The sequence below is a fragment of the Psychrobacter aquimaris genome, from assembly GCF_016107525.1.
Lineage (GTDB): Bacteria > Pseudomonadota > Gammaproteobacteria > Pseudomonadales > Moraxellaceae > Psychrobacter > Psychrobacter aquimaris.
Genome location: NZ_JABASR010000009.1, coordinates 57,672 through 115,342 on the forward strand (window position 1 = coordinate 57,672; position 57,671 = coordinate 115,342).

Consider the following 57,671-nt stretch of genomic DNA (forward strand, 5'->3'; position numbering starts at 1 on the left):
CTCATATCGAACCTGCACGGCAAACAGCGATTGAATACGCAGTCAGTCAAGCGGCTGCCGATGATATCGTCGTTATCGCTGGCAAGGGTCATGAAACCTATCAAGAAATTAACCATGTCCGTTATGATTTTGACGACAGTGTTATTTTACAAAATGCTTTAAGGCAAGCAGGGCGCGTATAGCCTTTATAAATAATTGAGAGCGCTTACAGTTAGTTTTGCATACTGCTGAAGAAGTATTGGTCGTTAACTATAAAAAATAAATAAGTAGTCATCATATATAAGGTAATCATTATGACAGCCGACAACGATAACAGCATTCAGTCGCAAGGGCTGTATGTTTGGCAAGCAGACAATCTGCTCGCGGCAACCGCCGCACTCGATGGCCATTGGCAGTTCGATAAAGAACAAGCAGTACCAAGCAATGACGCAAGCAACTCAATTAGCAGCATCCGCGTTGCTACCGATACCCGTACGATAAAACCTGGTGATATCTTTTTAGCACTAAGCGGTGATAATTTTGATGGTCACGATTATATTGATACGGCTATTGAACAAGGTGCGGTTGCGGCTATTGTCTCTCGTACCGTTGCTACGGCTGATGCAAATAGCATTCCGCAGTTAGTGGTGAGCGACACCCGTTTAGCGCTAGGGCAATTGGCTGCGTATCGTCGTCAACAGCATCAAAACTTAACCGTCATTGCTATTACTGGCTCTAGCGGTAAGACCACCTGTAAAGAGATGCTCGGCAGTATTTTTGGCAGACTAGCACCGACATTGATTACCCGTGGCAATCTAAACAATGACTTGGGTGTGCCGATGATGTTGCTCGAATTATCCGATCATCATCGCTATGCCATCCTAGAGCTTGGCGCAAATCATATTGGCGAAATTGCTTATACCACAGAGATTGTCCAGCCAGATGTTGCGTGTATCTTAAATATTGGTACGGCGCATTTGGGTGAGTTTGGCAGCCGTGAAGGGATTTGCCAAACCAAGGCGGAGATTTACCATACTTTGAATGATAGCCAATTTGCGATCGTTCCTGATAAAGATGATTTTACCAATCAATTACGCCGTATCGCTGAAAAGCATACGTCACACGTGATTGGTTTTGGCAATACCGATGTCAGTGCCAGTCATTTAGATGTTGAGCCTGAGCGTAGTGAATTTAAGCTGCATATCGGCAATCAAGTTCATGATATTAACTTGCCACTAGCGGGCGAGCACAACGTCAATAATGCCTTAGCCGCTGCTGCTTGTGCTCATGCGTTAAATATTGATGTTAGTGATATCGTTGTCGGGCTTGAAAATGCCCGTCCTGCTAAAGGGCGCTTGAACAGTCAATTACTGGGTATGCATCGCTTGATTGATGATACGTATAATGCCAATCCGCATTCGGTGCGAGCGGCAGCTAAAGTATTGGCGGCGCAAACGGGCACGCAAGTGATGGTATTGGGTGATATTGCGGAGCTGGGAGAGGCGGCGGTCAGCGAGCATCAAAGCTTGGGTCGTACGATTGCGACCACCGGTATCAACGTGCTGCTGTGTGTCGGTGAATATGCGCCTTATACCGTGGCGGGTGCGCAAGAGATTTCTGATATCAGTGCTTATGCGTTTACGGATAAAGACAGCTTATTGGCATATTTACAGCCGTATTTGCAAGCGCAACAGGCGCAGCCTTGTACGGTACTGTTCAAAGGTTCTCGTTCCATGCAAATGGAAACCCTTATCAATGCGCTAGTCGAGGAGTAGGCGGTGTTAGTTTGGTTGTTTGGCTGGCTTGGTCAGTATTATACGCCGTTTTCTGCGGTTTCTTCGTTGACGCTACGAGCGTTACTTGCGGTCATTACCGCCCTCGCATTTAGCATGTTTTTTGGCGGGCGTGTGATTCGACGTCTGCGTGCGCTTAAGTATGGTCAGGCGATTCGCAATGATGGTCCGCAATCGCATTTGGCTAAAACTGGTACCCCGACCATGGGTGGGGTGCTGATTTTAAGTGCGATTGGCGTATCCACCTTACTGTGGGCGCGTTTGAGTAACCCGTACGTTTGGATTTTGCTCATCGTCATGATTATCTTTGGCGCGGTTGGCTGGGCAGATGATTGGCTAAAAATTAAGTATAAAGATCCCAAAGGTTTAATCGCCCGCAAGAAGTACTTTTGGCTCTCTATGGGTGCATTATTCGTCGGTGTGTCTTTGTATTATATCGCCACCTTGCAACCAGATATCGCGACCACGCGCGAGATGCAGGATTTGCTACTACCGATTTTTAAAGATTGGATGATTCCTTTCTCGGCAGTGCCGTTTGGTATTGGCTTTATTATCTTTACCTACTTTGTGATTAATGGTGCTTCTAACGCTGTCAACTTAACCGATGGCTTGGATGGCTTAGCCATTTTGCCTGTGGTTTTGGTAGCGGCAGGCTTGGGCGCGATGGCCTATGTTTCGGGTGATGTGCGCTTTGCTGATTACTTGCATGTGCCTTATATTGCCTATAACTCCGAGGTTCTCATTGTCTGTGGTTCGATGATTGGTGCGGGGCTTGGTTTCTTATGGTTCAACGCCCATCCAGCCCAAGTATTTATGGGTGATGTGGGGGCACTTGCTCTTGGGGCAATGCTCGGTACGATTGCCGTTATGACCCGTCAAGAGATTGCTTTTGCTATTATGGGTGGTCTATTTGTTGCCGAAGCGTTATCGGTCATGTTACAGGTTGGCTCGTATAAGCTGCGTAAAAAGCGCGTCTTTCGGATGGCACCATTGCATCATCATTTTGAAGAAATTGGCTGGAAAGAGACGCAAGTAGTGGCAAGGTTTTGGATTATTGCCATTATCCTTGTGATTCTTGGGCTAATGACCTTAAAGCTACGTTAACACAGCCATATCGCTTGAACATTAATATGAATATCATTTATGCAAAAGCCATCTCACTTTAGTTGAGGTGGCTTTTTTTTGGTTGCTGATAGCTTGTTTTCTGCATTGTTTATCGCGCCTTTTATCACGCAGTAAGCCTGAATTTTGTTAAAATGGCAGCCATATTGCTATGACGTTGAGATACTTGTGAGCTTATTTATTTGTCCCCTTTGCCAATCACCACTACAACCCGCCGCAGATACGTGGCGCTGCGATGGTAGCTTACACCCAAAACAAACCGCTCATCCATTTGATGTGGCACGTCAGGGTTATGTCAATCTATTACCCGTGCAACAAAAAAAATCCAAAGCACCAGGCGATAGCCAGCAATCAATCGAGGCGCGCAAACGGTTTTTAAATGCCGGACATTATCAGCCATTGCAAACGCTTATTTGCCAAAAAATGAGGGAATTGTTGTCAAAAAATGATTCAGTCACTGAGCCAATAATTAAAAAGGATAGCAAGGTGGTCAATTGGTTGGATATTGGCTGCGGCGAAGGTTATTACACGCAGGCAATGACACAGACGGGAATGGATACGCTCATCGCGGCAGATATCAGTAAACCTGCTGTGGTAGAGCTTGCAAAAGCCAGTAAGGCTTTAGGTCGTCTTTGGTATCAGCAAGCTAAAGACAGTGTTACTAATGAGACAGTTAAGTCAGCAGCCATCTATCCATTTGTTACCAGCGCTGCCCACTTGCCGTTACGCACCCATAGCATAAAGGGTATTAGCAGTATTTTTAGCCCTATCTTGCCAGAAGCGTTCAATGAGGTATTGACTGCAGACGGTTATTTAATCATCGCCAAGCCAGATGTCGGGCATCTAGCGACGATGCGAGAAGCATTATTTGATAGCGTCCGCGAGCATGATTCTGATAAATTTTTGCATGAATTAGCTCCATACTTTACGCTAATGGGTACGGAGCGTGTCAGTACCGAGATGACATTGTCAGCCACTGATCTGGCTGATTTGATGACCATGACGCCTTATGCTTATCGCGCGCTTAATGAAAAAAGACAGGCGCTACTAGACTCGGTCGAAACAGAGCCTTTTGCAACGCAAGCTAAGTTTGTCATTTATATTTTGCAGAAGACGGTAGCTGAATAGAATTGTTTCATGTAATTAGCATTCCTTTCATGGCATTTAGCTTACTTGCTAAGAGTTGGGTTATAAAATGGGTCCCATGGTAGCGATGATGTTATTCCAGATTTTATAGGACAACGGCCAGTTTTCAACTTGCTCACGAGTGACTTCTTCAGAATCAGCGATATACTGATATTGTCGCTCAACAATGTCTGCTGTCAGCGTTTTATCGCTAAACACAATGTTGTTTTCGTAGTTCAAATCAAAGCTACGCAAGTCTAGATTGGTGGAGCCAATCAGACTGATTTCGCCATCGACAGTCAAAGTTTTGGCGTGTAATAGGCCAGGCTTGTATTCATAAATGCTTACCCCAGCTTCAAGCAGTTGCCAGTAATAACTATGACTGGTAGCAGCCACGACTATTGAATCGTTGTTCTTTGGGAAAATCATGGTTACTTGCACACCGCGATAAGCGGTCGCACATAAAATGCTAACGAGCGAATAATCAGGCACAAAATATGGGGTTGAGATAATCAGGGTTCGCTTCGCCTGCCCAATTAAGGTGCCTAAAAATTGCGGCGTGGTGCCGCGTCGTTGGGTGGGACCATCAGAAAAAACTTGTGCAGCAAAGCCTTTTGGCGGCGGTTTTATTGGTAAGGTCTCATCAGCCTCTGCCTGAGATGATTTTTGTTGTTCTGGTTGAGGGTTGATAAAATAAGGAAAGCTATCGAGCGGCGTATGGGGATTTTCAGTCAGCCAATCACTGGCAAACAACATCTGATTTTGTGCCACAACCGGTCCTTCGACCCGCAGCATAATATCTACCCACGGCGCAAATTTTGGCTTTACACGAAACTCAGGATCGGCGCAGTTGCGACTGCCATTGTAGCTGATTTTGCCATCAATGACCGTAATCTTGCGGTGATTTCGCAAGTCGATGCGGCTAAACATGAGTACCTTTAAAATAGGACTAATTGGTAGGGCAACACTGACTTGTACGCCAGCTTCTTTCATTTCCTGCCATATCTTTGAGCCTACCATTTTCCGTGAGCCCAAACCGTCGACCATCGCTCGGCAGGTGACGCCGCGTCGTGCTGCACGCATGAGCGCTTGGGCAGTATCAAGTCCCATACCATCGATCAGCCAAATATAATACAGCACATGGATATGATCGGTCGCTGCATCAAAGTCGGCAATCATACGTTTGCGAGTCTCAGCCGCATCTGCCATCAGCTCTGCACGATTTCCCACCGTTGTATGATAGCCAGTCGCATTTGCAGCGTAGGCAAAGGCCGCTTGGTATTCCGGTTTGATATTCTCCAACAAAGCTGTCTCATGACCAAGCACATCAGGACGATGTGCAGCCAGCTTATTGATGATCTGCTTACGTTCGCGCTTAAAGTTGCCCTCCAGATGCACCTCACCAAACATCCAATAAATCACCACTCCCAAATAAGGTAAAATAAACAAGATGACGATCCAGGCTAGCCTAGCAGGGGAAGTCAGATCATGGCGAGCGAGCACTCGCAATGAGATCAGTATCAGCAGCATAAAATGAATGATTAAAAATATATTCAAAAGCATAGTGCCTCCCGTCCTTGTTGTTTTTATTTACAGTATTTATCAGTGGCTCTTATTGATTATAGCGCACTGTAAAACTCCCACTGTTTTGATTGGTAAAAGCAGCAATGAGGTAAGGTTAGCGGTTATGGTATTTAGGAGTAAGCTTGTTCAAGCTCATGAAGATATATGTTGCCATTAATATTCTCCTAACAGCCAACCACTGACAAAGGCAAAATATTCGCGAAACCAAGCGTTGTAACGAGTGGATAAAGGCGTGGGACTGGCGATGGTGAGCGGTTGTGTATAGCCCTGATGGCGTGCAATGCTGGCTGCGCGAATACTATGAAAATCACTGGTAACGATGGCGATAGGATCAGTGATAGAAAGCCCTTTTGCTTCCAAAAATGCTCGGCTGTTAGCGAGGTTTTCCTCTGTACTGGTACTTTTGCCTTCTTGTAAGATGCATCTGAATGCCACGCCATGTACCTCATGCAAATACGTGGCCATAATGTCGGCTTCGCTACGTGTACGCTGAAAACCAACGCCACCACTGGTTATTACCAAAGCATTTGGTTGCGTCTTGATAAGGGGCACGGCGGTGTCCAAGCGCTTGGCGAGAGTCGGTGTTGGCTTACCTGCAACCGTGCCTGAGCCTAATACAATGATAGCAGCGACTGCAGGTACGGATTTAGTGCTCTGTTTAATCTGCTGCTGTAAGACGTAAGTAAAGATGCCAAAGCTGACTAGCCAAATGAAAAATACCATCCATAGCCCAGACCAAAAGTAGAGTAACCAACGATATTGATGGATAAACGCTATTACTTTATGCCAAAAAATGCCATGGATGACAAACACTATCCCCAATAAAAACGGTACGACAGAACCAAAATTTACCTTACCAAATGCCATTAAAATGGCACAGTCGACGATAATAACGCTGCCAATAGTGATTAATAAAACTCGCCCTAATAGAATGAGTTCTTTGGGAACAGCTATACAATTATTTAAAGGCAATATATTCACTGAATCTTCTACGATGCTATTGTTTTAGACGATATATAGGTTATGACAAAAGACTGGTTCATGCCATGATAATGTACCCTGTTTTGAGATAACGTTTTATTGTGGTTACTCGCAGAGATAAGTCGATAGCAGGTCAATACGGAGCTTTGGAAGATAGGTTGAGATGATTAATAATTGCAGAGATGGTTTTATAGAGTGAATGTAAATTTAAGGAGATTTTTATGGCTGTCAAATAAAGAGCCAAAATTATCTTTATATTTCAATTATGTATGTTGATATCACCATTCATCGCTATAAAGACACCGCTCATCTGTTAGTTTCTGATTTGTCATATCTACCTTAAGTAAATATTTTTACTGTTATACACAATTGTTACGGTAGTATACAATTTTTATTATCATAAATAATTTTTATTGTGGTAGTATTTTTTTATTAGGTAATGAGAAGCTTGTCTTATGTGAATAGTATCAGCTTATACGCTACTAGATTCTTCTTGTTTTTTACTAAACTTCTAAAGAATTATTCTAGTTGATATCAAACATACATCAGTTTTAATTAAAGGGTTCAAATTATGAATATGTTCTCAAAAATTGCGTTAACTGGTCTGGCTTTGTCATTATCTTCATTTGCATCAGCAGCAGTTAGTGACAGTACTGACTTTCGAGTAATTCTACCTGAAGTTTTAGTGCTCTATCACTGGGATGATGTTGTATTGAATTTGACCGCTGACAGTATTGCTCAGAATGATAGTACTCTTACTCGAACAGGAACTACTGAACTAGGAACTACTACGGCTACAATTGATAGCCCTGCTATAGATACTAATGCTAATGCTGATATCCTTTCAACCTCAATAAAAGTCACCTTGAAAGATGCTTGGGCAGTACGTAATTTATCTAATACTAATGGTGTTCAGCTGCAATTAACCAATCCTAATCCTACGCTGATAAGTACTATTGACCAAACATCCTCTCTTACTACCAGTGGTGCTGTTTTAGAGTCTACCAGCGACAAGGTTACTGGTAGTAAAACGGCCGCGACTTTAAATATTCTTTCAGGTTGGGCTCCAGTAACAGGCGACATCGTTTTTGATTTAGATTTATCTAACGCTAATAGCTCTGGCGAATATAATACACGTGGCGCTAGCGGGACAACTGGTGCTGGTGCTGTCGGTTCTGAAGCTACTGATAGCTTCTTGTTAACCCTGACTAGTGCTGCAGCACCATAATTATATGAAGTAGAACTTAGTTAATATCGATTTTAGCTAAACGGTGATACGAACATACCAGCTAAAATTGCTGGTATTTTTGTATCATACTTTCAACCGTAAGCATCTTCAGTCACTTGCTGTCTTTATTAACATAGTGTCTAGCCAGCAATCTAATATAATAAGGTAAACATATGACATCCTCTCTCAATGGTAGCCAAAGATTAAGTAAGCTAGCCCCTGGTCTTTCAGTCGCTGCTTTAACAACTATAGTCATGTTCTCCTATCCTGCCCAAGCCGAACTGATCATAAATAACTCTATAGATGATGGAGGACAAGTTCAGATGGTGATTAGTGAGGCTAGCCAGGACGGGCTACCACCTGCACAATTAGGCATTCAACCATCTGTAGTGGATGAGATGGTATCTTTAACCCAACGCAAAAATCTAGCCAAGCTTAACCAATCTTTTACGTTATACAATTATGGTACTAAGCCTAAAGTCATTAAGTTAAGCTTGATAGATGTGGATGAAGCAGGGAAACCAATCGAGCCTAGTGAGAGTACGCTCAAACCATGGACATTGATTAACCCTACACAGTTTACTATTGCACCAGGCGGCTATCAGACGGTACGTATGTCCATACGCTTGCCAACGGGATTTGTTGAAGGTAAACGCCATTCTATATTGTCAATTGAGCAGCAAATTGATCATGCTGTTACTTACAATACGGATGGTAGAGGAGCCACCTTAGAGATAGGTTCTCGTTATGGTCTACCTATTACTATTGATGTTCAGTAAGCCTAAAGTATGTTTAGTAACTTTGGTGTCTTTACCTTGCGTCATTGCTTATTGTCCGTCAGCGTTTGCAGAAATGCAAAATATCGCTGCCAACTCGATAGCCCCTGTCTCATCTGTTACAGGGGCTATTAAAAGTAATAGAGTGTTAGAGCCTACTTTGGTAGGTGTCTTAGTTAACGGACAAGAGCAGGGCAGTATTGATGCTCTTCATGAGTCAGGATCTGACTTTGAGAGTGATACTCAAAATAGTCATTATCTTTTATCTATCGATGACTTAATTAAATTAACTAATGTCAGTTTCGTACCTATTGGTAGGCAAAATACTGATAGGCTTAATGGAGCTAATCCGACAGGTGGCTATGATGTCAGCACCCCGATTGGTGATGTCCAGCTTTCTGCTAATGAAGTCGTTTCTTACCAAGGGCAGAATTATATTGCCCTTGATGTATTAAAAAAACTGGGTATTACCGCAGAGTATAGCCAGCCAGATTTAGCTATCATTTTAAACATGGGCTGGCGTCCATCAAAAGACCCCCCTTCACTAAAAGATAATAACGTTAAAGAAGTTTTACCCATTGACTACTATCCTAGCCGAGCAGGTTTGCTTGGATTATCATTTGACACTAGATTCAGTGCTAGCGAAAGCAATAACAGTCAAAACAACGAGACGTCTACTAGCCATCAAATGTATGCTGATATTGGTGCTTATGGTTATGCGCTAGGTGGTGTATGGGGTGTCAATGCTAGAGGTTATGATAGTAATAATGAGTACAGAGGTAGTGGCGAAGACGAGTCAGGTAACAATGATAGCTTTCGTCGAACTGTTTTAGACGGCTTTACCTATTTGCCCTCAGAATGGGATGACTGGGAAATAGATAACTTGTATTGGGCAAAATCCGGAGAGCACTTAGCCACACGCCTTGGTATTAATCAACCCAACTCCCTAGGTCAGGGAGCACAGACATCAGGTTCTGAATTTACTGGCGCCATGTTTGCCTATAGTAATCGTAATATCGCACGGCATCTATCTTATTTTGATGAAGACAGTCGTAGCTTATTACAAAATACTAGCCAAGATTATCAAAATCTGACGGGTATTGGCGAGGCTGGTGGCGTAGCAGAACTGCGTATCAATGGTCGTCCTATTGCTCGAGTACAAATTGGATTGGATGGGCGTTACGAGTTTTTAAACCTCGATGTTAGCCAATTATCATTAACAGATACCTTGGTTGAAGTGGCAATTTATGCTTATCCATTATCCCGTCAACCACTTGAAATTCGTCCTATTTTACTTGGTAAACGTCGTACCAACGCGGCGACTAATGAACTGATAGTAGAAGCCGGTATAGGTCGCTCAGGTAATCTAATTGATAGCAATACTAGAAGACGTTCAAACAATAATGACAAGGGTGATACTGCCGCACATCTATATACCGAGTATGGTGTCAATAATCGCTTGGCAGTACGTGGCGGCGTCAACACTAACATACAAAATCTTCAAGAAGACAACGACTCACTCTCGTGGCACGCTGGGGCAAATTATAGCCTCTCGCCTTATAGTAATGCTGACATTAGCTACGCCAATACACCAACCCAAGATTTTTGGCAGGCTCAATTAGAGTACCAGCGCAAAAAGCTATGGGCAAACTATCAGTATCAAGCTCGTCAGTATGACAACGCTGGACTAAATACTTTCTTACCAAACAACAGTGAAAAAGAGCGATTGAATGATCAACGTCATCAGTTGCTTATCAACTATAGCCCGAGTGATAGAACTAATATTAGTTTCAATCAATATTATGATGATATGGCTGCTAAGATAATTGATACAGATGACTACTACACTTATACCAGTGTTAATCATAGGTTTAATGAAGCATTAAATGGCAGTGCTAACTGGAGCAGTGGAGACAATCGTTATGGCTATAATTTCATATGGCAGGACGCTTATAGACCTATCACACATGATAAGGCGGTTGACATTGGTAGAACGCGTAGCACTATAGGATTGTCTGGTGATAATGATAGCGACACGCTATCGCTACGACGTCAGCTTGATAATAGTACTAGTTTGGGGCAATCCATTAGTCGTTTGCACAGAAATAACGATATCTTGTATCGAGGTGATGTCAGTTACCGCTTTGACACAAGTAATATAGGTGGGAGTTCGATAGACAGTTCAATCAATGCAGGTTATAGCTTATATGATAGTCAGGTTGGTTGGTTGTTGGACTGGCAGCTGAATACTCGTAAAGGTATAAACTTTGGCTTAGGTTATAAACATCGTTATGTAGATTCAATATCTAGCAATCGCTATCTTGACTTAATAAATGACGGTTCATTTATTGATGATTACCAGTTACCGGCTTGGACACAGAATAACTATCTATATGCTAGGTTATCATTTGATATGTTTAAAGCACCCAGACAAAGATTACAATTTGGTGACATTCCACTTCAGCGCGACGGTAGCGTCATAGTGGATATCGAATATCAGGCTGACACTCCTATAGATTATGAAAACATACGCTTTGAGCTTGACAATCAAGAAGTAGAAGCTAGCTTGCTAGGGAGTCAGGCAACGCAGAGTCAGTACTTAATCAGCAATATCAAAGCCGGCGATTATACACTGACCATGGATAGCGAAAACTTACCTTTAGAATATAGCACTGGCGAGCTACAGACACCGCGTATACGAGTCAGCAATTATACACCTACCTCGGTGCCTATACAGCTACAGAAGTCTTATGGTGTATCAGGTAGGCTTGCTGATGCTAAAGAAGGGGTTGTAATTGATGTCTATCGGGGCGATGCACTGATACAAAGCATCACTACAGGCAGTTATGGTTACTTTCAGGTTTTTGGTTTGACTCCAAGTACTTATATATTGAAGGCTCAAGGCTATAAAGATCAGTCTGTAGACATTACTAATGACTTTGTGATGCGAATTGTTTTAAACCCAATAAAGGATACAGTGTCACAATAAGTTTAGTTTCCAATTTTAATAGCGAGTTGTTAATAGTGTTTTAAATAATATAACGTCAAATGAGAGGTTTTTATGTCTAAAATATCTGCAACTGCTTATTACCATAAATTTTTGTTAAAAATTGGTTTAACAGCAATGGCTGGCTTAATTGGACAAACAGCATTAGCAGCGTGTCCTGATACTGAAGGTATAAATATTACAGACGCTGCTAATCGTGTTGGTACAGCTGATGGCAGCTCAATATATTTCTGTAAGCAAATCTTCCCAAACAGTAGTTTAAATTTCGCACCAACTGAAAGACAGCTACTTAATGGGGGTAGTCAAGCCATCTCTAGAGGCAATACCATTCAGAGTTTCCCTCTAAGCAATCGTGCTGATCTAATGGGTTTCAATGTGGCTAACTTAGCGTTTAATCAATTGTCTGCAAATTTCCCCAATACAAATGGCGCTTTTGGGTCGCCAAGCTTATTCAACTTTTATATTCGTTCATCAGATCGAAACGATGATTGCAAGGGCGAATACCAAACCATAAAAAGTTTTTTGAGAAATAATCCTAATGTTTTTCAGCTCAACACTTCATTCTCCTCTATTGCTCAAGACACTACCTCGAATACCAGTATCGTGAAGATTACAGATGCTAAGTTAAAATCAACCATAAATCCGACAAAAGATTTAACCGCTAATATCGACCTTTACTATGCAAATCCTACTGAAGAACAGTACTTTACTGGTGGTACGATTTTTAATCGCTATCGCGACTGTTGGTTTGGGGTTGGCACTAGAGTAACCCTAAATCCCAATAACAGCGATCTAGAGTATGCAGGAAGCTATGATTTACAAATTGGAGTGTTAACTCAATAACTAAAAATGTAAAAGTATGAGGTTTTAAGGAGATTGGATTAAGTTTTTTTATCATACTTATATTTAAATATAGGTTAAAGAAATAGCTTTAATTCATCACTATACTGATTGATAGTCTCAAATATTTTGAGGGCCTCTGCAAAAGTTATCACACTCAATGACTACAACGTTACTGTTAGTCAAGAAATTACTGAAGGTAATCTGCAAATAGTTCCGCGCTTTTCTGTACATAGTTTTAGAATTGTTCAGACGTTATCTTTTAGTTTTATCTTATTGCTTGAAAATATATAGCTATCTTTTAGGATTATGCCAAAAATAAGAAGAATGAGCCATTATAAGTGGCTCATTCTTCTTATTTATTCTGTTTCTGCTATCAGATCCCTAATCGTATGCGGATCTTTTTAGTATATATATTAGACCAACACAAAACGTGGGATACATAGGTCTGGGCAGGAATTTTTCGGACAGCAATAGATGACAAAGATAGACTGTAAGACATGCTATTAAAGCATTTAAAAAGGTATTTAGAGGTTGTTTGTACAGATGGGAAAAGCTATAGGCTTTGATTGAGCAGAATAAGATTGGCGGTGAAGGAGGGATTCGAACCCTCGATACGCGATTAACGTATACACACTTTCCAGGCGTGCGGTTTCAGCCACTCACCCACTTCACCGTTTTTAGACGGCTTAGTATAGCGGATACTGTTTAGAATGTCACGACTTGCACCTTATCTTTCTTTATTTACAAACGCCTGCTACGATAGCGTATACGTAATGACAAGCATAGATGGTTGAAAGTTGAATGATAAGTTTCGGTAGCCTAAAAGCCAGTTTTAAAAACAGTATTATAATAACCGTGATGGTGGTAGTAAGCATAACTTCAGTGCATGCTGATGACTTTACCCAGTGTAGTGAGTCTTTTTATGGCGGTGTCTATCCTGAGTTTATCAATACCAAGTTAAGCAACAAAACCCAAGCACTATGCATGGATGGGTTTGCCGTTATGTATTCTGGCGTGTCGCGTACACCGCTTTGGTCGGCAGAATATTTGGATCGCAAGCGTTTACAGCAAGCCAAAGAAATCGATCGTGAAGACAGCTTTCATGAAGAAAGTAGGCTACCAAAATCTGTACGCGCCTCATTGTCTGATTATTCAGGTTCTGGCTATGATCGTGGGCATTTAGCGCCCAATGCCAATATGGCGAATCGCAGTCAACAGTATGATAGCTTTAGTCTCGCCAATATCGCCCCGCAGTCACCGCGCAATAATCGCTATATCTGGCGAAATATTGAATCAGCCACTCGTTATTTAACCCAGCAATATGGAGAGGTTTATAGCATTACAGGAGTGGCATTTACGGGCAAAAAAACCAAGCAACTGGCGAATCGTGTGTTAGTCCCCAGTCATTTCTTTAAAGCCGTTTACATCCCAGCGATTAATCAAGCAGGGGTCTATTACGCACCAAATGATGAATCGGAACGTATAGAGGTTATTAGTATTGATGAGCTCTCGACCAAAATTGGTATCGATGTGCTGCCCATATTGGACGCCAAAACCAAAACACAGGCATTTGATCTGCCATTAAAGGCAGGTGACAGCTCCGAGTTGCCCGATGAGCCAACAGAAGAGCCGACTTGGATGCTGTTTGTTTGGGCGATTCTTGAGTGGTTAATTGCCCAGTTGCAAGCATGATGCTTCTGTGACACGAGTCTATATGTGAGAGAAGGCGCAAAACATCTCAAAATCACGTAAGATATTATTAATAGAAAGGAGAATAAAATGATTGACCCATTTGCCAATGACCACCAAAGCATGCAAATTGGTGAGCTGGTCATCGAAAACCAAACAGATAAAATTATTATATATGGCGATATTGATTTGACTCTGGATGCCGCTGGATATGAGCAAGCACAACAATTACATGAACTAACCAGCAAGATTATTCAGGCATTCGAAAATAATGATGAATATAATAATCAGCATCAGTCAAAAGAAAAAGATGACCAGCTGGATAAAAATATTGATAATCCTTTCTTGTAACTGTTTGATAAAGTTAAGCTTTTATAGAAATAATAAACTATAAAAAATTACTAGGCAAAAGCTTAAAATTGCTTATAATGAGTCAAGACATCGCTTATGTCGCATAAAATTTTGATGAGCAGCTTGTTTTTACTTATGCCAACCACTACCAGCGGGTAGAAAACGGCATAGCTGTTAGTAAAAATTTTAGCGAAGGATAAGCCTAGGGGATCAGAAACATAACGTTTCGAGTAATCATTGTATGAAGGGAGTCAGTCTATGAAATTATTTACAAAAACCACTTTAGCTGTTGCAGGTATCAGTTTAGCAAGTATGGCATTCGCCGCTGATCCTTTGGCCAATACAACGTGGCAGACATTTGATGAAGGTAAGCCAAAAGGTACCGTAAAGATTACTGAGTCAAACGGGGTGCTAACAGGTACACTTGTTGCGGCTAATACTGCGAAAGGCAAACAGTACGTTGGTACGACGGTCATCAAGGGTTTGAAATCTGATGGCAATGGTAAATATAGTGGTGGTACGATTACTGATCCAGCAAAAGGTAAAGACTATCGTATGACAGCAAACTTGAATGGCAACACCTTAAATATAAAAGGTTATATCGGTCCATTCTCACGCAGTCAAACATGGAAAAAGAAATAAGCCTATCGTTTATTTTTAGTATTACATCGCATATTTATCAATAAAAATCCCGCATTACCGAAAGGTGTTGCGGGATTTTTAGTACACATATTTCAATATTGGCTGAAGCGCTTATCTCACAAACTCTGGATATGCTTCCATACCGCACTCTGCTATATCTGCACCTTCATACTCATCTTCTTCAGAGATGCGCAGACCCATCACGAACTTGATAATTGCCCAAGTGATTAAGCTGGCGATGAATACCCAAGTAAAAATAGTGGCTGCACCAGCAATCTGGCCTACGAATGATGCTGCTGGATTGGTAATTGGTACGATAAGTAGACCGAACAGACCAACCACACCATGAACTGAGATAGCACCCACTGGATCATCTATTTTTATTTTATCCAATGCTAAGATAGATAGTACAACGATAACGCCAGCGACTAAACCAAACAGTGTTGCTTGTAATGCTGATGGAGTAGATGGTTCTGCCGTGATGGCGACTAGCCCTGCGAGTGCACCATTTAAGAGCATGGTTAAGTCAGCTTTGCCAAAGATGATGCGTGCTATTATTAAAGCACCAATTGCACCGCCTGCCGCTGCTGCATTGGTATTCAAAAACACCATAGCAACCGAGTTGGCACTGGCGATATCACCAAGTTTCAGCACCGAACCGCCATTAAAACCGAACCAGCCCATCCAGAGAATAAGTGTTCCAAGCGCTGCCAGTGGTAAGTTAGCACCTGGAATGGCGCGTATTTCACCATTAGGGCCATACTTGCCTTTACGTGCACCTAGTAATAATACCCCTGCCAATGCAGCCGCAGCACCCGCCATATGGACGATACCAGAACCTGCAAAATCAGAAAAACCCATATCGCCTAAATTGAACATACCAAATACATCATTGCCACCCCACGTCCAGCTACCTTCTAATGGATAAATGACACCTGTCATCACCACAGCAAATAATAGGAACGACCACAGTTTCATACGCTCAGCCACCGCACCTGAAACGATCGACATACAGGTTGCAACAAACACTACTTGGAAGAAAAAATCAGAGGCAGCGGAGTAAACAGAGTCACCGTCAAAGCCGTTTTCAGCCGAGGCTGCTAGGGCATCTGCTACCAGCGTTTCATTACCCGCAATACCGCTCAAGAATAGGTTGCCACCATACATAATGGCATAGCCGCATATCATGTACATGGTACAAGCTGTGGCAAAAAGCGCGATATTTTTAGTTAAAATCTCAACGGTGTTTTTTGAGCGGACGAGTCCAGCTTCTAACATAGTGAAGCCTGCTGCCATCCACATGACGAGCGCCCCGCACATTAAAAAGTAAAACGTATCAAGTGCATACTGGAGCTCGAAGATTTGATTTTGCATGTTAATTCCCCCTTGAATTGATGCAATACAGCTATCGGTATGATCTATAAATCTGTGTCTATAGGTTGGCCTTGCGCGTTAGATAGCGTCAGGGCCTGTCTCGCCCGTACGAATACGAATGACTTGCTCGAGTGCAGTGACGAAGATTTTTCCATCACCAATCTTGCCCGTGCTAGCGATGCGAGTGATGGCTTCGATAGCAGGTTCGACCATCTCATCAATAACAGCCACTTCGACTTTTACTTTAGGTAAGAAGTCCACCACGTATTCTGCGCCGCGATAGAGTTCTGTGTGACCTTTTTGGCGACCGAAACCTTTGACTTCAGTAACAGTGACACCTTTAACACCGATGTCAGAAAGCGCTTCACGTACATCATCGAGCTTAAACGGTTTTAAGATCGCAGTGATTAGCTTCATAAAATATTCCTTATTTGTGTGATGCCGCAGGTTGATAGAAGCATTGTGGTGCATTGTATCGCTGCCATGCTTACTATTAGTCATTCAAGAACTGTGCCAATTTACTCAAGGGGGATAGGTAAGATTGGATTTATTTGCTCAAAAACAGCCCTAGTAATGGCAAAAATACTGGCTATGCTGCAATGGTACAAACCATCGTTATGAGCATAGAGAATGCGAATTAACCTTTAGCGTTGAACTGACGAAAACTTTATTATAACCAACTTTTTAGGTGCTTGGGGAGACCATCCAACTATTTCCTGTGATGATTTGCTAACCTAGTTTGGCATATTAAATGAATCATTTGATGAGAAAGTATGGAATACCGTGTGATACGTGAAGCGGCAGAGCTTAATATTGATGTATATGCTCTGCGCTCAAAGAGAGAGGGGTGACCGTGTAGACCGGCTAAGACCTATACCTTTGGGAAGAGTAGGTAGGGGGTTTTGGTGCTACCGAGCAGCTTTTTCGTGTCGCTACCTTTTAGAAGTTCACGCAGACGAGATTGGCCAAAGGCACCGGTCATCAGCATACCGATATCATTTTCATTTTGATAATAATTCAAAGCCGCAGAGACATCGCGACAGTCCAACAACGCTTTTTTAGACTTGATGCCTGCTTGTTTAAGCCGCGCATAAGCCTCACGTAGCGCATCACAATTTTCAGAGTTTTCTTTACCGACCATCACGATATGAACGGTTAATGCGCGTACCAGTGAGGTTTTGCAGAGCCAATTGAGCAATTTATGAGACGTTGAACTGTTGTCAAAAGCAAATAACGCGGTCGTAGGGGGCAAAAATGGTGCATGAGTCACCAAAATGGGGCAGTGACTGACTCTAATCAATTGGCTCAATGTCGATTTGCAGGTGACATTGTGACCTATAACGATTAATTGTGCTTTGTCATCGACGTAATCGATACTTTCATTAAGGTTTTCATGGCGATGTAGAGTATAGGTTTTTAGCTTTTGTCGCTGCTGTTCGCAGTAGGTGGTGGCTTGATGGAGCAAAAGCTTGCCTTGGGCTTTTAGCTCACAATTACTCAAGTGCTCCTTGGTGGTGAATTGCTCAAGCAGCATATTTTCATCATCGATATTGAGACAGCCTGAATAGTTCACCGCCGCTTTTTGCTGCAAGCTCGGTACAGAATGTAACAATCCGATAGGTGCTTGTAGACGAGTCGCTGCCCACATGCTGGCTTCTAAGACTGCTTGCACGTGGTCTGGGCAGTCCAAGCAGGCAATCACACTATCTGGTTTTAAATTACTCATAAGACCACCACATTATTCCAATATTAAAAAGACAGAATAAAAAGACAGCTGCTTGGCTCAAGGGTGGGACGACAATGCTCGCACCTAATCCTTTATACCAATGCAGCTGTTTATTCAACTGTCTATTTATGAGCGGTTAATCAATATCAGCTCGATAAATAGACGTGGCTTTGTTTAATCCAATAAGCCAATATCTCGGCGATCGTGGACAGAGAAGCGATCAATCAGGGTTCGGCTCGCATTATTGAGTCCCACCACTTTGACATCAATGCCTTCACGTTGCAAGCGCATGACCAGCTTGTCCAAGGTGTCTACGGCACTAACATCCCAAAAATGCGCTTGGCTGACATCAATTTGAATACTGTCCAAAGCTTCTTTGGTATCGAAGCTGTTTAAGAACTGGGTCGTAGAAGCAAAGAATACTTGTCCTTGCACATAATAATAACGGCTATTAGTACTCTCATCATATTCGCTAAATACCGTTAAGAATTGACCAATTTTATTGGCAAATGCCAGCGCCGATAGCAGCACGCCCACGCCTACACCATAGGCTAGGTTGTGCGTAAATACTGTGGTCAAAACAGTCGCTAGCATGACAATGTTAAATGACATCGGATGCGTTTTAAATTCGCGAATAGACTGCCAGTTAAAAGTACCAATGGAGACCATAATCATCACAGCAACCAGTGCTGCCATTGGAATTTGGCTCACCCATTCACTCAAGAAAACCACCATAATGAGCAGTACCACACCTGCCATCAAAGTAGACAGCCGCGTACGTCCGCCAGATTTGACGTTGATCATAGACTGACCAATCATGGCACAGCCTGCCATGCCACCAAAGAAACCTGATACGACGTTGGCAATCCCTTGACCACGACATTCGCGGTTTTTATCGCTTGGCGTATCGGTTAATTCATCAACGATAGTGGCCGTCATCATCGACTCTAATAAACCAACGATGGCAAGCGCGATAGAATAAGGCGTGATGATCAATAAAGTATTTAGGTTCAATGGAATGTCAGGTAATAAGAACATCGGTAATGAATCAGGCAAATCGCCCATGCTACCAACATTACGAATATCGAGATTCATATACATGGCGACAGCGGTCAAACCAACGATACAAATTAGCGGTGACGGAATCACGCGACCGATTTTAGGAATCAGCGGAAACAAGTAGATAATTGCTAAGCCCGCCGCCGTCATGATATAAACAGTCATGCCGACGCGTTCTGTCATAGGGTTAAGCTCAGGCAGCTGGGCGGCAAAGATCAATATTGCGAGCGCATTGACGAAGCCAATGACCACGGAGCGCGACACAAAGCGCATCAAATTGCCGAGCTTTAAGATACCCATCACAACCTGAATCCCGCCACACAACAAGGTGGCTGCCAGCAAATACTGCAAACCATGCTCGGCGACTAAGTCAACCATCACCAGTGCCATCGCCCCAGTTGCTGCCGAAATCATGCCTGGACGACCACCGACGAAACTGATCACGACCGCGATACAAAATGAGGCGTACAAGCCGACTTTTGGGTCAACACCTGCGATAATAGAAAAGGCAATGGCTTCAGGAATCAGAGCTAAGGCAACGACCAAACCAGATAAAACGTCGCCGCGCACATTGGAAAACCACTCGTCACGTAAGTTATCAATAAAAGATGTCATAAGTAAACTGCATAGGGTTAGAGGCAAAAAAAGTAATCATTACTCATTCATAAAATGATCGCGTCGCTATAAAAATAGCTATTCATCTTTCTTTTACGACAACATGCACTGGGTCATGTTGCGGTATTGAATTATTAAAGGTCAGTAATAATTAGGTCTACTGATTTACTGACTGGTATCACTAATATGCTCACCAATAATTGATACGATGATAAATTCAGTGAGATTACTTAAAAAAATAGTTAAAACAAGGTGCTTAAAGCAGGCCATTTATAAGAGCACCTACAATAACGAATAGCGTCAGCAATGATATGCTGCGGTAGAGGGTAATAAATAATCTATCAAATAAAAATAGCTGCTCGACATGGCCAGTCTATGATATTAACTTTGCCAAACAGAAGTGACAATAGCGTGCTAACTGTGACAACATGCTAAACTAAAATGCTTGAGTAGATACCCAGTCACTTACAGATTAGGGCAACTATTATAGCATTAGCCACTTAATATAAAAACAGGCGCATAATAGCACACAGTCATAAAAAACCAGTACCGAAATCTGAACGATACCGTTATGATGCTTCTCATCTTGACGGCATCATTTTGCTTATTTATATACTAGGTTTGTTTGATGCCATTTTGCTTGTCCAACAGAAGGAATAGATATGACCACCAACACTGCAACAGATGCCTTACTTCATAAAGGCAGTGGTCTACAAGTCGTGGTCGGTTTGGGACAATCTGGGTTGTCAGTTGCGCGCTATTTGGCCAATCAAGGCTATCAGGTTGCCGTCACTGATGCTCAGGTGACACCTAGCTTAGCCGGTCAACTGCCAGCTGAGATTAGCATACGTCAATTTGGTGCGATTGACGCAGAGCTATTGCAGCAAGCGGCGCGTATTATTATAAGCCCCGGTATCTCTCTTGCCACCGAAGCCGTCGCCGCTGCCCGCCAAGCGAATATTCCAGTGGTTAGTGACATTCAGCTATTTTGTGAGGCTTGTACAGTACCGATAGTGGCGATTACTGGCTCTAATGCTAAGAGCACCGTGACCACCTTAGTGGGGCAAATGGCAGCGGATGCTGGTGTCAATGTCGGTGTCGGCGGTAATATTGGTGTGCCAGCGCTGACCTTGCTTGATAATCCTGATATGGAGCTGGCAGTGCTTGAGCTGTCGAGCTTTCAGTTAGAGACGGTGACCAATTTGGGTGCGCAAGTGGCGACAGTTCTGAATATGTCGCCTGACCATTTAGATCGCCACGGTGATATGCTGGGCTATCATCAAGCCAAACATCGTATCTTTCAGGGTGCTAAGTCCGTGGTTATCAATCGCGAAGACGCATTGACGCGTCCGCTGGTGGCTGATAATTTGCCAAGAGTGAGTACCGGTATACATGCCCCCGATAAAGGTCAATACGGTCTTATTACTGATCCCGAAGGCCAGATTTATCTTGCTTTCGGTACAGAAAAACTACTGTCGGCAGATAAACTGTTGATTAAAGGTCGTCATAATCTGCTCAATGCACAGGCAGCCTTAGCGTTAGGCGAATTTGCTGGCTTGCCACGAGATAGTATGTTGAATACCTTACAGCAGTTCACTGGACTTGAGCATCGTTGCCAGTATGTGGCAAATGCTGCAGATATTGATTACTTCAATGATTCAAAAGGCACCAATATCGGCTCAACGATGGCAGCTATAGAAGGGCTGGGCGCAGTCTATGCACCAAAGGACGGTAAACTACTATTGATTTTGGGTGGACAAGGCAAGGGTCAACAGTTTGGTGAATTGACGCCGTTTATCAATCAATATGTTAGCCAAGTACTGTTTATTGGTGAAGATGCGCCGCTGATTGAGCAGCATCTGCGAGCGGCTAATATAAGCGCCGATGTGACGCTACATCAGTGCCAAACTTTAGAAAATGCTTTTACAACCATTCAACAAGTGACGACAAGCAGCTTATCACAAGTACAAGCGGTGCTATTGTCACCTGCTTGTGCCAGCTTTGATCAATATAGTGGCTACGCGGCTCGTGGTGAGCATTTCAGTCAGTTGGTTGGTCAGTTAGTAAGTGAGTCATCAGGTATGATGACTGCGGAATAAAAGGTTTGATGATTTAAGCATTTGCATGACAAGTGCTTGGGTAATCTCAGCATTTCATAAACAATAAGGGCAATGTAATAGGATTGCCCTTAATTGACTTTTATGACGCGCGCGCATTTTCTGTATAAATGATTGTTTTGCTTATAGATTGCTGCTACTGTCAATCATAATAAGCCAGCAAGGTAATAGGTCAGTTTATTTGCTTAGTAATCTGTCTGGTATTGTCTGTTTTCTATTTTTAAACGGTGGCGTTTAATAGACGCCGTGTTTTTTCGTTCGTTAGTGTATATAAAATTATGGCGCTCTCTTCTCTTTTTCGTTCCTCGTCCCAACCGAAGCAAGTATCTGGCTCAGATGGTATTCTTTCTATGCCATCAGCACGTGCTATTCTCATATCGAGTGTTGGCTGTATGTTGGTGCTCAGTTTATTGATGGTGGCTTCCGCTTCTATTCCTTTTGCGCTCAGTCGCGGCATGACAGAGCTGCACTTTTTCAAAAACCAACTACTGTATATGATAATCGGTTTGACTGTCGCCACAGTCTCTTATTACAGCGTCTCTTTGCGAACACTATATAAGACTGAAACCCAGTTTATCTTATTGGGTATTACTGGCATGCTACTAGTGGCAACCTTGTTTAGTACGCCGATTAACGGCTCCAAGCGTTGGCTGAATCTAGGGGTGTTTAATTTTCAGGTAGCAGAGTTGGCTAAGTTGGTGATGATTGTCTTTGTCTCTGATTTTGTGGTGCGGCGCTCTTTTGAGGTTCGTAACGGCTTAGATGGATTTTTGCGAATTATGTTGGTGGTTGCACTCATCACCATGCTGCTATTGTCACAGCCAGACTTTGGTTCTTTTGTCGTTATTTTAGGTACTATCTTTGCGATTTTTTATATCGCTGGTGCGCCTTACAAGCACTTTTTAGCACTGGGCGCGGCTGCAATCGGTGGAGCGGTCTTGATGGTGACGACAGCGCAGTACCGATTGGTACGTGTGATGTCATTTATGGATCCGTTTGATGATGTGCAAGATACGGATTATCAGCTGGCACGCAGTTTGATTGCCTTTGGGCGTGGACAGTTTACGGGCGTTGGTTATGGCGAGAGTGTACAAAAACTGTCGCATTTGCCTGAGGCACATACTGATTTTCTACTAGCCATTACAGGTGAAGAGTTAGGCTTTGTTGGGGTTACCATGGTATTGGTGCTCGAAGCGCTGATTATCGGTAGCGCGATGCGTATCAGTTATAATGCGCTCAAACGTCGGCAGATGCGCATGAGTTATACCGCCTTTGGTATCGGTGTGGTGTTTATTGCACAGACGATTATTAATGCGGCGATGAATATGGGCGCGATTCCAACCAAAGGGTTGACCATGCCATTCTTTAGTTATGGCGGCTCTTCAATGCTGATCAGCTTAGTAATGGTCGCTTTATTGCTAAAAATCTATAAAGAAAGCCCTGAAATCGAAAAAAGCCAGTGCCGTTATTATTGATAGGTTGAGCATCATTTATAGGCTCGATGCATCATGACAGGCATTAGTTAAAAAAGCGTCGCTAAATAGTGGCGCTTTTTGCAATCTAGTTTTTATCCATTAAGCATATTTAATTGTTGCTTGCCTTGTAGCGGCGTATTATCCCATTGAGCAATGGCTTGCTTTAGCATATGAGTAGGCGTGTCTCTATCGACGGCTGGTTGCTGTAATAGCTGTAAAGCATCGGCGATTAGCCTACTTGGGTCTCGCGTATCAATGGGTTGTGCCAGATTCTGCTTGGAAAGTTTTTGTCCATCAGCATGACATATCAGTGGTAAGTGATACCAATGATCGATGGCAGGTAAGCGTGCCGCCTGCATGATGCTGATTTGCGCTGTCGTCATGGGTAGGATATCTAGACCGCGCATAATATGTGTTACCTGTTGCAGTCCATCATCAAGGCTGGCAGCCAAAATATAATTGATCATACCATCTTGGCGACGCACCACCATATCACCCAATGTCTGCTGAGGATTGTCCCACTGCAATCCTTGAATACCGTCGTTAAAGCCAATCTTATAGTTTGGTAGCTGTATGCGTAGCTTATGTTGCACTCTATCAAGGTCAGCGCTGATACAGCAGCGTGGATAGCGCTTCCTGTTAGGCTGCAATGAGTTGGCATTGTCATAAGATGGGCTCAGCTCTTCTTGTGCCCAGTATTGCTCCAAGTCTTTACGCGAGCACTGACAACCATAAGTGAGTGGATGCAGGGCTGAGTGTAGATAATCATTATAAATATCAATACGCTCAGATTGATAAATGATATCACCGTCCCAGTACAATCCAAGCGCTTCCAAATCAATCAAAATTTGCTCAGTAAATTGCTGATCACAGCGTTCGGTATCAGTGTCTTCAATCCGGAGAAGCCATTTGCCACCAATGGATTTTATATGGCAAAAGCTGGCAAGCGCAGTCGTCAATGAGCCAAGATGCAGTTCACCAGTCGGTGAGGGAGCAAAACGACCAATCGGCTGTGCTGGTATGATTGGAGTGGGCATAGGAATAGGATTAGTTTTCAAGGTAGGAAATTATCAGTAGAAAAGGTAGAAGATAGAATAATAAATATATCCGTAAAAAGATATTTGTGAAATGAGTCTGTTTTGTTAGTCAAATTAATGTGAGTAAGATTAAAAGTCTGTATCAGACATGATGCATTGACTAAAAACCAGACATTTAAAACGCAACAAGCGACCATAATATGATCGCCTATGCTTACATTCTAATATTGAGATGAGTCGTAACTCGTTTAAGCGCCTTGATTTTGACGCTCTTTAATCTCAGACAGTGTTTTACAATCGATACACTGGGTGGCCGTTGGGCGTGCTTCGAGACGACGCAGACCAATCTCTACCCCGCAAGTCTCACAAAATCCATAATCATCGTTTTCGATTTCTGCCATAGACTTATCAATTTTGCGAATGAGTTTACGTTCGCGGTCACGCGTACGCAATGCGAGGGCAAACTCTTCTTCTTGGGTGGCGCGATCATTGATATCTGGCATAGCACTGGACTCATCTTGAATATAAGTCTTGGTGCGATCCGCTTCGCCAATCAGTTGGCTTTTCCAATCCAATAAAATAGCCTTAAAGTGTTCTAACTGCGCATCAGACATGTACTCTTCGTCTTTGGCAGGCACATAAGGAGTAAACTTAGCTTCACTTGGATTCGTGGTCAGGGTGCTCATATGGGTATCCTACTTTTTTCAAATTAATTCAATAAAACGACGTATCAAAAGACAAGACGCTATCAATGTCATAAACGCTATAATTTGTCCCTTTATAAAACGTTTTACCACTTGGTAACACAAGTAACACAGCGGATCTAATAGTACAGTTATCTTAATATGCTTACAGCAAACTATTAATGGTCAGGTATATGGTTATGCATATTTTTATTTAAATAGCGTTGTCTTAATAATGCGACAAATTACTGACTGTGAACACTTAGCTTGTGGTCAATTTAGCCATCCTAGCTATTATAATTCTGCCTAATATCAGATATTAGGTAGTCCTCGTTTTATTTTATAAGTTGTATCATTGTTTCTAATAATAATGAAGTGATTTTTCATAATGATGTCGTTTTTACCGTGCCAGTCATTATATTCTGAACCAAGAAATATCAGTCAATAGCTTGAGATATAAGGGCTAACATCCTTATTGGTACCAATAAATCTGGGCGTCAAGTATCCAGTCTTTCTACCCAGCTTGCAACCTTTCCATTGTTGGCTAATTGCAACCAACGGTAACCGGGCAGGGCGCTTTTATCATAGGAAAAGTCATTTTCATAAGGCTTGAACTGGTAACAAGTAGATGGTGTGCTATAGACTGTGACTCCTTGACGATAGCGGACTTGCTCTTGGTGCGTATGACCACTGATAATGACCTTGAGATGGTCAAACCCTAACAGGTTCTGCCAAAAGGCCTCACTATTCTCTGCCATATGCGTGTCGATCCAGTCAGAGTCTACGGGAATGACATGATGGTGTAGGGCGATCAGCGCAGGCTTATCACAGTCACCGAGTCTTTCGCATAACCAGTCAATATCGGTAGGCGTTATTTCGCCGGCGACTTTACCCGTGATGGATGAATCTAATAGCAGCAGCTGCCAACGATCAGTTTCAATGACATGCCTGCTTAGCAAGCGCGGGTCGGTAGGTTGAGCAATCAGTTCGCGCTCAAAGAATGGCAAGTCACTACCTATCTCATCCGTCACATCATGATTGCCCGCGATACAAGCAAAAGGAATATTGGTCGCTTGCAATACCTCAAAAATATGATCGTAAATAGCGGGTTTCACCTCATTAACTAAGTCGCCAGTCACGATAATCAAATCGCAGCGAATGTCGCTACTCAATGCTTGCTGTAGTACTGTTTCAAAGCATTGCTGACACACATTGGCTTCGCTATTGTTAGTATCGCCATCAGCACTAGAGGAGACGGGCGTTGATAAATGCAAATCTGTGATTTGTAGTATGGTTAACTGTTCATCTGGTGTGCTAATTTTATTAACAGGATAGCTTAGCATTGGGTCAGTCCCTCATCGAATCGAAACAATTGATGCTGTTAAAACGAATGATAGATAAAAGTATGCCCTGCATCGAGTAGACTAATTGATTTTGGTCTGACCAATATGTTTCTTGGCTTGACGCCACTAGCATGTCGATGGTATTAGGGCAAGTTTATAACATAAAGTAAATGAAAGCTCTATCATATTGATGAAATAAAGTTGGATAAGAGGATAAAAAAACCCAGTGGCTTTATGTGTACCATAATGTGTCTAGCGACGCGCTGACCAAATTTTTGCAGTGCTGAGCTTTGAAAAAATCAGCGCGATAAAAAATAAAATGGCTAATATCAATACAATAGAAAGTCCTGTCTGAATATCTAGCCAAATGCTTCCCCAAACGCCTAAAGTCACGCCAAGCTGTGCGATCAGTAGCGATATAATGACCATTTGTTTTGGCGATGATGACCATAAACGTGCCGTTAGTGCTGGTAATACCAATAAACCGCTGATTAGTAAACTACCAACTGCTTGCAGGGCAATTGCACAAAATCCCGCCAATACGCCCATAAAGAACAGCCGCTGGCGTGTCGGATTAATACCCTGAATGCGTGCCAGTGCTTCATGAGTGGCAAGCTTTATTTGTGCAGGCCATATATACATGAGTAGACCGAGTCCTACCAGCACGCTACCAGCAAGTAAGGGTAAGTCGGCCCAATCAAGCTCCAGCAAATTACCAAATAAAAATCCCAGCACGTTTGCTTGTTGGTCAGTTAACTGGGTCAAAGCCAATAAACCTAAGCATAACAAGGACACCGCCACGACGGCCAAAACCGCATCGACAGGCAAGCGCTCATCGTCAATCAATACTAGCCCTAGCACCACCATGACGCTGACCAGTGCAATGCCAATGCCCATGGGTAATTGCCACCATACTGCTAATGCCACACCAAGCAAGGTACCATGTGCTAAAGCATCAGCAAAAAAGGCCATACGTCGCCACAAGACTAAGCAACCTAGAGGCGCTGATAGTAGCGCTAAAATACTGCCAGCGATCCAAGCGGGGGCAATGATGGCTAACCAAGCAGTCATAATAAATATCCGTAAAAGTTTTTATAAAGCTCAACGCTTGATGTGTATTTGATGCATCAAGCTTCAATATGTTTTATATTTGTGAATGTTCAACGCGCCGTAATGATTATAGTTCGCTTGGGGCGTGATGCTCACAGGCATGCGGTTGATGCACATAAGGCTGCTCATAATGATGCCCAAATAGCTTTTGAAATTCACTACTAATGGCAAGCTCGCTTGGTTGTCCCTCACAGCAAATATGTTTATTAAGACAAATCACGCGTCGACTGCCTTTCATTACCCAGTGCAAATCATGCGATACCACCAGCATGGCACAACGCAAAAACTCCGGCAGCTCATCAATAAACTGATAGAGCCAAACCTCAGTATCAGGGTCCAGTCCTTGCATCGGCTCATCTAAAATTAATAAGTTAGGTTTGTCTAACAATGCTCGCGCGAGCAAGACCCTTTGTGTCTCACCACCTGACAGGTGCAGCATTTGTCGCGATAGTAAGTGTGTCAATGACAAATTATCAAAGATAAAGTGACGCTGCTCAGACGTTAAGCGCCTTTTATCTGCTTGTGCCAATAAATCGCAGACTCGTAATGGCAATATCGGTGGTACAGTAAAGCGCTGCGGCACATAGCCAAGCTGTAACTTCTGATGAGAGTGAATGTGCCCTTTAGTTGGCTCAATCAACCCTAAAATAAGTTTAACCAACGTTGACTTACCAGCGCCATTTGGTCCAATAAGACTGACTGTTTCATTAACCGCAATGTCGATATCAATATGTGAGAGTAAGCGTTGATGCCCAATATCGTAGCTGATATTGCTTAGGCTCAGCAGTTTACTCGCATTATTAATGGTATTGCCATCAACAGCGGAAAAGTTCGGTTGATTAGACGGTGAGGTAGACAGGCTCATAGTATGACAACTAATAGGTGAATGGGTAATACAAATAAAAAATGGATGATAAAGACTTACGCTTCAGTGGTTAGGGCGTGTTACTGGCACGCTTGGCAACGACCACTTAGCTCAATCACACTGCGTTTCACGATAAATCCAACGTCTTGCTCAGCAAAACTCATCATCTCCTGTACGGGCACACTGCTACATTCTTGTACACGCTGACATTGACTACAGATTAAAAATGCTGCGGTATGCTGGGCGCGTGGGTGACAGCAGGGCACATAAGCATTGATAGAGGTCAATTGATGTATCAAGCCTTCACTCAATAAAAACTCAAGACTCCGATAGACAGTGGGTGGCGCGACATTTTTTGGCGCTTGTTTTTTTGAAGTGAGCGCTTTAGATGGCGCTTTCGTCGGAGGCTGTTGCGAGCTAAGTGCTTCGATGCTGTCATCATTATTATTAGGCTCTGATAAGCGCATTTGTTGCAATTGCGTGATCAAATCATATGCACCGATAGGTTTATTGGCTGCCAATACCAATTGATATATTTGCTGGCGCAATGGGGTAAAGCGTGCACCGTTCAGGCGACATTGTTCTTTTGCTGCCATTAGGCGCTCTGTCACGTCATGTGGCGTAAAGTCCTGCACATCATGTAAATGTTCGCAGACTGATAAACTGGTGGACATGGTGCAAGCTCCTACAAAAAAATGGTACTGTTATTATAGTATTTTATATTGTTATAGTATAACATAATAAAAATTAAAGCAGATAAGTGATCTTGGTTTATTTATTGATGCCTTGGTGATCACTCAGAGACAACGGCGATAACGGCGATAACGTTGAAATATTTTCACTTATATTTTTATTATTCATACATTAAAGAATCTATTATGAACTCAGTTTTCAAATATTTTTTATGCTCAAGCATTATACTACAGCGATGGCTTATTACGGGCATAGTTGCGTTAGGCGTCTCTACTGTGAGTGCACAAGCGGCAACAGTCAGCGTGAGTAACTATCCGCTGTTTTTATTGAGTCAGGCAGTGACTGAAGGTGCACCACCTGCCAAGCAACTATTACAGGCAGGGGAGGTTGGTCATCATGGCAGTATTAGCCCGGGCGATATTAAAGCCATTCAAGACAGTAAGTTTGTCGTGTGGTTTGGTGAGCCACTAGAAAATAACTTGGCAGCAAGCCTTAATACCGCACCCAATGCGATTGCCTTATTTGAATTTGATGCTTTTAATCGCCATCCGCTACGTGATGTCAAAGGCAAGCCGATCGCTGGTACCTTGGATCCACATATATGGCTAGATCCTGAAAATGCCAAAGCTATTACTCGTGCGCTCGCTGTGATTCATAGTCATGCCAATCCAAAATACAAAGATCTCTATCAAACTAATGCGAAAAATTTTGCACAGCAATTAGATAAAAATGTGGCGGCGTTTAAGCAAAACTCTGTCCAAAATAATAAAACACGTCCTTACTGGGCATATCATGATGCCTATCAGTATATTGAAGATAGCTTGAATTTAAAACTTATCGGTAGCCTTAGCACAGATCATCATCTGGCCCCAAAAGCAAGCCAAATACGCTGGCTTAATGAGCAGCGTCCAGCCAAGCAAATGTGTTTGGTTAGCCCAAGCCAACCAGCTAAAGGTCTACTCGCTAAGTTACAGCCTGTCAAAACCACCGTACAACCTGAAGATATGAGCAATAGCAAAGACTTTGTGAGTGGCTGGCAGACGATGGCACAGCAAATCTATCAATGTATATCGTAGGATAACTGATTAATTATTAGGATAATTGATTAACTATAATGGCTTGCAACGCTTGAGAAGCCATTATGTATTCGTGTTTTAACGGCTATCAATTGACCAGTAAATATGGGATCTATGAGTGATTCAGCTAGGTTACTGATAAAAGGTATATTTTACTTGCTTAACGGTCGTATGCTCCTTATAATGAGTTGCGTTTTATTTTGGTTAAAAGGTAACACCTATAGAGTGAGCCGTTCACGGATAAAAGTGGCGCAAGTATGCTACCTTATCCCAATGCTGTAAGGCTATAGGATGACATTACCGATGACCAAGCCTGCCAAACGCACACAAAAAGATAAAATTGGCATATACATCAAACGTCAAGCGTGGATATTATTTATCCTTACTGTTATTGCTTGGATTTTAGATGTTAGCTGGCTACATAGTGAGCTTACTGTCGCAAAAAGTGCCGCTATTGGTGCGCTACTCAGTTTTGCTACGCAGGCCGTATTTGCTTTTTTTATCTTTTGGTACACTGGATATCGCGCGCGCCAACATATTGTTAGCCAGCTATATCGAGGTCAAATGGCCAAATGGCTATTGACTGTGTTTGGTTTCGCACTAATTTTTATTACCGTACAACCCCTATCTGCGCCTGCGCTGTTTATCGGTTTTATGGTAATGCAAATTAGTCACAGTTGGATGTTGTGGCACATACGCTAGCGTTAATAGATGATAACTATATCAATAGTTAGATGATTGATAGCGCGAGGCAAGTCACCCTGCCGTCCAGCTTCTCTATGACTGGTTTCATGATAAAGTCAAAACATACAAAACTGTCTAAAGACAGCGCCAATGATCATAAAGACTGTGATATGAGCGTTTAAGATATGCATAGCGCGTGATGATAAAGTTGATGTAAGTCAGCTCTTAGTATCGTCTCTAATTAAATTCTTACAATTTAATTAATTACGCAAAGCTATGTTAGTAAACGTTAATAGTCGCTAACTTATTCATACCGCGGATAAAAAAGTCATAATTGACTTTACACGAATACAACGCTGCATTAAGATAGGCAGCTAAATATTTTGCTTACGCACGCTGTATTAAGCGTCGATCGCGGAGACGCGGCAGTAAGTAAACACAGATATAATAATTTTGCGTACATATGCAAGGGCTATTACTGATTCATCATAAGCCCTTTTTTGATAGCTAAAATTTATCTTTCACTATCAAATCGCGCATTAGTAATAGAACTATGGGTTGGATGTTGTTGGTTACATGGGTGTTTTAGTATGGTTTATTTATTTGCTTAGCTGCAAGACAAATAGAAACGCTAAATCCCATCAGATGACAACCATATTTTTGGTAGTTGATTAAATCGTTGATTAATAAGAAGCTTACATTATGGCATCCGAGCAAACATCATCAGAATATATCTCTCACCACTTAACGAATTGGACGTACGGCTATTTGCCGGGTGAAGGCTGGAAAGTTGCCTATACTGCTGAAGAAGCAGGGTTAATGGGCTTTAAAGCTATCCATCTTGACTCTATGCTATGGTCAGTTGGTCTGGGTATCCTGTTTTGTACCATCTTTTGGATGGTTGCCAAAAAAGTCACTTCAGGCGTGCCAGGCAAAACTCAGGCAGCGGTTGAGTTGATCGTTGAGTTTGTTGATAACAACGTTCGTGATTCTTACAGTGGTACCTCAAAACTGATTGCGCCGCTGGCGTTGACTATTTTTGTGTGGATCTTCTTGATGAACTTGATGGATCTGTTGCCTATTGACTTTATTCCAAGTCTTGCAGGGCAAGTTGGCGCTATGATGGGTCATGATCCACATCATGTGTTCTTCAAGATTGTTCCAACGACCGATCCTAATATCACGCTTGGCATGTCGTTCTCTGTCTTTGCGCTGATTATCTTTTATAGTATTAAAGAAAAAGGTTTAGGTGGCTTTATTGGTGAGCTAACACTGCATCCATTTAGTGCCAAAAACCCAATCATGCAAGCTATTTTAATTCCCATTAACTTCATTTTAGAAGCCGTTACTTTGATTGCTAAACCTGTATCACTTGGTTTGCGTCTATTCGGTAACATGTATGCTGGGGAATTGATTTTCATACTGATTGCTCTAATGCCGTTTTGGATTCAATGGGCGTTATCGGTACCGTGGGCTATCTTCCACATCTTAATTATTACACTTCAAGCGTTCGTATTTATGATGCTGACGATAGTTTACATGTCGCTTGCATCATCAACTGAACATTAATTAGACATTCAATAGGTAAATGAGGATACATCAATGGATCCAGTATTAGGTGGTTACACAGTTATCGCAGTAGCAATACTTATCGGTCTTGGCGCACTTGGCACAGGTATTGGTTTTGCTATTCTAGGTGGCAAGTTCTTAGAAGGCGTTGCGCGTCAGCCAGAACTTGGCTCACAATTGCAAACTCGTATGTTCATCGTAGCAGGTCTTCTTGATGCTATTCCGATGATCGGTGTTGGTATTGCTATGCTATTGTTATTCGCTAACCCTCTAGCAGGTTAATCCGAAAGCTCAGTTGTAAATGTTTGGTACTCAAGGATTCTCTATCAAATATAGTCAAGATTTGACTGCCAAACATGATCAATGAAACTGATTTTTCATTAACAAAGAGGTGATCACGTGAATATCAATTTTACCCTCGTCGGTCAAGCCATTGCTTTTGCAATATTTGTGGTTTTTTGCATGAAATTCGTGTGGCCACCACTTATTGGTGCCATCAATGAGCGTCAGCGTAAAATTGCTGAAGGCCTGAATGCCGCAGAGAAAGCAAAAGCAGATTTGGCGACCGCGGAGCAAGATGTGCAGCAGGAGCTTGATCTTGCAAAGACCAAAGCTGCTGCCCTAATCGAGCAAGCGAACAAGAGTGCCAACCAGCTTGTCGAAGATGCAAAATTGCAGGCCCAAGTGGAAGGCGAGCGCATTCGTCAACAAGCGCAAGCGTCTATCGACCAAGAAATCAATCAAGCGCGTGAATCATTACGTGCCCAAGTTGCTGAACTGGCTGTACTTGGTGCAGAAAAGATTTTGCAAGACAAAGTCGATGTGCAAAAACATGCCAGTATGTTAGACCAACTGGCGGCAAAGCTGTAACTGTGAGGATATAATGGCTGACTTATCAACCTTAGCACGACCCTACGCTAGAGCCGCGTTTGACTATGCCAACGAAAACGGGGCCGTAAACGAATGGGAAAATTTCTTGTTTGTCGCCAGTGCAATTGTCAATGACAAAGCGTTCCGTACATGGCTAGAAAATCCAGCCGTAACGGCTGAGCATAAGTCAGCTGCTTTGGTTGATCTTTATGACTCACAAGTGGCTGGTGATAGCGACTCTGCTTTTAAACAGCTACTAGGCGAGAGCAAAGGCTCTCGTTATGGTAATAGTATTAGCTATCCTAAAGTGTCACCAGCGCTCAATAATTTTATTAAGCAGTTGGCGCAGCAAGAGCGTCTAGCGCTGCTTCCTGAAGTTTATGAGCATTATCGCCGCCACAAGGCAATAAGCTTAAAGCAGCTTGACGCTTACGTGACCTCTGCCTATCCATTGACCGACGCCCAGCGTGAAATGCTTCAAATGCGTCTTGCCGAATCGCTAAATGCTAGTGTGGTGATTCATGAATCGGTCGATCCAAGTCTATTGGCAGGCGCTACCATCAAAGTCGGTGACAAAATCATTGATGATTCGATGCGCGGCAAGTTACAACAGTTAAAAACACAGCTAACTGCCTAATGCCATTTACCGGCGCAGTCATATATGAACTGTGTGATAGTAAGAGCATTTAAGTCAGTGGGCGGGTTATCATAAATTAAAGGAAACAAGGCAATGCAACAATTGAATCCAGCGGAAATCAGTAACCTGATTAAGCAGCGTATTCAAGACCTTGATGCGGGTGCAACTGCAAAGAATGAAGGCACGATTGTCAAAGTATCTGACGGTATCGTGCAGATTCATGGTCTTGAAGATGCCATGTACGGCGAAATGATTGAGTTTGAAGGCGAAATCTATGGAATGGCGCTTAACTTAGAGCGTGATTCTGTCGGCGCGGTAGTACTTGGTGATTACCTAAAGCTGCAAGAAGGTCAAAAAGCCTATTGTACTGGTCGTATTCTTGAAGTACCAGTAGGTCCTGAGCTGCTAGGCCGTGTTGTTGACGCCTTGGGAAATCCTATTGATGGCAAAGGTCCTATTGATGCCAAAATGACTGACAAAGTCGAAAAAATCGCCCCAGGCGTTATTGATCGTCAGTCAGTAGATCAGCCAGTAATGACAGGCTATAAAGCCGTTGATACCATGATTCCAATCGGTCGTGGTCAACGTGAGCTTATCATTGGTGACCGTCAGACGGGTAAAACTGCTATGGCGATCGATGCGATCATCGCGCAGAAATCATCTGGTATCAAGTGTGTATACGTCGCAATCGGTCAGAAACGTTCTACCATTGCAAACGTCGTACGCAAGCTTGAGCAAACTGGTGCCCTAGAATATACCACGGTTGTGGTTGCTTCAGCATCAGAGCCAGCAGCACTACAGTACATCGCACCGTACTCAGGTTGTACGATGGGTGAATACTTCCGTGACCGCGGCGAAGATGCATTGATCGTATTTGATGACTTATCAAAACAAGCCGTTGCTTATCGTCAAATTTCACTATTGCTACGTCGTCCGCCAGGTCGTGAAGCGTATCCTGGTGATGTATTCTATTTACACTCACGTTTACTTGAGCGTGCATCACGCGTAAACGCGGCGTACGTAGAAAAATTCACCAATGGTGAAGTAGTTGGTAAAACCGGTTCATTGACCGCCTTACCTATTATTGAAACCCAAGCTGGTGACGTATCTGCATTCGTACCGACTAACGTAATTTCAATCACCGATGGTCAGATCTTCTTAGAATCAAGCCTATTTAACTCAGGTATCCGTCCAGCAGTTAACGCTGGTATCTCGGTATCTCGTGTTGGTGGTGCTGCTCAGACTAAGATCATTAAAAAGCTATCCGGTGGTATCCGTACTGCACTAGCTCAGTATCGTGAATTGGCCGCCTTTGCTCAGTTTGCATCAGACCTTGATGACGCAACGCGCGAACAGCTTGATCATGGTGAGCGTGTGACAGAATTGATGAAGCAGAAGCAGTATCAGCCAATGTCTATCTCTGAGCAAGCCGCAGTTATCTATGCATCGAATGAAGGCTTTTTAGCGGACGTTCCTGTTGAAAAAATCGGTTCTTTTGAAGAAGCTTACTTACGCTATATGCATGATGAGCAAAGTGAATTGATGCGTGAGATTGATGATACTGCGAATTACAATGATGATATCGCAGGTCGTTTAAAGTCATCTTTAGAGACCTTTAAACAAAATCACAGTTATTAATTTAACGGGTTAAGCCGAATTGGTTATGGCTGTCTTTGATAGCTAATAAAGTGGCGCGTTGTCTAATTAGATACTTGCGCCACTGTTTTAACCATTGACGGTATTAGATCGCGTCATGCACAAAATATAAAATATTAATCTGTTAGATTGATGCTATATATTAAATAATTGTCGCATGCGCCAATGCTTTTTAACCCTCTTATATTGGAATCATTATGGCAAGCTTAAAAGAGATACGTGCCAAAGTCACCAGTATTAAAAGCACCCAAAAAATTACTCGTGCTATGCAAATGGTTGCGGCAAGTAAAATGCGCCGTGCCCAAGAGCGCATGGAAGTGGGTCGCCCGTATGCTGATAGTATGCGCCGGGTTATTTCACATTTGGTGCATGCCTCATCAGACTATAAACATCCGTATATGGTCTCGCGTCCAGTCAATAAGGTTGGCTATATTGTCATTACCTCTGATCGCGGTCTGGCGGGTGGTTTGAATATTAACTTATTCAAAGCTTTATCTAAGAGTATCCAGCAATATCAAGATCAATCTGTACAAGCTGAATTTGCCGTTATCGGCGCCAAAGGCGTTAGCTTTTTTAAAAACTTTGGTGGTAGCGTAACGTCTGCAGTAACTGACTATGGTGATAAGCCGACGTTTGAGCAGATAAACGCACCGGTTCAAGCGATGCTTGATGATTATACTAACGGTAAAATAGACCGCATCTACGTGGTTTATAATAAGTTTGTGAACGCTATGACCCAAAAGCCAACTGTCAATCAGTTGGTGCCTTTACCAGACAGTGCGTTTGGTGAAGAAGAGAGCGGCATTCAAACAGAGCTTAGCTGGGATTATATCTACGAGCCTGATATCAAAACATTGATTGATGAGTTGCTTGGCCGTTATATTGAGTCGATTGTCTATCAAGCGGTAATGGAAAACATTGCCTCTGAGCAGTCCTCACGTATGGTTGCAATGAAAGCGGCGACAGATAATGCTGGTGACCTAATTAACGATTTACAGTTGGTTTATAACAAGCTGCGTCAAGCGGCGATTACCCGAGAAATCTCGGAAATCGTTGGCGGTGCTGCTGCTGTTTCATAATTGACTACACCTATATATAGAAGTTCAAGGAGAACGCAATGAGTAGCGGTCGTATTGTACAGATTATTGGCGCGGTTCTTGACGTTGAGTTCAACCGTAGTGAAGTTCCTCAGATTTATGATGCCTTGCAAGTAGACGGTACCGAAACCACCCTAGAAGTACAGCAACAACTGGGTGATGGCATCGTCCGTACTATCGCAATGGGTTCAACTGAAGGCCTAAAACGTAACTTAACAGTGACTAACACCGGTGCACCTATTGCTGTACCTGTTGGTATCGGTACGCTTGGTCGCATTATGGATGTTCTTGGTCGTCCTATCGATGAAGAAGGTCCTGTTGTTGCTGACGAAAAGTGGTCTATCCACCGTGAAGCGCCAAGCTACGCAGATCAGTCAAACAGCACTGAGCTGTTAGAAACTGGTATTAAAGTTATTGATCTACTTTGCCCGTTTGCTAAAGGTGGTAAAGTTGGTCTATTTGGTGGTGCTGGTGTTGGTAAAACCGTTAACATGATGGAGCTGATCAATAACATCGCTCTAAAACATGAAGGTTTGTCAGTATTTGCTGGCGTTGGTGAGCGTACGCGTGAAGGTAACGATTTCTATCACGAAATGCAAGAAGCGGGCGTTGTAAACACTGAAGACTTTAGCAAATCTAAAGTTGCGATGGTATACGGTCAGATGAATGAGCCACCGGGTAACCGCTTGCGTGTTGCGTTGTCTGGTTTGACTATGGCTGAGTACTTCCGTGATACCAAAGATCCTGCTACTGGCAAAGGTCGTGACGTATTGCTGTTTGTTGATAACATCTATCGTTATACACTAGCCGGTACGGAAGTATCAGCACTACTTGGTCGTATGCCATCAGCGGTTGGTTATCAGCCAACACTTGCTGAAGAGATGGGTATGCTACAAGAGCGTATTACCTCAACTCAGTCAGGTTCTATTACTTCTGTGCAAGCAGTATATGTCCCTGCGGATGATTTGACGGATCCATCACCAGCAACGACGTTTGCTCACTTGGATGCAACCGTTGTACTGAGCCGTGATATCGCCTCACAAGGTATCTATCCTGCGGTTGATCCACTAGATTCAACGTCACGTCAGCTTGATCCATTAGTAATTGGTGAAGAGCATTATAACGTTGCTCGTGGCGTGCAAGAAATTTTGCAGCGCTATCGAGAGTTAAAAGACATCATCGCTATCTTGGGTATGGATGAATTATCAGAAGAAGATAAACTAGTCGTTTATCGTTCGCGTAAGATTCAGCGCTTCTTGTCACAGCCATTCCACGTTGCTGAAGTCTTTACTGGCGCACCTGGTAAATATGTACCACTACGTGATACCATTGCTAGCTTCAAAGCAATCATCGCTGGTGAATACGATGACCTACCAGAGCAAGCGTTCTATATGGCTGGTGGCATCGATGAAGTTGTTGCTAAAGCAGAAAAAATGAAATCTACTGCAGCGTAAGTTGTGTTAGCATTTGCTAAAGGGCAGATAGATCATAATGAGTCTATTTGCCAGTTAGTAACGCCTCGCAGTTTTGATTGTGTTTTGATCGTAAGGAGTTAAGTATGGCAACGTTACAATGTCGCGTCGTAAGTGCTCGTGAAGAGTTGTATTCAGGCGAAATTAGCATGTTAATAGCTACTGGTACCGAAGGCGAGATTGGTGTATTGCCAGGTCACACACCGCTTATTACTTTGTTAAAACCGGGTGCGATGCGAGTGCAAACACCAAACGGTGAAGAAGAAGTGATTTATGTATCAGGCGGTGTCTTAGAAGTACAGCCGAAGATGGTTACCGTATTGGCTGATACAGCTATGCGTGCACATAACCTTGATGAAAGCAAAATTGTCGAAGCACGTAAAAAGGCTGAGCAGATGCTTGTCAATCAATCGGATACTGTACAGACTAATGCAGCTTTAGCATCATTAGCAGAGTCTGTGGCACAGCTACAGACTATCCGTAAGTACAAAAACCGCGCTTAATTTTTTGTGGAAAAGGTTAGGGTGTCTCTTTGACTCTTTCCACAGACATAAAAAAACAGTCCATGATGGGCTGTTTTTTTATGTCTATTATTTAATCTCATATGCTTTTCAACAAGAGTTAAATACGTGATCGATAATATAATTTTAATCTCGATAAATAGTTTTTTTAATATGAACATTGATTATCTATAAATCCACTAACTATACATTCAATAATAGTAAACAATATTAGGGTAATAATCAAAAAGTCACTAGCGATAAAGATGATATGTCGCTATATTAGACGTAATAGGAATGATAGTATTGAGTAGTAAATCAAGTATCCTACCGTTATTTGCTGCATTAAGATTATCTAATCGTAGATATTTAGGTGAGGAAAGGTTCGTAAAAAACATTTCACTTGCTATTATTCGTATAAAGCTCATAATTTTTGGACGCAAACTAAAGTTTTAATGGGTGTAGTTTATAGGTTTTGTTAACGACTATAAGCTATAGTATAGGAAGCTGACTGTTTAATAGTATACTGTGCTACCAAGTTTGTAACAGCTATACGAACATCAATTGTGCCACTTAATGGTGCTATTAATTTACCGCTCTTACTTTTACTGCTTTTAAATGAGATGTATTAGAGGATATAACAATGACAACGAATGAAGAAGACAACACCCCCCGAATTTTGATTGTTGAGGATGATGAGCGTCTGGCCATGTTGACTCAAGATTACTTGGTCAAAAACGGTTTAGAAGTCGCTATCGAAACCGATGGCAATCGCGCTATACGCCGCATCGTCAGTGAGCAACCAGATTTGGTCGTACTTGATGTCATGCTTCCTGGTAGCGACGGACTGACGGTATGCCGTGAAGTACGCCCGCACTATCAGAATCCTATTTTGATGCTGACTGCGCGTACTGAGGATATGGATCAGGTACTAGGTCTTGAGATGGGTGCTGATGATTATGTCGCTAAACCTGCTCAGCCACGTGTCTTGCTAGCGCGTATTCGTGCGTTATTACGTCGCTCAGAAAATGCACCATCAGAAGATGTGCCACAGCGCCTAGAATTTGGTGAACTGGTCATTGATAACGGTGGTCGTTCAGTGAATTTAGGTGATGAGTTGGTTGATTTCACCAGTGCTGAATATGACTTATTATGGTTGCTTGCTTCTAATGCTGGTCGTATCTTATCGCGTGAAGATATCTTTGAGCGTCTACGTGGTATCGAATATGATGGTCAGGATCGTTCAATTGACGTTCGTATCTCACGCATTCGTCCAAAAATCGGTGATGATCCAGAAAATCCAAAACGTATCAAAACCGTTCGTAGTAAAGGGTATTTGTTCGTAAAAGAAGGTAACTAAGTCAGTTTTGCTCCGGCAACGGCTTATTGCTCATCAGCGTGACCAAAGAAACCAGCAATGATGCTGGTTTTTTTGTGGCTAAATTTTAATTTTTGAACTTAAATACAGCGTTATGTGGTTTAATTAAGCAATTATTTCGGGTGCTGGCCAAATACACACGATGTAAATGGATTTGTAGGTGATGGTCAGTCATAAGTCAAAATACAGCAGCCAGAATGGTTTTTTATTCAATAGTGTTTGATATCATTTATCACGCAGCGCTTGTCTGCTGAATGATATCAGCAGTTTTTATTCATTAAGTTGGTTACGGCACGTATGTCATTAGTCTCTTCTTTAAAACACAGTATTTTTGTTCGTATTTATGCTGGGCTACTCATAGTCTGTTTGTGTGTGGCATTGTTTGCTCAGCTGTTGATGGAGACCATCAATAAAGAGCGCGTCCAATCCTATCGTGAAAACATGGCAACTGGGGCTTTTCATCTGGTGAGTGAAGGCATTGCTCATCAGGAAAGTGAAGAGCAGCGTGAATATTGGTTGTCTGATGCCAGTAGTTTATTTGGCTCAGAATTCAGAGTTTTACCTATTGATGAAGTGGACTTTAATGCCAGTGAACTGCGACGTTTTGAAAATGGCAATACGGTCGTTCGTTATGTCGAACAACCTGTCTATGCCGATGTTTATTATCGTCTACCGGACAATCAAAGCGTTTTGACTGCCAGAATATCGGAAGTGACCGAACAGCAAGTACGGGCAATCGCTGTGTTTTTATTGGACGATTTGTCTTACTATATGACGTTATCTGACAAGCGTGCTCGTTTGGCTGAACTGGAAAAAGAGTTTTCCTTTCCGTTAGAGTTTAAAGCTGTCAATACGCTGAATTTGGATAGCGATCAGCTTGCACGATTACGCCGTGATGAAGTGGTTATTTCCTTACAAGATACGAATACCAGCAAAAGTAATTCGGCCATTAGGGTGATAGTGCCTTCTGAAATCAATGACATGGCGATATTGATTGGTCCTGTGCCATTATTCAATTGGTTTCCGCTTAATCTGATTATTAGTATGATTCTTATCAGTATGTTTTTAATCAGCTTAGGCGTGTATGCACTGATTTTCCCACTTGAGCGTAAGCTGCAGTTGATTCAGGTCGGTGTCAATGAAGTGAGTAAAGGCAATCTTGAAAGTCAAGTTCAAGTAATTGGGCAGGATGAAATTGCCCGCTTAGCCGCGACTTTTAATGCCATGACTGCTCATATCAAGCGCCTCATTGAGTCTCAGCGAGAATTAACGCGAGCGGTGTCACATGAGCTTCGCACACCGGTGGCTCGCATTCGTTTTGCGGTTGATATGCTGGCGGATACGGATGACGAAGACTCGCGTTTTATGCAACGTGATTTTATTGATGAAGATATCGAAGCGCTTAATGGTTTGATTGATGAGATTTTGACTTATGCCAAACTAGAAGAGGGTTCACCAAAGCTGGATTTAGAACCCGTCAATCTTAGAGAGTTACTGGAGCAGATTGAGCGTGAAACCAATGCCCTAGGTAAGCCTATCAAAATAGTGACAAAGCTGCCGAATGCTAAAGTAACCGCTGTCGCAGATAGACGTTATTTACACCGTGTGATTCAGAACCTTGCGGGCAACGCCTTGCGTTATGCAGAGACCACAATCATCATTAGTGCTGGCGTCAAAAAAGGCAATGCTTTTGTTAGTGTTGAGGATGATGGTCATGGTATTCCAGAAGCAGATCGCGAAAAAGTATTTATTCCATTTTCACGCTTAGATGACAGTCGCACGCGAGCCTCAGGTGGCTATGGTTTAGGCTTGTCTATTGTATCGCGCATTGCCTTTTGGTTTAATGGTAGTATGAAAGTAGATGAGAGCCGAGAGCTTGGTGGGGCACGATTTGTCATGACGTGGCCTATCAAACCACTGACACAAATTCTGGCTGCTGATGAACTGACTCAAGAAAAAGGCGAGCGTGATTTTGACGGTAACTGATGCAACTGCACAAGATTGCCGTTATTTTTTAATATAAAAACAGCCGTATAAATTAAGCAGTGTGTGACAGATAAATTTGCTCATTTTTAAAATGAGGACACACCCTAGGTAGAATCATCGACTAATTTATGATTGGTAATGGTTTGAAGTGGTTTTTTAAAAGTAACCTAAAGGTAAAGGAGGGCAAGGGATGCCATATTTATTTGGTGGCTTGGTGGTGTTAAATGCAATAACGTTGGGTTATTATTTATTCTTGCAGCAGCCATCGACGACACAAACGTTAATAGCAGCGCAAGAAAATATTACTCAGCCATTAGCGTTTACGAATAGTGCCAAACATATTCCACCCATCATTGGAACGAGAGACTAGGTGTTATAAACCCAAATGGTCGCAGCGAATTGTTTTGACCATTTGTTGGCTTTAGTGGTGGACCATTCAGCCGCTATCAGTCTTCTTTACGCCATGTCGTATTATCAGAGACAGGCATTTTTTCTGTATCGGCTGCGACAGTCGTATCTCCAGCAACCTTGGAAATTAGAGGAATACGCACGCATACTTGTAGACCACCGTCGGGATGGTTAATGGCTTCGACCGTACCATGATGCAATCTGGCGATACGGTCTACAATCGCTAGACCTAAACCACTGCCTTGGGTGGTACGCGCTGTCTCTCCACGTTCAAAAGGCTGCATAATACGTTCTAACTGATCTTCTGCAACCCCATCACCACAGTCACGTACACATATTAGCAATTGTTCTTGTGCTTCTCTATTAACGACATTTTCACTGACGACATCGCTATCTTCATCCTCAACGGTTTCCATAAAGGTTGGCACAACAGTCGCTGACAGGTAAATGGGCGGTTTGCCATAACGCTTGGCATTATTGACCAAATTGATAACAAGGCGTTTGATAGACATGGGGCGCACAGGGACCACTTTGTGACACTCCGATTGGTAGATGAACTCCATTGGCGCAAATTGGACCATAATCTCATTAAAGATGGTATCCAAATTGGTCAGGCTGACTGGCTCATCGGAGCCATCTTTCATGAACGAGATAAACTGCTCTAGAATGGCATCCATGTCTTCAATATCGTAAATTAACCCTTCTCGGAAAAAGTCGTCAGGTAGCATCTCAGCGGTCAAACGCATACGAGTCAAGGGTGTACGCAGATCATGCGAGATACCAGCGAGCATAATCGTACGCTCTTTTTGTGCTTGATTTAAAGTCGTGAATAAACGATTGAATGCCATGTTGACCTGACGTATCTCCGTAGGTCCTTTTTGTGTTGGCAACGTGGTGGCATGACCCAAGCGAATATAATTGGTTGCGGCACGCTGTAAATATCGTAGCGGACGATTTAATTGCCGCGCTAATAAAATAATGGTCAGCAGCGATAAAATAGGTAATCCAATGAGGAACAGCACCAACAACCCTGGACTGTATTGTGAATAATAAACCACCGGTTCACGAATCCAAAAACTGTCATCACGGCTGTCTTGCACCCAAAGCTGCGGTGTCGGTTTAAATTTAAAATACACCTCGACAGGTCGACCCAATTGCGCACCGATTTCGCGTTGTAATACATCGGTGAAGACACCGACAAAGGCCTTGTCAGACACTTCTGGAAAGTCATTAGGGTTATTCACTACCACGACATGCGAGTGTTGATAAATCCATTGGCGTACTTCAGGGCGATTTTTCCAGTCTTTGTTCACACTATTCATCAACTGCAGCTCGCTCGTCAAGTAACGCGCATGGTTTTTAAGCTCGGGTAAATAAAGACTGCGCCAAAAAAACAGGATCGACAAGCTAACACTGATAAGAACAATGAAAGAAACCATCAAGGTTGTCAGCCAAGTGTTAGAGTAAGAGCGAGTGAACCGCCCTTTGCGACGTGGTTGCGATTTTGGTGTGGTCATATGAATCCAACATATTGAAAGATGTTTTATTAAGTTTAGTATAAAGGTAGTGCCTTTAAATTTCGTTCAAAAATAACGTGTCATATTTATGAGCAGCATGAGGTTCATTATTCTTTAGCGATTGGGTAGGCAATGGCGTCATTCACTCGCTGATCATCTTATAGAGTAGCATAATCAATGAATGACACGGATGGCTTTAAAACAGTAGGCAACAATTGAATACTCAAATTTGCACCAATATAGCACTGAGTAATATAGCACTGAGCAATTTGAACATGATGTAGAGTCGGTATCCTCAGTTAAAAACCAGTCGCTATGATCAATTTTATTTTACATCGATAGGCATTTAAGCTATTGTTAATAAATAATTAAATAAGCACAGTTTATGTTTTCAATAAGTCAAGACTGTGATATAATTATGCCCTTTTTGGTATACCTGCGAAAGAGAGAATTCACATGGTTGTTATTCGTTTAGCACGGGGCGGTGCCAAGAAACGCCCATTTTATCAAGTAGTTGTTGCTGATCAACGCCGCGCGCGTGACGGTCGCTATATTGAAAACATCGGCTTTTTTAACCCACTCGCTAAAGAGTCTGAAGAAGCAGTACGCCTAAATATGGAAGCGTACAATGCGTGGATCGCAAAAGGTGCACAACCTTCAGATCGCGTTGCTTCATTGGCAAAAGCTTTTAACAAGTCTATCGCGCAAACTGAAGCAACTGCTTAAGTTTTGTGGTCACTGAGACGCTGATAGCTCGTCTATAGGCAGTCTCAATAGACTTTAGTAAAAAACATAGCGTAACTGGTCTAACTAGGTACGCCATTAACTGTTTATAGCTTTTGATTGCGTTCATCGCTTTTGATTGAAATATATTTACAATCGCTGTTTTAATCATTGTTAGGTTAGCCGTTATGTCATCTGTTCCAAACGCTAGTGCCCTTATGAAAATTGGTCAGCTTAAAAAGCCTTATGGTATTAAAGGTTGGCTTTGGGTATTTAGTGACACAGATGATCGTACGGCGATATTCGACATGCAGCCATGGTGGATGAAAACTGCCACTGGCATGAAACCTTTGACTGTGAAAGCTTGGCGTGAGCAAGGAACAGGAATTGTGGCTCAATTTGAGCAAGTTCCTGATCGTAATGTTGCTGAGACCATGAACGGGGTTACCGTTTGGGTCGAACAAAACGTTTTGCCTGAAACAGCTGAAGACGAATATTATTGGTCGGATTTGGTCAGTCTGCGCGTTATTAATGAGCAGGATGAGTATCTAGGCGACATTATCGAGATGTTTGAGACGGGTGCCCACGCTATCATGCGGGTTAAGGCAACCTCAGACAGCTTAGATAAAGAAGAGCGTCTGATTCCATGGCATAAGCAAACTGTAGTGCAGGTCAAGATGACTGAAAAAACAGTGCTGGTGGCATGGCCGAGTGATTATTGATATAAGGCCTGGCTTCATTGTTAAGTGTCGTTGATAGTCATACCGATTTATTTAACCATTATTAGCCATTGTGCAAGTAGACATCAGATGTATTTTGCCGTTATTAGTATTTTTCCTGAGATGTTTGCCACGATTCGTGAGTTTGGAATCACGGGTCGAGCAGTCACTCAGAAACAAGTGACGATTGAATGCATTAATCCGCGTGATTTTACCAGTGATAATTATCGCCGTATTGATGAGCGTCCGTATGGTGGCGGTCCTGGCATGGTGATGATGGCTGAGCCATTATCCCAAGCGATTGAGGATGCGCGCCTGCGAGCGAATCAGCACGGCTGCCGTGTCGACAAAGCGCACTGTCCGGTGATTTATATGTCGCCACAAGGACAGACGCTGAGTGAAAGTAGTGTGGTCGATATGACTGAGTATGACGGCATGATTATATTATGTGGTCGTTACGAAGGCATTGATGAGCGCTTACTGTCGCAATATGTCGACATGGAAATATCGCTTGGTGATTACGTACTTACCGGTGGTGAGCTACCAGCAATGGTGCTGATGGATAGTGTGATACGTCGTTTGCCTGATATTATGGGTGATGACAAGTCAGCTGAGCAAGACTCGTTCGTCGATGGCTTGCTTGATTGTCCACACTATACCAAGCCGCATGAGTTTGCGGGTATGGCAGTTCCTGAGGTGTTATTATCAGGTCACCATGCCAATATCGCCAAGTGGCGCTTTAGTCAGCAAGTCAGTCGTACGCAAACGCGTCGTCCAGACTTATGGCAAGCGTTCACGCCAACGATAGAGCAGGCAAAGTGGCTAAAGGCACTGGCAAAAGCCGATAAGAAATAACCTTGATAGCGATTAAAAAGATAAACAGTTAAGCAACAGAATTTTGAGCAATAATAAAACGAGTCATCGCATAGTGGCCGTTGGTCATAACCCATTTACGTTGTGTCTCACTATAAAGAGATACGATTAATTATTACAAACAGGTGATATGCGTTAAGCCTCTATTATCTAATGTGAGGAGATAACTCTCATGAGCAACAAGCATCCATTGGTTCAGGTCATCGAAAACGCTCAATTGCTTGAGCGCCCAAGCTTTGCACCCGGCGATACCGTTGTGGTTCAAGTAAAAGTACGTGAAGGTGAGCGTGAGCGTTTACAGGCTTTTGAAGGCGTTGTAATTGCTAAGCGTAACCGCGGTCTAAACTCAGCGTTTACCGTACGTAAAATCTCAAGCGGTGTTGGCGTTGAGCGTGCATTCCAATTGCATTCACCAATTATCGATAGCATTGAAGTGAAACGCCGTGGTGCTGTTCGCCGTGCGAAACTATACTACTTACGTGAGCGCTCTGGTAAATCAGCACGTATCCGCGAAAAACTTGCTCCGCGTGCAGCTGCTCCAAAGAAAACTGTCGCTAAAGCATAAGTTTAAGCATATGCTTAAACTTGCCACGTCACTTGTTAAGTGGTTTGGTAGTCAAGCAAAAGTAGATACAAGCCCTTATTCATAGGTTTATCATATAAATAAGCGGGCCATACCAAAAAAGACAGAACCCCAATCTATGCGAATGCTAGATTGGGGTTTTTGTATGTAGGATTTATAAAAATTATACTCAGTCACTTAACTGGTAACTAAGCATCGGGCGTATCCATACGATTGCTCTGATTTTTTGATTTACTATGTTTGCGCAATCGGATATAGAGCGTCTTAGTGACAGTGGCGATAACTTTTTGTTGATCATCAACGATATCTGCTTGGTATTCTCGAAATACTGGCTTACCTTCTTTCGCTAACTCCTGAATCGTGGTGATTTCATTGCTAGGAATTTTTAGGCGTGCAGTGACTTTACTATGACCAGGTGCAATAAACTCAATATGTGAGCTTTTGTCCCAGACCACGTAACTGCTACCCAATTGATGCATTAGCATTATCATATAAAATGGGTCCACCATCGAGTATAAGCTGCCACCAAACTGAGTACCAACGATGTTTTTGTTCAGCGTATTTAGCCCCATACTTACCACGCACAAACCTTGATCGAGATTGAGATGATCGATTTTGATACCAGCACCCACATACGGTGCATAAGTGTTGATACGCAGCTTAAGTAGGTGTGGTGTCAATAATGGCATGATACTTTGTTTGGCTCTGCGTTTTAGCGTCTCAAAATTGGTAGGTAGCAAACTCATAAATTCGTCCTATTACTTCTTTTATATTTTTTAGTGATACCGTTTGAGTCAAATTTTTTAGTGTACTTCTATCAAAGAGCAGTCACGAAAGGGCATTTATCATAAGTAAAAAATATCAAAACCGCTAGGCTTAAAGCGTAACTGACATGGATTTTCTATACTTACTTAAAAGTTATAATAAACTATTTATTATAACTATCTTTAATATTTAGTTATGTGATAACAAATATCTAGATACAGATAATTATTAAGAAAAAGGTCATTTATTCTAATTTAAAGTTTATATTAAGTGTGTTTTTTCCTCATGGTTTTCTATTAAGTTCAATTTTGCATTAAATGGAAACTTTAATTTATATATTATAATAGTGTATGGACTTTTTGAGTGATTCTAAGTTCGCATTTCGAGTTCTCATGTCATACAATGGCTTGCAATTTTTAATGGACGCTTTAGTTACATTAAATTTCACTATCAAATTATTAGTTAAATAAAGCCTCAGTCGACATAAGGAAATGTGATGAGTAACACTCAGATCCCTTCTTCAGGGTCTAATCAGCAGTCATCAAATCCATCCAGTTACGACAGCGAACCATCAAGTAGCTACCTTGATTTACACAAACCAAGCGCAAGCTTTGACAGTCGTGACGCTTATCTAAATCATGAATTACAAATCATGCAGCCAAAACGCTGGCGCGCTAACTTACCGTTCCGTGACTATCGTTTTGAGTACGAAGATACTATTCCAGCGATGGCCGCGACCATCGGTAAAGTCGTTATGGTGGGTGCTATTGCGGCGACCTTTGCAGGGCCGCTCGGTTTGGGTGATGCGTTTATTTTAGAAAACGTTCGTTATGAGTTATTGATTGTTTCGTTTTTTGTCATTTTATTCTCAGGCTTTCTGCTACCGACCGCCAACCTTGCAGGGACTCATGGCCCACTAATCCCGCTCATTCCTATCGTTGTTGCTGCTGGTGGTCACCCGATGGCCTTTGGTCTGCTCATCGGTGCCTTTGGATTATTATTGGCAATTAGTAAAGGGGGCAGTTTACTGGCCAATTTAACCAGTAAAGGCGTGTGCGGTGGCCTCTTGATTTACTTAGGGTTTATCGGTACCACTTCACAGGTCAAAAACCTCTTTGCTTGGGCAGAAGGAATTGGCATGTCGCACATTGCCTTTTTTATTATTTTGGCCACTATCTTGTTATATGCATTACTTGAGCATTGGCAAAAACGCTGGCTTGCGGTTCCGCTCAGCTGTGTGTTAGGTGGCGGTCTTGCATTTGCATTAGGCGCACCTTTTGAGTTTAAAACGGCACCAGGTCTACCGCATATGAATCCGATGTATTGGTGGGGCGAAAATACAGGTTGGATGCTAGGGTTACCGACGATTGAAAGCTTTATTGTGGTATTGCCGTTTGCTATTTTGGCCGTGGCAATGTGGTCACCAGATTTCTTAGGTCATCAGGTATTCCAAAAAATCAGCTACCCTAAGCGTACTGAAAAAGTGCTCATGGACATCGATGACACGATGACCAGCGCTTCATTTCGTCAGGTAGTCGGCTCCGTATTGGGTGGTGCAAACTTTGCATCATCGTGGGGTACATATATTGTACCAGCAGCGATTGCTAAACGTCCGATTCCTGCTGGTGCTTTATTGACGGCTTTATTCTGTGTCATCGCAGGTGTCTGGGGTTATCCGATGGATTTGGCCATTTGGCAACCAGTGATGTGCGTAGCCTTGATCGTTGGGGTATTTATCCCATTATTGGAGGCTGGCATGGAGATGACCCGCGAAGGTAAAACTACGCAGTCTGCTGCTATTGTGGTATTTGCTTCTGCATTGGTAAACCCTGCATTTGGTTGGTCACTCACATTATTACTTGATAACTTGGGCTTGATTGGCTCTAAAGAGCGCAGTGCCAATTTGACTAAAATGAGCCGCTGGATCATACCGGGTATTATGTTTGTGGTATTGACTGGTGTGATGGCTATCGTGGGTATGCTGCCGGGTATTCCGGCATTGATGGCAAACTTTCGCCATTGATGATAGATAATTGATTCATATGAGATTGAACAAACTAAGCCAGCATAAAGCTGGCTTTTTTATGCGTGCTATTGGAGTGATAATAAACTTGCAAAACAACGATTCTTGCCCCATAACTACCAGTATTACTAAGATTTTTAAGAGCAATAAATTCTATGGTTAATGTCTCAGAATCTAGTCCTATCGATGATAAAAAAGCCCGCCTTAAGCATCTGATTAAGCACCTGCCAAATCTGCCAGGGGTATATAAGATGCTAGGAAAAAACGGCGATATTTTATACGTTGGCAAAGCCAAGTCGCTAAAAAGCCGTGTGAATAGCTATTTTGCTAAAACGATTGATCATCCAAAGACGCGGGCGCTAGTAACACGGATTCATAATATTGAAACCATTATTACCCGTAGTGAGACCGAAGCATTATTGCTCGAGCAAAATCTGATTAAAGAGCACCGCCCGCCTTATAACGTGCTATTGCGTGATGACAAATCTTACCTTTATGTGTTTATTTCAGCGGACAAACCTTATCCAAGATTGGCTTATGGGCGCGGTAAAGGCAATCACCAAAAAGGTCGGTTCTTTGGGCCTTTTCCTTCTGCTCATGCGGCTAAAGAGACATTAGTTTTGATGCAAAAAATGTTTCAAATGCGCCAATGTACCAATACCTTTTTTAAGCAACGTAAGCGTCCTTGTCTTGAGTATCAGATTAAGCGCTGCCGTGCGCCTTGCGTGGGCTTGGTATCGCCAGAAGAATATGCAGAAGACGTCAACAATACCATTCGTTTCCTAAAAGGTGACTCTAGCGACATTCACAGCGCTTTGATTGAAAAGATGGAAGCTTCGGCTGAAGAATTAGACTTTGAAAAAGCGGTATTTTATCGTGATCAGTTGTCTATGCTACGTGAAGTACAAGCTAAGCAAGCTGTTTATACCGTACAAGGTGAGGCAGATGTGATTGCTATTGCTAGTCAGGCAGGCATGACCTGTGTCAACGTACTGACCGTACGTGGCGGCCGTGTATTGGGTGGTAAAAACTACTTCCCTGATGTTGATAGTAGTGAACCACTAGCTGATAATTTATCTGCCTTTATTACTTCTTTTTATTTTCAGGTAACTGATGATTTACCCGCAGAAATTATCTTAAGTCATGAGTTAGCTGATCAGGTGGCAGTGAGTGAGGCGTTGGCGACCCATTTCGGTAGTAAGGTCGCCATCAAAACCAATGTACGTGAACATCGTGCAGAGTGGCTAGACTTGGCTAAATTAAACACCAATAATGCATTAAAAACCAAGCTGGGTGATTATTTAGAGTTGCATGCGCGTTTTGGTGCCTTGAAGGATGTGTTGGCAGATGTTACTGAGCGCACCATTGATCGGATTGAGTGTTTTGATATATCTCATACTATGGGTGAGGCGACTATTGGGAGTTGTGTGGTATTTGACCAAGGTGGCTCGCGTCGGCGTGATTATCGCCAATATGCGATTCATGACATTGTCGGTGGTGATGATTATGCCGCAATGAAACAAGTACTGACACGCCGTTATAAGAAGCAGCCGTTGCCTGATTTGTTGCTGATTGATGGCGGTAAAGGGCAGCTTGGTATTGCCAAAGAAGTATTGACCGAGCTAGGTATTCTTGGTGATACCTTGCTGATTAGCGTGGCAAAAGGCGAGGGGCGTAAGGCTGGGCTTGAAGTGTTGCACTTTATCGATCATGAGCCGTTAGATTTACCGATGGATAGCAAGGCGTTGCATTTACTGATGCATATTCGCGATGAGGCACATCGTTTTGCCATCACTGCCCACCGTAAAAAGCGTGACAAGCGTCGTTCTTCATCAGTGTTAGAAGTCATACCTGGATTAGGTGAAAAGCGCCGCCGTGATTTACTCAATCATTTTGGCGGTATGCAGCAATTGCTTGGTGCCTCGCAGCAGGAATTGGCAGGTGTGCAAGGAATTGGTCCGATACTCGCGAAAACGGTTTATAAAGTGCTGCATGAATAATTTAGGCAATGTTCGCCAAATGTAGGTTTCTGATAATAACGTTTGAAAATAAAAAGAGGCTGTCTTAGAATTATCTAGGACAGCCTCTTTTTAGGTTCTGTTGGAAACTGCACTACTGTTCATTACTTTTTCTTCTATAAGTCACAAATTTAAAATCCAATTCACTTTTTTCATCATGCATTTGCTCAGATTCTTCTGCCACTGCAAACTCATTTGGCAATTCAGGATAAAAAGCATCACCATCAGTGATTTCAGTATCGACGTGAGTCAGCTCAATACGGTCGGTATACATCAAGGCATCGCTAAAGACGCGCTCGCCACCAATCACCCAAATCGTATCAAGATGCGCACCATGTGCCAGACTTGCTGCTTGCGTTAATGCATCATCTAAATTATGCACCACATGAGCATTGCTTTTGCCGACCAAACCTTTTTGTTCGGCATAATCTAGCTGGCTGCTGATGATGAAGCTCACACGTTTTGGCAAAGGCTTGCTGCCCATGGATTCAAAGGTCTTACGACCCATAATGACGATACCTTGAATCGCACCATCATTTTGTTTGGTCGTCATGCTTTTAAAATGCTGCAAATCTGCTGAGATATGCCACGGCAGCTCATTATCTTTGCCGATACAGCGGTTGATACTGATAGCTGCGATTTGGGCAACTTCGGTGTGGGCATAACTCATAACGTATCCTTTTTATTGTCTTTAACATGCTACTTTTTTTTAAAACTTTCAATTAGACAAACGCTAGACCGCAACCTTTGCCTTAATCGCAGGATGCGACTCGTAACCATCAACGCTAATGTCTTCGTATTTGAAAGCAAAAATATCATTCACATCAGGGTTGAGCGTCAGCGTTGGCAGCGTATATAGCGACCGCGTCAACTGTAATTCAACTTGCTCGCGGTGGTTTTGATAGATATGACAATCACCACCCGTCCAGATAAATTCGCCCACTTCTAATCCGCATACTTGAGCGACCATATGGGTAAGCAAAGCATAACTGGCAATATTAAATGGCACACCTAAAAATAAATCTGCTGAACGCTGATAGAGCTGGCACGACAGTTTATTGTCTGCCACAAAGAACTGAAATAGAGTATGGCAAGGCGGCAGCGCAACTTGATCTGCTTCACCGGGATTCCAGCCAGATACAATCAAACGTCTTGAATTAGGATTGGTCTTTATTTGCTCAATGACTTGGGTGATTTGATCGACACCATCATTATTGTAGCTTCCATCTTCACGCTGGCTTGCGCCATAATTGCGCCATTGATGACCATAGACAGGCCCTAAATCACCAGCAGGGCGATTAAAGCGCGCTGTCTGTTCAGCCGTTGACCACTCATTCCAAATGCGTACGCCATTGGCTTGCAGATAATCAACATGTGTACTGCCACTTAAAAACCAAAATAGCTCATAAACGATAGATTTAAAGTGGACTTTTTTGGTGGTTAATAAGGGAAAACCATCAGCTAAATTAAAACGTAGCTGCGCGCCAAAGTGGCTCAGCGTACCAGTGCCAGTACGGTCGCCTTTTTCAGTGCCTTCAGTGAGGACAAGACGCAGCAAATCTAGATAGGCTTGCTCGTTTTTACTCTGCTTGTTGTTACTAATAATGGAGTTGCTCATGGTCATAAAATTGCTCTTCTACGCTATTAAAACGCATAGTTATATTGTTTTTTAACAGGCTACTTGATGTGAATTAGTGCTTAATAAGCCGACTGCTTACCCCAGTCATAGATGCCACGTTTATAGGCGTAGATAATTAGGAAGAGGCCAATAATAATCATGGGAGCACTGAGTATCTGTCCTTTGGTCATCCAACCTAACAAAATGAATCCTTGGTCCATGTCTGGCTGACGGAAAAACTCAATGATAAAGCGGCTAAAACCATAACCCAACATGAATACACCGGTCACTGCCATACGTGGACGAGGCTTTGATGAGTACCACCACAAGAACAGAAACAATAATAGACCTTCGGCAAAGGCTTCGTATAGTTGTGATGGGTGACGAGGTAATAAGTACTGACCATTGACCTCAGTCATAATGTCTTGCAGCGCAGGATTGGCTTGTAGTTGCTGCATATCAAAGCCAGCCGCTTGGGGAAAGTAGGTGAGCCAATTGTAACCACCATCAGAAACGCGACCCCACAGCTCGCCGTTGATGTAGTTACCAATTCGCCCAAACAATAAGCCAGTTGGTACGCAAGGAACGATAAAATCGAGCACCTGAAACGGGGTCTTTTCATATTTACGAGCAAAGTACAGCATACCCAGCATGACACCGATCAGGCCACCATGGAATGACATGCCGCCTTCCCAGACCTTGAATAGGTAGGCAGGGTTTTGTAGTAGCTCACCAAATTGATAAAACAACACGTAGCCGATACGACCACCCAAGATGACGCCCAGTGCGCCAAAAAACACCAAGTCCGAGACCATATCAGTGGTCCAGCCCTCACGCTTGGTGCTGCGATACCATGCCAGTCCGTAGGCGGCAGCAAATGCCAGTAAATACATCAGTCCATACCAGTGGACTTCGACGGGCCCAAGTGCCAAGGCGACAGGATCGTACTGAGGGTGAATCATCATAAGAGTGTCATAATATTGATAATAAAGTGCTGACTATAATAGCAAAAATAGCCAGTTAGGCATACCAAATTACGGTGAGGCTAATCTCACGGTAACAACTTATCTGCTACGGGTAACATCTAGAAAGAAAGCCAGAAAACCGCTAAGATATAAAAAAATTGCTGAAGATAAGTATCACAAGAAATATTGCGTCGTTTTATTTTATGAAGCGTTAGATAATGTGGGCTTGCGCTAATGCACTGTATTAATGGATTAACCGTATTTTTAAGGAATGATTATGCAAGCTAAGTTATCAAAAGTGGCAATATTACCTAAGTTTTTATCCTCTAAAAAAGAGTTGATGCCGCTGAGTTTATTTAGCTTCGTGGCTTTAGGTTTGACACCTGCTCAGGCAGCGAACAGTAATATTGAGCAAGTGACCATTTATCAGGGCTTAGCCAGCGTAACTCGTGCTTTACCAATCAATGGTAGCGGTGAGCAGACGCTGGTTTTTTCTTGTCTGTCCCCTTATATCGATAAAGACAGCTTGAGCGTAAAAGCAGCAAATGGCGTCAATGTTGGTGAAGTCAGTATTGAGACTTTAAGCGGTGAGCAAGCAGCGCAGTGTCAGTATCAAGGTGAGGCCAAAGTGCAGATACAGCAAGATAGTTTGGCGGTTATCAATGCTGAGTTAGAAGCAGCACGCTTAGCAAAAGCTTACTTGCAAAATCTAACCAAGGTTACGCAAATCAGTACAGATGGCACGCTTGCCAATAATGCACGAGATTTGGAAACCCAAGCAGTCAGTATCAATAAGCGGATACTAGAAATTCAGCAGCGCCAAGCCCGTGCGCAAGATGTGCTCAACCAGCTAATGGTGGGCAGCGCGACTTCCACTCAAAATAGTGTGACCCAAGTGAGTGTACGCACTGCCAGTCGAGTACCAAGCAGTGTGAAACTGCACTATCAAGTACGCGGCGCGGGCTGGGAGCCAACGTATCAAGCAAGGCTGAATACTGAAACCAAGCAATTAAATATCACGGCCTCTGCGGTTATTGCCCAGCAGACAGGAGAAAACTGGCTCAATGTTCCTTTGATGTTAAGCTCTGTCAATCCCAATCAAACCACCACCAGCCAATTACCCCATGTAGAGCGTTTGTCATTATATGAAGAAGAACAAGCTAAGTTAAGCCGTTATGCGCCGCCTATGATGGAAGCGGCTCCAGTGGTTATTGTTTCGGCAAGAGACAGCTATGGCGATGCATCGACACCCAACATGGCACCGTTGCCAAGCTTTACCGTTAGCAGTCAGAATAAAAACGGTATTACTGAATACCGCTTGCCGCAGCGTATTAGTATTCCAAGCGATGGCAGGCGTGTAAGGACGGTCATTGATGAGCAGTCGGGCAGCAGCAAGCTATGGATTCGTAGTACACCGAGTGTGGAGACAGCTGGTTATTGGTACGCATCTGCACCGTTCTTGACGCCAGCTTGGGTAGATGGTTCGCTACAGTTATACCGTGATAATAATTATGTCGGGCAGGCGCGTTATGGTTACCAAGCGCTCAAAGAGCAAGGTATCGGCTTTGGTATTGATTCTAATACCATCGTAAAGCAGATAGCTGATGAAGATAAGCAGGGTGATAAAGGCGCGTTTAATCGCACGCAAACCTTGACCCAAATACAAGCTTATCAATTTACCAATCAGCACAATCGATCTATGCGTTTACAAGTATTAGGTAGTGAGCCGATTAGTCGCGACGATAGTCTTAAAGTAACCATAACTCATACACCGCCAGTGACTGAGCGTGACTGGAATGACAATCAAGGCATGGTCGCGTGGGAGTTTGATTTACCAAGTAAACAATCGAAAGTCATACAGTCGACCTCTCAGATTAGTTATCCCGCTAGCAAAAACTTATCAGTGAACTAATTTGTCAGTGAACTAAGTTTAAACTGAAATCAAGCTTGGTCATTCGCTAAGTCATGATATGTTATTGAGCATATTTTTAGTCAATTAGGAGTCTTATGTGTATCGTCGCCATCGCTTGGCAACTGTTTGATGAGCTGCCTTTGGTCTTATTGTCCAATCGAGATGAGTTTTTCCAGCGTCCAACTGAGCCACTGCATCAATGGTCTGATCAGCCTATCTATGCGGGACGTGATAGGCAAAGTGGTGGTACGTGGCTTGGTATTCACCAAGAGCAGCGTTTGAATATTGATGAGCAAAACGGACGTTGGGCTGCGGTATTGAATTTTCGCGATGGTGTGCAGGCAGGTTCTGACGAACGTTCGCGCGGTGAGCTGGTAACGCATTTTTTGACCAGTGAGCTGAGTCCGATGGCGTTTGCAAGGCAGATTGATTTGCAAGCCTATGCAGGTTTCAACCTTATCGTTGGTGATGCGACCCAAGCCGTTATCGTCAATAATCGTGGTCATGCTCCCATGCCACTATATGCAGGTTTGCATGTCATCTCCAATGGACAACCTGAGGACAGTTGGTTTAAAACTGACAAGCTACGGGGTAGACTACGCCAAGAAGTGCTGCCATTGATTGCAGAAAACAGCTCTTTTGAATACTGGCAACATGCTGCTTTTGCTGTGCTATCAGACAACACGCAAGCGCCAGTAGACAAACTGCCAGATACTGGCATGTCCACTGAGATTGAGCAAACATTGTCTTCTATTTATATCGAGCCTGTCGCTTTTGGTCATAGCGACAACAGTGTTCCCACTTATGGGACACGCACTCAAAGTATCTTAACCTTGCGCAAAAATGAGAGTCAGCCTTTAGAACTTATTACTCAAATTATAAGCCGAGAATCTCTACATTCAGTACCTAGTAAGTAAAAATTACTGCTTATATTCAGTCATATTTACTCTTAATTTCAGGCGAACCTACAAGTAAGTTTTAAAACCATAAAGTAGTTGTGGTTTTTGCTTTAAAGTGTCACATTTATGGCTTACACTCATTGAGTAGGGTATCAAACCCTATTGTGTCCAATAAGGGTTAAAACAAGGAGTGTGAAATGAGCATGATGAAATCACTAATATTTGTTGAGCCAGGTAAGATCGAAATTACTGAGAAGAAAATACCCGATGTTGGGCCCAATGATGCTTTAATAAAAATCACGACAACGACCATTTGCGGTACCGATATTCATATCTTTAAAGGTGAGTATCCTGTTGCTAAAGGACTAACTATTGGTCACGAACCAGTAGGTACTATTGAAAAGCTCGGTAGTGCAGTGATGGGTTATGAAGAAGGTCAGCGAGTCATTGCTGGCGCGATTTGCCCAAGTTTTACTTCTTATGCCAGTCAAGATGGTTTCCCTTCC

At 42.8% G+C, this 57,671-nt stretch carries 52 protein-coding genes and 1 tRNA gene (2 of these 53 cut by a window edge); 35 read left to right on the plus strand and 18 right to left on the minus strand.

The window, feature by feature from the left end:
- The 4 genes from JFC10_RS09330 to JFC10_RS09345 all read left to right on the plus strand — a co-directional run.
- A protein-coding gene (locus JFC10_RS09330) for a UDP-N-acetylmuramoyl-L-alanyl-D-glutamate--2,6-diaminopimelate ligase (protein WP_198332610.1) crosses the window boundary here: on the plus strand, positions 1 to 182 show its final stretch. The gene continues 1,555 nt to the left of window position 1, outside the view; only the last 182 of its 1,737 coding nucleotides appear in the window; its start codon lies beyond the left edge, outside the window; the stop codon is at positions 180 to 182.
- Between the two features lie 111 nt (positions 183 to 293).
- Entirely contained in the window at positions 294 to 1,754 is a 1,461-nt protein-coding gene (locus JFC10_RS09335; protein ID WP_198332611.1) for a UDP-N-acetylmuramoyl-tripeptide--D-alanyl-D-alanine ligase, read from the plus strand.
- A gap of 3 nt (positions 1,755 to 1,757) precedes the next feature.
- Positions 1,758 to 2,876 carry a phospho-N-acetylmuramoyl-pentapeptide-transferase gene (mraY, locus tag JFC10_RS09340; protein ID WP_193011750.1) on the plus strand — a complete coding sequence of 373 codons (1,119 nt, stop codon included), beginning with the start codon at positions 1,758 to 1,760 and terminating at the stop codon, positions 2,874 to 2,876.
- A gap of 186 nt (positions 2,877 to 3,062) precedes the next feature.
- Complete coding sequence (locus tag JFC10_RS09345; protein ID WP_320157978.1) at positions 3,063 to 4,022, plus strand: putative RNA methyltransferase; 960 nt, start codon at positions 3,063 to 3,065, stop codon at positions 4,020 to 4,022.
- Between the two features lie 60 nt (positions 4,023 to 4,082).
- Here the strand turns inward: JFC10_RS09345 and cls are convergent, their stop codons facing one another.
- Together cls and JFC10_RS09355 are read right to left on the minus strand one after the other, a co-directional pair.
- The gene (gene cls / locus JFC10_RS09350) at positions 4,083 to 5,582 is read right to left on the minus strand and encodes a cardiolipin synthase (protein WP_198332612.1); all 1,500 of its coding nucleotides are present in this window, start codon (positions 5,580 to 5,582) and stop codon (positions 4,083 to 4,085) included.
- A 174-nt stretch (positions 5,583 to 5,756) separates the two neighbouring features.
- Positions 5,757 to 6,584: a YdcF family protein gene (locus JFC10_RS09355; protein ID WP_406947333.1), complete on the minus strand. Its 828-nt coding sequence runs from the start codon at positions 6,582 to 6,584 to the stop codon at positions 5,757 to 5,759.
- Between the two features lie 571 nt (positions 6,585 to 7,155).
- On the opposite strand from JFC10_RS09355, the gene JFC10_RS09360 reads away from it, so the two are divergent.
- The 4 genes from JFC10_RS09360 (at position 7,156) to JFC10_RS09375 (ending at position 12,438) form a co-directional block, all read left to right on the plus strand.
- Positions 7,156 to 7,812 (plus strand): hypothetical protein, encoded by a 657-nt coding sequence (locus JFC10_RS09360; RefSeq protein WP_198332613.1) that lies wholly within the window; start codon positions 7,156 to 7,158, stop codon positions 7,810 to 7,812.
- A 173-nt stretch (positions 7,813 to 7,985) separates the two neighbouring features.
- On the plus strand, positions 7,986 to 8,591 hold the full coding sequence (locus JFC10_RS09365; protein WP_198332614.1) for a hypothetical protein: 606 nt from the start codon (positions 7,986 to 7,988) through the stop codon (positions 8,589 to 8,591).
- Entirely contained in the window at positions 8,560 to 11,577 is a 3,018-nt protein-coding gene (locus JFC10_RS09370) for a hypothetical protein (RefSeq protein ID WP_198332615.1), read from the plus strand. Before JFC10_RS09365 ends, JFC10_RS09370 begins: the two co-directional genes overlap by 32 nt.
- Before the next feature lie 72 nt (positions 11,578 to 11,649).
- Entirely contained in the window at positions 11,650 to 12,438 is a 789-nt protein-coding gene (locus JFC10_RS09375) for a hypothetical protein (RefSeq protein ID WP_198332616.1), read from the plus strand.
- Between the two features lie 582 nt (positions 12,439 to 13,020).
- Here JFC10_RS09375 and JFC10_RS09380 read toward each other — a convergent pair.
- A tRNA-Ser gene (locus tag JFC10_RS09380) sits at positions 13,021 to 13,111 on the minus strand.
- Between the two features lie 128 nt (positions 13,112 to 13,239).
- Here JFC10_RS09380 and JFC10_RS09385 point away from each other — a divergent pair.
- The 3 genes from JFC10_RS09385 (at position 13,240) to JFC10_RS09395 (ending at position 15,120) form a co-directional block, all read left to right on the plus strand.
- Positions 13,240 to 14,130, plus strand: coding sequence for a DNA/RNA non-specific endonuclease (locus JFC10_RS09385; protein ID WP_227685962.1), 891 nt, complete (start codon positions 13,240 to 13,242; stop codon positions 14,128 to 14,130).
- Between the two features lie 87 nt (positions 14,131 to 14,217).
- Entirely contained in the window at positions 14,218 to 14,478 is a 261-nt protein-coding gene (locus JFC10_RS09390) for a hypothetical protein (RefSeq protein WP_198332617.1), read from the plus strand.
- Between the two features lie 258 nt (positions 14,479 to 14,736).
- Positions 14,737 to 15,120 (plus strand): DUF2147 domain-containing protein, encoded by a 384-nt coding sequence (locus JFC10_RS09395; protein ID WP_193011444.1) that lies wholly within the window; start codon positions 14,737 to 14,739, stop codon positions 15,118 to 15,120.
- A 111-nt stretch (positions 15,121 to 15,231) separates the two neighbouring features.
- Here JFC10_RS09395 and JFC10_RS09400 read toward each other — a convergent pair whose 3' ends face one another.
- The 4 genes from JFC10_RS09400 to JFC10_RS09415 form a co-directional block, all read right to left on the minus strand.
- Positions 15,232 to 16,494: an ammonium transporter gene (locus JFC10_RS09400; RefSeq protein ID WP_198332618.1), complete on the minus strand. Its 1,263-nt coding sequence runs from the start codon at positions 16,492 to 16,494 to the stop codon at positions 15,232 to 15,234.
- Positions 16,495 to 16,572: 78 nt separating this feature from the next.
- Positions 16,573 to 16,911: a P-II family nitrogen regulator gene (locus tag JFC10_RS09405; RefSeq protein WP_010197981.1), complete on the minus strand. Its 339-nt coding sequence runs from the start codon at positions 16,909 to 16,911 to the stop codon at positions 16,573 to 16,575.
- Positions 16,912 to 17,365: 454 nt separating this feature from the next.
- Positions 17,366 to 18,220 (minus strand): universal stress protein, encoded by an 855-nt coding sequence (locus JFC10_RS09410; RefSeq protein ID WP_198332619.1) that lies wholly within the window; start codon positions 18,218 to 18,220, stop codon positions 17,366 to 17,368.
- Positions 18,221 to 18,394: 174 nt separating this feature from the next.
- Positions 18,395 to 19,894 carry a SulP family inorganic anion transporter gene (locus JFC10_RS09415; RefSeq protein WP_198332620.1) on the minus strand — a complete coding sequence of 500 codons (1,500 nt, stop codon included), beginning with the start codon at positions 19,892 to 19,894 and terminating at the stop codon, positions 18,395 to 18,397.
- A 662-nt stretch (positions 19,895 to 20,556) separates the two neighbouring features.
- Here JFC10_RS09415 and murD point away from each other — a divergent pair.
- Positions 20,557 to 21,993 carry a UDP-N-acetylmuramoyl-L-alanine--D-glutamate ligase gene (murD, locus tag JFC10_RS09420; RefSeq protein WP_198332621.1) on the plus strand — a complete coding sequence of 479 codons (1,437 nt, stop codon included), beginning with the start codon at positions 20,557 to 20,559 and terminating at the stop codon, positions 21,991 to 21,993.
- A 368-nt stretch (positions 21,994 to 22,361) separates the two neighbouring features.
- Positions 22,362 to 23,486: a putative lipid II flippase FtsW gene (gene ftsW / locus JFC10_RS09425; protein ID WP_193011439.1), complete on the plus strand. Its 1,125-nt coding sequence runs from the start codon at positions 22,362 to 22,364 to the stop codon at positions 23,484 to 23,486.
- 92 nt (positions 23,487 to 23,578) lie between these two features.
- Here the strand turns inward: ftsW and gluQRS are convergent, their stop codons facing one another.
- From gluQRS to JFC10_RS09455, 6 genes are all read right to left on the minus strand, one after another.
- On the minus strand, positions 23,579 to 24,523 hold the full coding sequence (gene gluQRS / locus JFC10_RS09430) for a tRNA glutamyl-Q(34) synthetase GluQRS (RefSeq protein WP_198332622.1): 945 nt from the start codon (positions 24,521 to 24,523) through the stop codon (positions 23,579 to 23,581).
- 248 nt (positions 24,524 to 24,771) lie between these two features.
- The gene (gene dksA / locus JFC10_RS09435) at positions 24,772 to 25,209 is read right to left on the minus strand and encodes an RNA polymerase-binding protein DksA (protein WP_193011437.1); all 438 of its coding nucleotides are present in this window, start codon (positions 25,207 to 25,209) and stop codon (positions 24,772 to 24,774) included.
- A gap of 494 nt (positions 25,210 to 25,703) precedes the next feature.
- Positions 25,704 to 26,549, minus strand: coding sequence for a metallophosphoesterase (locus JFC10_RS09440; RefSeq protein WP_198332623.1), 846 nt, complete (start codon positions 26,547 to 26,549; stop codon positions 25,704 to 25,706).
- 252 nt (positions 26,550 to 26,801) lie between these two features.
- The gene (locus tag JFC10_RS09445) at positions 26,802 to 27,620 is read right to left on the minus strand and encodes a metal ABC transporter permease (RefSeq protein ID WP_198332624.1); all 819 of its coding nucleotides are present in this window, start codon (positions 27,618 to 27,620) and stop codon (positions 26,802 to 26,804) included.
- Between the two features lie 106 nt (positions 27,621 to 27,726).
- On the minus strand, positions 27,727 to 28,524 hold the full coding sequence (locus tag JFC10_RS09450) for a metal ABC transporter ATP-binding protein (protein WP_198332625.1): 798 nt from the start codon (positions 28,522 to 28,524) through the stop codon (positions 27,727 to 27,729).
- Between the two features lie 80 nt (positions 28,525 to 28,604).
- Positions 28,605 to 29,198, minus strand: a complete 594-nt coding sequence (locus JFC10_RS09455) for a Fur family transcriptional regulator (RefSeq protein WP_198332626.1) — start codon at positions 29,196 to 29,198, stop codon at positions 28,605 to 28,607.
- A gap of 294 nt (positions 29,199 to 29,492) precedes the next feature.
- Between JFC10_RS09455 and JFC10_RS09460 the strand changes: the two genes are divergently transcribed.
- The 13 genes from JFC10_RS09460 to JFC10_RS09520 all read left to right on the plus strand — a co-directional run bounded on the left by JFC10_RS09460 (position 29,493) and on the right by JFC10_RS09520 (position 42,512).
- Positions 29,493 to 30,293, plus strand: a complete 801-nt coding sequence (locus JFC10_RS09460) for a metal ABC transporter solute-binding protein, Zn/Mn family (protein WP_227685961.1) — start codon at positions 29,493 to 29,495, stop codon at positions 30,291 to 30,293.
- A gap of 291 nt (positions 30,294 to 30,584) precedes the next feature.
- A complete protein-coding gene (locus JFC10_RS09465) occupies positions 30,585 to 30,995 on the plus strand; it encodes an ATP synthase subunit I (RefSeq protein ID WP_227685960.1) in 411 nt (136 codons plus the stop codon).
- Positions 30,996 to 31,679: 684 nt separating this feature from the next.
- On the plus strand, positions 31,680 to 32,546 hold the full coding sequence (gene atpB, locus JFC10_RS09470; protein WP_193011431.1) for a F0F1 ATP synthase subunit A: 867 nt from the start codon (positions 31,680 to 31,682) through the stop codon (positions 32,544 to 32,546).
- Between the two features lie 33 nt (positions 32,547 to 32,579).
- The gene (gene atpE, locus JFC10_RS09475) at positions 32,580 to 32,828 is read left to right on the plus strand and encodes a F0F1 ATP synthase subunit C (protein WP_182407195.1); all 249 of its coding nucleotides are present in this window, start codon (positions 32,580 to 32,582) and stop codon (positions 32,826 to 32,828) included.
- A gap of 117 nt (positions 32,829 to 32,945) precedes the next feature.
- Positions 32,946 to 33,416, plus strand: a complete 471-nt coding sequence (locus tag JFC10_RS09480) for a F0F1 ATP synthase subunit B (protein ID WP_193011430.1) — start codon at positions 32,946 to 32,948, stop codon at positions 33,414 to 33,416.
- Between the two features lie 13 nt (positions 33,417 to 33,429).
- Positions 33,430 to 34,053: a F0F1 ATP synthase subunit delta gene (locus JFC10_RS09485; protein WP_198332628.1), complete on the plus strand. Its 624-nt coding sequence runs from the start codon at positions 33,430 to 33,432 to the stop codon at positions 34,051 to 34,053.
- Between the two features lie 93 nt (positions 34,054 to 34,146).
- Positions 34,147 to 35,691 carry a F0F1 ATP synthase subunit alpha gene (gene atpA / locus JFC10_RS09490; RefSeq protein ID WP_045445880.1) on the plus strand — a complete coding sequence of 515 codons (1,545 nt, stop codon included), beginning with the start codon at positions 34,147 to 34,149 and terminating at the stop codon, positions 35,689 to 35,691.
- 215 nt (positions 35,692 to 35,906) lie between these two features.
- Positions 35,907 to 36,788, plus strand: coding sequence for a F0F1 ATP synthase subunit gamma (gene atpG, locus JFC10_RS09495; RefSeq protein ID WP_198332629.1), 882 nt, complete (start codon positions 35,907 to 35,909; stop codon positions 36,786 to 36,788).
- Positions 36,789 to 36,826: 38 nt separating this feature from the next.
- Positions 36,827 to 38,260 carry a F0F1 ATP synthase subunit beta gene (gene atpD, locus JFC10_RS09500; RefSeq protein WP_193011427.1) on the plus strand — a complete coding sequence of 478 codons (1,434 nt, stop codon included), beginning with the start codon at positions 36,827 to 36,829 and terminating at the stop codon, positions 38,258 to 38,260.
- A 104-nt stretch (positions 38,261 to 38,364) separates the two neighbouring features.
- On the plus strand, positions 38,365 to 38,781 hold the full coding sequence (locus JFC10_RS09505; protein WP_021812807.1) for a F0F1 ATP synthase subunit epsilon: 417 nt from the start codon (positions 38,365 to 38,367) through the stop codon (positions 38,779 to 38,781).
- A 640-nt stretch (positions 38,782 to 39,421) separates the two neighbouring features.
- Positions 39,422 to 40,138, plus strand: coding sequence for a response regulator (locus JFC10_RS09510; RefSeq protein WP_045445894.1), 717 nt, complete (start codon positions 39,422 to 39,424; stop codon positions 40,136 to 40,138).
- Between the two features lie 315 nt (positions 40,139 to 40,453).
- A complete protein-coding gene (locus JFC10_RS09515) occupies positions 40,454 to 42,142 on the plus strand; it encodes an ATP-binding protein (protein ID WP_193011426.1) in 1,689 nt (562 codons plus the stop codon).
- Positions 42,143 to 42,332: 190 nt separating this feature from the next.
- Complete coding sequence (locus tag JFC10_RS09520; protein ID WP_193011425.1) at positions 42,333 to 42,512, plus strand: hypothetical protein; 180 nt, start codon at positions 42,333 to 42,335, stop codon at positions 42,510 to 42,512.
- Between the two features lie 76 nt (positions 42,513 to 42,588).
- On the opposite strand, the gene JFC10_RS09525 is transcribed toward JFC10_RS09520, so the two are convergent.
- Entirely contained in the window at positions 42,589 to 44,067 is a 1,479-nt protein-coding gene (locus tag JFC10_RS09525) for an ATP-binding protein (RefSeq protein ID WP_198332630.1), read from the minus strand.
- Positions 44,068 to 44,523: 456 nt separating this feature from the next.
- Here JFC10_RS09525 and rpsP point away from each other — a divergent pair, with 456 nt between their 5' ends.
- The 4 genes from rpsP to rplS all read left to right on the plus strand — a co-directional run bounded on the left by rpsP (position 44,524) and on the right by rplS (position 46,947).
- Complete coding sequence (gene rpsP, locus JFC10_RS09530) at positions 44,524 to 44,793, plus strand: 30S ribosomal protein S16 (protein ID WP_193011423.1); 270 nt, start codon at positions 44,524 to 44,526, stop codon at positions 44,791 to 44,793.
- A gap of 185 nt (positions 44,794 to 44,978) precedes the next feature.
- A complete protein-coding gene (rimM, locus tag JFC10_RS09535) occupies positions 44,979 to 45,512 on the plus strand; it encodes a ribosome maturation factor RimM (protein WP_193011422.1) in 534 nt (177 codons plus the stop codon).
- Between the two features lie 87 nt (positions 45,513 to 45,599).
- Entirely contained in the window at positions 45,600 to 46,364 is a 765-nt protein-coding gene (gene trmD / locus JFC10_RS09540; protein ID WP_198332631.1) for a tRNA (guanosine(37)-N1)-methyltransferase TrmD, read from the plus strand.
- A gap of 190 nt (positions 46,365 to 46,554) precedes the next feature.
- Positions 46,555 to 46,947 carry a 50S ribosomal protein L19 gene (gene rplS, locus JFC10_RS09545; protein ID WP_193011420.1) on the plus strand — a complete coding sequence of 131 codons (393 nt, stop codon included), beginning with the start codon at positions 46,555 to 46,557 and terminating at the stop codon, positions 46,945 to 46,947.
- Between the two features lie 206 nt (positions 46,948 to 47,153).
- Here the strand turns inward: rplS and JFC10_RS09550 are convergent, their stop codons facing one another.
- Complete coding sequence (locus JFC10_RS09550) at positions 47,154 to 47,711, minus strand: DUF4442 domain-containing protein (protein WP_198332632.1); 558 nt, start codon at positions 47,709 to 47,711, stop codon at positions 47,154 to 47,156.
- A gap of 515 nt (positions 47,712 to 48,226) precedes the next feature.
- On the opposite strand from JFC10_RS09550, the gene JFC10_RS09555 reads away from it, so the two are divergent.
- Positions 48,227 to 49,753 carry a DUF3360 family protein gene (locus JFC10_RS09555; RefSeq protein WP_198332633.1) on the plus strand — a complete coding sequence of 509 codons (1,527 nt, stop codon included), beginning with the start codon at positions 48,227 to 48,229 and terminating at the stop codon, positions 49,751 to 49,753.
- A gap of 155 nt (positions 49,754 to 49,908) precedes the next feature.
- On the plus strand, positions 49,909 to 51,753 hold the full coding sequence (uvrC, locus tag JFC10_RS09560; RefSeq protein WP_198332634.1) for an excinuclease ABC subunit UvrC: 1,845 nt from the start codon (positions 49,909 to 49,911) through the stop codon (positions 51,751 to 51,753).
- Between the two features lie 112 nt (positions 51,754 to 51,865).
- On the opposite strand, the gene JFC10_RS09565 is transcribed toward uvrC, so the two are convergent.
- The 3 genes from JFC10_RS09565 to lgt all read right to left on the minus strand — a co-directional run bounded on the left by JFC10_RS09565 (position 51,866) and on the right by lgt (position 54,354).
- Positions 51,866 to 52,441: a dihydrofolate reductase gene (locus JFC10_RS09565; protein WP_198332635.1), complete on the minus strand. Its 576-nt coding sequence runs from the start codon at positions 52,439 to 52,441 to the stop codon at positions 51,866 to 51,868.
- A 63-nt stretch (positions 52,442 to 52,504) separates the two neighbouring features.
- On the minus strand, positions 52,505 to 53,395 hold the full coding sequence (locus JFC10_RS09570; RefSeq protein ID WP_193012069.1) for a thymidylate synthase: 891 nt from the start codon (positions 53,393 to 53,395) through the stop codon (positions 52,505 to 52,507).
- 74 nt (positions 53,396 to 53,469) lie between these two features.
- Positions 53,470 to 54,354, minus strand: a complete 885-nt coding sequence (lgt, locus tag JFC10_RS09575) for a prolipoprotein diacylglyceryl transferase (protein ID WP_198332636.1) — start codon at positions 54,352 to 54,354, stop codon at positions 53,470 to 53,472.
- A gap of 277 nt (positions 54,355 to 54,631) precedes the next feature.
- On the opposite strand from lgt, the gene JFC10_RS09580 reads away from it, so the two are divergent.
- The 3 genes from JFC10_RS09580 to JFC10_RS09590 all read left to right on the plus strand — a co-directional run.
- On the plus strand, positions 54,632 to 56,266 hold the full coding sequence (locus JFC10_RS09580; RefSeq protein ID WP_198332637.1) for a DUF4139 domain-containing protein: 1,635 nt from the start codon (positions 54,632 to 54,634) through the stop codon (positions 56,264 to 56,266).
- A 95-nt stretch (positions 56,267 to 56,361) separates the two neighbouring features.
- Positions 56,362 to 57,183 (plus strand): NRDE family protein, encoded by an 822-nt coding sequence (locus JFC10_RS09585; RefSeq protein WP_198332638.1) that lies wholly within the window; start codon positions 56,362 to 56,364, stop codon positions 57,181 to 57,183.
- A 185-nt stretch (positions 57,184 to 57,368) separates the two neighbouring features.
- Positions 57,369 to 57,671, plus strand: partial view of an NAD(P)-dependent alcohol dehydrogenase gene (locus JFC10_RS09590; protein WP_265091184.1) — the start only. 786 nt of this gene lie beyond the right edge of the window; only the first 303 of its 1,089 coding nucleotides appear in the window; it begins with the start codon at positions 57,369 to 57,371; its stop codon lies beyond the right edge, outside the window.

Coding starts and splice junctions, on each gene's coding strand:
- JFC10_RS09585 (WP_198332638.1), top strand. CDS start 56,362: ATGTGTATCGTCGCCATCGCTTGGCAACTGTTTGATGAGCTGCCTTTG.
- JFC10_RS09505 (WP_021812807.1), top strand. CDS start 38,365: ATGGCAACGTTACAATGTCGCGTCGTAAGTGCTCGTGAAGAGTTGTAT.
- JFC10_RS09515 (WP_193011426.1), top strand. CDS start 40,454: ATGTCATTAGTCTCTTCTTTAAAACACAGTATTTTTGTTCGTATTTAT.
- JFC10_RS09375 (WP_198332616.1), top strand. CDS start 11,650: ATGTCTAAAATATCTGCAACTGCTTATTACCATAAATTTTTGTTAAAA.
- JFC10_RS09410 (WP_198332619.1), bottom strand. CDS start 18,220: ATGAGTAATTTAAAACCAGATAGTGTGATTGCCTGCTTGGACTGCCCA.
- rplS (WP_193011420.1), top strand. CDS start 46,555: ATGAGCAACAAGCATCCATTGGTTCAGGTCATCGAAAACGCTCAATTG.
- JFC10_RS09445 (WP_198332624.1), bottom strand. CDS start 27,620: ATGACTGCTTGGTTAGCCATCATTGCCCCCGCTTGGATCGCTGGCAGT.
- JFC10_RS09550 (WP_198332632.1), bottom strand. CDS start 47,711: ATGAGTTTGCTACCTACCAATTTTGAGACGCTAAAACGCAGAGCCAAA.
- JFC10_RS09440 (WP_198332623.1), bottom strand. CDS start 26,549: ATGCTAAGCTATCCTGTTAATAAAATTAGCACACCAGATGAACAGTTA.
- atpB (WP_193011431.1), top strand. CDS start 31,680: ATGGCATCCGAGCAAACATCATCAGAATATATCTCTCACCACTTAACG.
- JFC10_RS09335 (WP_198332611.1), top strand. CDS start 294: ATGACAGCCGACAACGATAACAGCATTCAGTCGCAAGGGCTGTATGTT.
- JFC10_RS09450 (WP_198332625.1), bottom strand. CDS start 28,524: ATGAGCCTGTCTACCTCACCGTCTAATCAACCGAACTTTTCCGCTGTT.
- atpG (WP_198332629.1), top strand. CDS start 35,907: ATGGCAAGCTTAAAAGAGATACGTGCCAAAGTCACCAGTATTAAAAGC.
- JFC10_RS09485 (WP_198332628.1), top strand. CDS start 33,430: ATGGCTGACTTATCAACCTTAGCACGACCCTACGCTAGAGCCGCGTTT.
- JFC10_RS09580 (WP_198332637.1), top strand. CDS start 54,632: ATGCAAGCTAAGTTATCAAAAGTGGCAATATTACCTAAGTTTTTATCC.
- ftsW (WP_193011439.1), top strand. CDS start 22,362: ATGCCATCAGCACGTGCTATTCTCATATCGAGTGTTGGCTGTATGTTG.
- gluQRS (WP_198332622.1), bottom strand. CDS start 24,523: ATGCCCACTCCAATCATACCAGCACAGCCGATTGGTCGTTTTGCTCCC.
- JFC10_RS09520 (WP_193011425.1), top strand. CDS start 42,333: ATGCCATATTTATTTGGTGGCTTGGTGGTGTTAAATGCAATAACGTTG.
- lgt (WP_198332636.1), bottom strand. CDS start 54,354: ATGATGATTCACCCTCAGTACGATCCTGTCGCCTTGGCACTTGGGCCC.
- cls (WP_198332612.1), bottom strand. CDS start 5,582: ATGCTTTTGAATATATTTTTAATCATTCATTTTATGCTGCTGATACTG.
- JFC10_RS09555 (WP_198332633.1), top strand. CDS start 48,227: ATGAGTAACACTCAGATCCCTTCTTCAGGGTCTAATCAGCAGTCATCA.
- trmD (WP_198332631.1), top strand. CDS start 45,600: ATGTATTTTGCCGTTATTAGTATTTTTCCTGAGATGTTTGCCACGATT.
- atpD (WP_193011427.1), top strand. CDS start 36,827: ATGAGTAGCGGTCGTATTGTACAGATTATTGGCGCGGTTCTTGACGTT.
- atpE (WP_182407195.1), top strand. CDS start 32,580: ATGGATCCAGTATTAGGTGGTTACACAGTTATCGCAGTAGCAATACTT.
- atpA (WP_045445880.1), top strand. CDS start 34,147: ATGCAACAATTGAATCCAGCGGAAATCAGTAACCTGATTAAGCAGCGT.
- JFC10_RS09415 (WP_198332620.1), bottom strand. CDS start 19,894: ATGACATCTTTTATTGATAACTTACGTGACGAGTGGTTTTCCAATGTG.
- JFC10_RS09405 (WP_010197981.1), bottom strand. CDS start 16,911: ATGAAGCTAATCACTGCGATCTTAAAACCGTTTAAGCTCGATGATGTA.
- uvrC (WP_198332634.1), top strand. CDS start 49,909: ATGGTTAATGTCTCAGAATCTAGTCCTATCGATGATAAAAAAGCCCGC.
- JFC10_RS09400 (WP_198332618.1), bottom strand. CDS start 16,494: ATGCAAAATCAAATCTTCGAGCTCCAGTATGCACTTGATACGTTTTAC.
- JFC10_RS09360 (WP_198332613.1), top strand. CDS start 7,156: ATGAATATGTTCTCAAAAATTGCGTTAACTGGTCTGGCTTTGTCATTA.
- JFC10_RS09395 (WP_193011444.1), top strand. CDS start 14,737: ATGAAATTATTTACAAAAACCACTTTAGCTGTTGCAGGTATCAGTTTA.
- JFC10_RS09390 (WP_198332617.1), top strand. CDS start 14,218: ATGATTGACCCATTTGCCAATGACCACCAAAGCATGCAAATTGGTGAG.
- JFC10_RS09570 (WP_193012069.1), bottom strand. CDS start 53,395: ATGACCATGAGCAACTCCATTATTAGTAACAACAAGCAGAGTAAAAAC.
- rimM (WP_193011422.1), top strand. CDS start 44,979: ATGTCATCTGTTCCAAACGCTAGTGCCCTTATGAAAATTGGTCAGCTT.
- JFC10_RS09510 (WP_045445894.1), top strand. CDS start 39,422: ATGACAACGAATGAAGAAGACAACACCCCCCGAATTTTGATTGTTGAG.
- rpsP (WP_193011423.1), top strand. CDS start 44,524: ATGGTTGTTATTCGTTTAGCACGGGGCGGTGCCAAGAAACGCCCATTT.
- JFC10_RS09370 (WP_198332615.1), top strand. CDS start 8,560: ATGGTCTACCTATTACTATTGATGTTCAGTAAGCCTAAAGTATGTTTA.
- JFC10_RS09455 (WP_198332626.1), bottom strand. CDS start 29,198: ATGTCCACCAGTTTATCAGTCTGCGAACATTTACATGATGTGCAGGAC.
- dksA (WP_193011437.1), bottom strand. CDS start 25,209: ATGAGCACCCTGACCACGAATCCAAGTGAAGCTAAGTTTACTCCTTAT.
- JFC10_RS09565 (WP_198332635.1), bottom strand. CDS start 52,441: ATGAGTTATGCCCACACCGAAGTTGCCCAAATCGCAGCTATCAGTATC.
- JFC10_RS09465 (WP_227685960.1), top strand. CDS start 30,585: ATGACATTACCGATGACCAAGCCTGCCAAACGCACACAAAAAGATAAA.
- JFC10_RS09525 (WP_198332630.1), bottom strand. CDS start 44,067: ATGACCACACCAAAATCGCAACCACGTCGCAAAGGGCGGTTCACTCGC.
- JFC10_RS09385 (WP_227685962.1), top strand. CDS start 13,240: ATGATAAGTTTCGGTAGCCTAAAAGCCAGTTTTAAAAACAGTATTATA.
- JFC10_RS09365 (WP_198332614.1), top strand. CDS start 7,986: ATGACATCCTCTCTCAATGGTAGCCAAAGATTAAGTAAGCTAGCCCCT.
- murD (WP_198332621.1), top strand. CDS start 20,557: ATGACCACCAACACTGCAACAGATGCCTTACTTCATAAAGGCAGTGGT.